38 protein-coding genes (1 of these 38 running past the window's edge) are annotated in these 43,220 nt (G+C 71.2%); 27 read left to right on the top strand and 11 right to left on the bottom strand.

Features of this window, described 5'->3' with window-relative positions; translation table 11 throughout:
- Positions 1-255 precede the first annotated feature (255 nt).
- The 3 genes from ACWGJB_RS11575 to ACWGJB_RS11565 all read left to right on the top strand — a co-directional run bounded on the left by ACWGJB_RS11575 (position 256) and on the right by ACWGJB_RS11565 (position 2,331).
- Positions 256-771 (top strand): DUF3618 domain-containing protein, encoded by a 516-nt coding sequence (locus ACWGJB_RS11575; RefSeq protein WP_453379998.1) that lies wholly within the window; start codon positions 256-258, stop codon positions 769-771.
- A gap of 100 nt (positions 772-871) precedes the next feature.
- A complete protein-coding gene (locus ACWGJB_RS11570; RefSeq protein ID WP_453379997.1) occupies positions 872-1,576 on the top strand; it encodes a helix-turn-helix domain-containing protein in 705 nt (234 codons plus the stop codon).
- A gap of 17 nt (positions 1,577-1,593) precedes the next feature.
- Complete coding sequence (locus ACWGJB_RS11565; RefSeq protein WP_453379996.1) at positions 1,594-2,331, top strand: SRPBCC family protein; 738 nt, start codon at positions 1,594-1,596, stop codon at positions 2,329-2,331.
- Between the two features lie 10 nt (positions 2,332-2,341).
- On the opposite strand, the gene ACWGJB_RS11560 is transcribed toward ACWGJB_RS11565, so the two are convergent.
- Complete coding sequence (locus ACWGJB_RS11560; protein ID WP_453379995.1) at positions 2,342-4,168, bottom strand: endonuclease/exonuclease/phosphatase family protein; 1,827 nt, start codon at positions 4,166-4,168, stop codon at positions 2,342-2,344.
- Between the two features lie 308 nt (positions 4,169-4,476).
- Here ACWGJB_RS11560 and ACWGJB_RS11555 point away from each other — a divergent pair, with 308 nt between their 5' ends.
- The 5 genes from ACWGJB_RS11555 to ACWGJB_RS11535 all read left to right on the top strand — a co-directional run bounded on the left by ACWGJB_RS11555 (position 4,477) and on the right by ACWGJB_RS11535 (position 11,494).
- Positions 4,477-5,907: a hypothetical protein gene (locus ACWGJB_RS11555; protein ID WP_453379994.1), complete on the top strand. Its 1,431-nt coding sequence runs from the start codon at positions 4,477-4,479 to the stop codon at positions 5,905-5,907.
- 268 nt (positions 5,908-6,175) lie between these two features.
- Entirely contained in the window at positions 6,176-7,654 is a 1,479-nt protein-coding gene (locus ACWGJB_RS11550; RefSeq protein ID WP_453379993.1) for an alkaline phosphatase PhoX, read from the top strand.
- Between the two features lie 453 nt (positions 7,655-8,107).
- Positions 8,108-9,691 carry a TROVE domain-containing protein gene (locus tag ACWGJB_RS11545; RefSeq protein ID WP_453379992.1) on the top strand — a complete coding sequence of 528 codons (1,584 nt, stop codon included), beginning with the start codon at positions 8,108-8,110 and terminating at the stop codon, positions 9,689-9,691.
- 110 nt (positions 9,692-9,801) lie between these two features.
- Positions 9,802-10,455 carry a GntR family transcriptional regulator gene (locus tag ACWGJB_RS11540; protein ID WP_453379991.1) on the top strand — a complete coding sequence of 218 codons (654 nt, stop codon included), beginning with the start codon at positions 9,802-9,804 and terminating at the stop codon, positions 10,453-10,455.
- 22 nt (positions 10,456-10,477) lie between these two features.
- Complete coding sequence (locus ACWGJB_RS11535; protein WP_453379990.1) at positions 10,478-11,494, top strand: 1-aminocyclopropane-1-carboxylate deaminase; 1,017 nt, start codon at positions 10,478-10,480, stop codon at positions 11,492-11,494.
- 70 nt (positions 11,495-11,564) lie between these two features.
- Here ACWGJB_RS11535 and ACWGJB_RS11530 read toward each other — a convergent pair whose 3' ends face one another.
- The 7 genes from ACWGJB_RS11530 to ACWGJB_RS11500 form a co-directional block, all read right to left on the bottom strand.
- Complete coding sequence (locus ACWGJB_RS11530; RefSeq protein WP_453379989.1) at positions 11,565-12,758, bottom strand: TerD family protein; 1,194 nt, start codon at positions 12,756-12,758, stop codon at positions 11,565-11,567.
- A 104-nt stretch (positions 12,759-12,862) separates the two neighbouring features.
- Positions 12,863-13,852 (bottom strand): zinc-dependent alcohol dehydrogenase family protein, encoded by a 990-nt coding sequence (locus ACWGJB_RS11525; RefSeq protein ID WP_453379988.1) that lies wholly within the window; start codon positions 13,850-13,852, stop codon positions 12,863-12,865.
- Complete coding sequence (locus tag ACWGJB_RS11520; protein ID WP_453379987.1) at positions 13,849-14,694, bottom strand: carbohydrate ABC transporter permease; 846 nt, start codon at positions 14,692-14,694, stop codon at positions 13,849-13,851. The genes ACWGJB_RS11525 and ACWGJB_RS11520 overlap by 4 nt, the downstream gene beginning before the upstream one ends.
- Complete coding sequence (locus tag ACWGJB_RS11515; protein WP_453379986.1) at positions 14,691-15,626, bottom strand: carbohydrate ABC transporter permease; 936 nt, start codon at positions 15,624-15,626, stop codon at positions 14,691-14,693. The genes ACWGJB_RS11520 and ACWGJB_RS11515 overlap by 4 nt, the downstream gene beginning before the upstream one ends.
- Positions 15,623-16,990 (bottom strand): ABC transporter substrate-binding protein, encoded by a 1,368-nt coding sequence (locus ACWGJB_RS11510; RefSeq protein ID WP_453379985.1) that lies wholly within the window; start codon positions 16,988-16,990, stop codon positions 15,623-15,625. Before ACWGJB_RS11510 ends, ACWGJB_RS11515 begins: the two co-directional genes overlap by 4 nt.
- Positions 16,991-17,078: 88 nt before the next feature.
- Positions 17,079-17,849 carry a DeoR/GlpR family DNA-binding transcription regulator gene (locus ACWGJB_RS11505; protein WP_453379984.1) on the bottom strand — a complete coding sequence of 257 codons (771 nt, stop codon included), beginning with the start codon at positions 17,847-17,849 and terminating at the stop codon, positions 17,079-17,081.
- A gap of 485 nt (positions 17,850-18,334) precedes the next feature.
- Positions 18,335-19,159: an NAD-dependent epimerase/dehydratase family protein gene (locus ACWGJB_RS11500; RefSeq protein ID WP_453379983.1), complete on the bottom strand. Its 825-nt coding sequence runs from the start codon at positions 19,157-19,159 to the stop codon at positions 18,335-18,337.
- A 267-nt stretch (positions 19,160-19,426) separates the two neighbouring features.
- Between ACWGJB_RS11500 and ACWGJB_RS11495 the strand changes: the two genes are divergently transcribed.
- The gene (locus ACWGJB_RS11495) at positions 19,427-20,368 is read left to right on the top strand and encodes a 5-dehydro-4-deoxyglucarate dehydratase (protein ID WP_360481692.1); all 942 of its coding nucleotides are present in this window, start codon (positions 19,427-19,429) and stop codon (positions 20,366-20,368) included.
- 128 nt (positions 20,369-20,496) lie between these two features.
- A complete protein-coding gene (locus ACWGJB_RS11490; protein WP_453379982.1) occupies positions 20,497-21,621 on the top strand; it encodes a hypothetical protein in 1,125 nt (374 codons plus the stop codon).
- On the opposite strand, the gene ACWGJB_RS11485 is transcribed toward ACWGJB_RS11490, so the two are convergent.
- The gene (locus ACWGJB_RS11485) at positions 21,564-22,793 is read right to left on the bottom strand and encodes an MFS transporter (protein WP_453379981.1); all 1,230 of its coding nucleotides are present in this window, start codon (positions 22,791-22,793) and stop codon (positions 21,564-21,566) included. The two genes, ACWGJB_RS11490 and ACWGJB_RS11485, sit on opposite strands and share 58 nt — an antisense overlap.
- Positions 22,794-22,970: 177 nt before the next feature.
- Here ACWGJB_RS11485 and ACWGJB_RS11480 point away from each other — a divergent pair, with 177 nt between their 5' ends.
- A complete protein-coding gene (locus tag ACWGJB_RS11480; RefSeq protein ID WP_453379980.1) occupies positions 22,971-23,552 on the top strand; it encodes a TIGR03086 family metal-binding protein in 582 nt (193 codons plus the stop codon).
- Between the two features lie 110 nt (positions 23,553-23,662).
- Here the strand turns inward: ACWGJB_RS11480 and ACWGJB_RS11475 are convergent, their stop codons facing one another.
- Positions 23,663-24,448: an ABC transporter ATP-binding protein gene (locus ACWGJB_RS11475; protein ID WP_453379979.1), complete on the bottom strand. Its 786-nt coding sequence runs from the start codon at positions 24,446-24,448 to the stop codon at positions 23,663-23,665.
- 621 nt (positions 24,449-25,069) lie between these two features.
- On the opposite strand from ACWGJB_RS11475, the gene ACWGJB_RS11470 reads away from it, so the two are divergent.
- From ACWGJB_RS11470 to ACWGJB_RS11395, 16 genes are all read left to right on the top strand, one after another.
- On the top strand, positions 25,070-25,726 hold the full coding sequence (locus tag ACWGJB_RS11470; protein ID WP_453379978.1) for a GntR family transcriptional regulator: 657 nt from the start codon (positions 25,070-25,072) through the stop codon (positions 25,724-25,726).
- On the top strand, positions 25,723-26,634 hold the full coding sequence (locus tag ACWGJB_RS11465) for a dihydrodipicolinate synthase family protein (protein WP_453379977.1): 912 nt from the start codon (positions 25,723-25,725) through the stop codon (positions 26,632-26,634). The genes ACWGJB_RS11470 and ACWGJB_RS11465 overlap by 4 nt, the downstream gene beginning before the upstream one ends.
- Positions 26,631-28,364 (top strand): L-arabinonate dehydratase, encoded by a 1,734-nt coding sequence (gene araD, locus ACWGJB_RS11460; RefSeq protein ID WP_453379976.1) that lies wholly within the window; start codon positions 26,631-26,633, stop codon positions 28,362-28,364. Before ACWGJB_RS11465 ends, araD begins: the two co-directional genes overlap by 4 nt.
- 115 nt (positions 28,365-28,479) lie before the next feature.
- Positions 28,480-29,415 (top strand): carbohydrate ABC transporter permease, encoded by a 936-nt coding sequence (locus tag ACWGJB_RS11455; protein ID WP_453379975.1) that lies wholly within the window; start codon positions 28,480-28,482, stop codon positions 29,413-29,415.
- Entirely contained in the window at positions 29,412-30,296 is an 885-nt protein-coding gene (locus ACWGJB_RS11450) for a carbohydrate ABC transporter permease (RefSeq protein ID WP_453379974.1), read from the top strand. The genes ACWGJB_RS11455 and ACWGJB_RS11450 overlap by 4 nt, the downstream gene beginning before the upstream one ends.
- A 70-nt stretch (positions 30,297-30,366) precedes the next feature.
- Positions 30,367-31,515 carry a Gfo/Idh/MocA family protein gene (locus ACWGJB_RS11445; protein WP_453379973.1) on the top strand — a complete coding sequence of 383 codons (1,149 nt, stop codon included), beginning with the start codon at positions 30,367-30,369 and terminating at the stop codon, positions 31,513-31,515.
- Positions 31,512-32,351, top strand: coding sequence for a DUF6807 domain-containing protein (locus ACWGJB_RS11440; RefSeq protein WP_453379972.1), 840 nt, complete (start codon positions 31,512-31,514; stop codon positions 32,349-32,351). The genes ACWGJB_RS11445 and ACWGJB_RS11440 overlap by 4 nt, the downstream gene beginning before the upstream one ends.
- Positions 32,348-33,886, top strand: coding sequence for a family 43 glycosylhydrolase (locus ACWGJB_RS11435; protein WP_453379971.1), 1,539 nt, complete (start codon positions 32,348-32,350; stop codon positions 33,884-33,886). The genes ACWGJB_RS11440 and ACWGJB_RS11435 overlap by 4 nt, the downstream gene beginning before the upstream one ends.
- 56 nt (positions 33,887-33,942) lie before the next feature.
- Entirely contained in the window at positions 33,943-35,283 is a 1,341-nt protein-coding gene (locus tag ACWGJB_RS11430; RefSeq protein ID WP_453379970.1) for an ABC transporter substrate-binding protein, read from the top strand.
- 123 nt (positions 35,284-35,406) lie between these two features.
- A complete protein-coding gene (locus tag ACWGJB_RS11425) occupies positions 35,407-36,180 on the top strand; it encodes a rhamnogalacturonan acetylesterase (protein WP_453379969.1) in 774 nt (257 codons plus the stop codon).
- 47 nt (positions 36,181-36,227) lie between these two features.
- Entirely contained in the window at positions 36,228-37,514 is a 1,287-nt protein-coding gene (locus tag ACWGJB_RS11420) for a pectate lyase family protein (RefSeq protein WP_453379968.1), read from the top strand.
- Positions 37,515-37,617: 103 nt separating this feature from the next.
- Positions 37,618-38,748 carry a pectinesterase family protein gene (locus tag ACWGJB_RS11415; RefSeq protein WP_453379967.1) on the top strand — a complete coding sequence of 377 codons (1,131 nt, stop codon included), beginning with the start codon at positions 37,618-37,620 and terminating at the stop codon, positions 38,746-38,748.
- Position 38,749: 1 nt separating this feature from the next.
- Positions 38,750-39,778, top strand: a complete 1,029-nt coding sequence (locus ACWGJB_RS11410; RefSeq protein ID WP_453379966.1) for a pectinesterase family protein — start codon at positions 38,750-38,752, stop codon at positions 39,776-39,778.
- 31 nt (positions 39,779-39,809) lie between these two features.
- Positions 39,810-40,913 (top strand): right-handed parallel beta-helix repeat-containing protein, encoded by a 1,104-nt coding sequence (locus ACWGJB_RS11405; RefSeq protein ID WP_453380273.1) that lies wholly within the window; start codon positions 39,810-39,812, stop codon positions 40,911-40,913.
- A 118-nt stretch (positions 40,914-41,031) separates the two neighbouring features.
- Positions 41,032-41,829 (top strand): HAD family acid phosphatase, encoded by a 798-nt coding sequence (locus ACWGJB_RS11400; protein ID WP_453379965.1) that lies wholly within the window; start codon positions 41,032-41,034, stop codon positions 41,827-41,829.
- 155 nt (positions 41,830-41,984) lie between these two features.
- Positions 41,985-43,139, top strand: coding sequence for a right-handed parallel beta-helix repeat-containing protein (locus ACWGJB_RS11395; RefSeq protein ID WP_453379964.1), 1,155 nt, complete (start codon positions 41,985-41,987; stop codon positions 43,137-43,139).
- Positions 43,140-43,211: 72 nt separating this feature from the next.
- Here ACWGJB_RS11395 and ACWGJB_RS11390 read toward each other — a convergent pair whose 3' ends face one another.
- A protein-coding gene (locus tag ACWGJB_RS11390) for a hypothetical protein (protein ID WP_453379963.1) crosses the window boundary here: on the bottom strand, positions 43,212-43,220 show its end. The gene runs 846 nt beyond the window's last position; only the last 9 of its 855 coding nucleotides appear in the window; its start codon lies beyond the right edge, outside the window; the stop codon is at positions 43,212-43,214.

The following is a 43,220-nucleotide window of genomic DNA, read 5'->3' as shown; positions in this document are numbered from 1 at the left end:
GGGGGGGGGGGCGCGCGGCCCGCGCCCGCGCGGGGGCGGGCCCGGGGGGGGGCGCGGGGGGGGGGGGCGGGGGGGGGGGGGGGCGCGTGGGGGGCCCCCCCCCCTCGACCGGTTCCAGAGTCGGCTCGCACGGGCTCGGCGGGCGGGGGGAACGGGGCTGAGGGACAGGTGCCCCGCCTGACCGTCGGCGACCTGGGTACTCGGAAGGTCCGCAGGTACCAGCGGACGCCGACGAGACCTGGAGGGGCAGTACCGATGACGAAGAGGACCGCACACGGAACGGGGGCCCGACTCGCCGACACCGCGGGCTCCTTGGCGGCGAAGGCCGACCTCAAGGGGCGTACCCAGGCCCGCGCCGCCGATCTCAAGGACAAGGCCGGCGCCCTGACCGTCCAGCTGCGCCAGAGTGCTGCCCGGGCCGGCCACCAGGCCCAGGGCCGGGCGGCGAAGGGCGGCCACACGACCCAGGAGCACATGGCGAAGGCGCGGCACACGCTTCAGGAGCGGGCGCTCAGGACTGGACACGCTGTCCAGGAGCGGGCACTCAAGACCGGACACGCCGTCCAGGAGGGGGCGGGACGGGCGGGTCATCTGGCGTCCGAAAAGGCCGTCGAGGCGAGCCGCGCCGCCGAGGGACGCGTCCCGGAGTCCGCTCACACGGCCGTCCGGGGCGCCCTGCGGCATGCCCGCCCGGCGCTGGTCGCGGGCGCCGCCCTCGCCGTCGCCGGTGCCGTGGCCATGCGGGTTCGGCGCCGGGCCCGGCGCCACTGAGACCGGCCCAGGGGCCTTCGCGCCACCGCCTTCTCTCCACCCTCTCACCGAAAATCTGATCCGTCTGGACAGGAAAAGTTTTCGGTGAGAGGGTGGAGCCATGCTGGACGTGACCGTGATCGAGGACCCCGAGGCCGCGGCGGTGTCGCTGGACCCCATACGGGCCCGGCTGCTCGCCGAACTGGCCGCCGCGCCCGCGTCGGCCGCGATGCTGGCCGGCCGGGTCGGGCTGCCCAGACAGAAGGTGAACTACCACCTCAAGGCGCTCGAGCGGCACGGCCTGGTCGAGCTGGCGGGCGAGCGGCGCAAGGGCAATGTCAACGAGCGGCTGATGCGCGCGACCGCCGCGTCGTACGTCATCTCGCCGGCCGCCCTGCCCGCCGTACAGCCGGACCCGGACCGCTTCCGCGACCAGCTCTCCGCGCGCTGGCTGCTAGCGGTCGGCGCCCGCCTGGTGCGCGACGTCGGCACGCTGATCAGCGGTGCCGCCAAGGCCCGCAGACAGCTGGCGACCTATGCGCTGGACGGCGAGGTGCGCTTCGCCTCCGCCGCCGACCGCGCGGCGTTCGTGCAGGAGCTGACGGCGGGCGTGAGCGCGCTCATCCGCAAGTACGACGCGCCCGATACGGAGGACGGCCGGGACCACCGGATCGTCGTCGCCCTCCACCCCACGGTCAAGGCCGACCCCCGCCCGGCGGCGGACACCGGCCCGACGGCCGAGACGCACCCCCCGGCCGAGATCCACCCGGCGGCCGAGGGCCGGCCCGGGGTCTCGGAGCGGACCACCCCCGAAACGGATCAGTAGGCAGCAGGAGCCCCGACATGTCCAAGGAATTCGAGATCGCCCGCGAGTTCGAGGTCGACGCCACACCCCAGGAGGTGTGGGAGGCGATCACCAACGGCTCCGGCGCCTACCTGTGGCCGATGGAGCCGCCCGAGCCCCGGGTGGGCGGCGCGGCGGCCTTCGGCTCCACCGTGACCGCCTACGAACCGCCGCACCACCTGATCGTCCGCAGCGAGGACGTCGGTTTCCCGGTCCAGAGCGTCAACCAGCTGGAGCACGTCATCGAGCCGCGGGACGGCGGCCGTCGTGCCTGGGTGCGCTACGTGCACAGCGGGATCTTCACCGACGACTGGGACAACCAGTACGACGGCGCGAGCCGGCACACCGACTTCTATCTGCACACCCTGCGCGAGTACCTGGTCCACTTCGCGCCCCGCCCGGTCACCTTCGCGCAGCTCAACGGGCCCGAGGCGGCCCAGGCACCGGACGCCTTCGACGCCGTGGGCCGCGCCCTGGGCCTGCCGGACGACCTGGCCGAGGGCGCGAAGGCGAGCGTCCGGGGGCCCGGCGGGCGCACGCTGGAGGCGGTGGTCGACTACCGCAACCCGTACTTCATCGGGCTGCGCACCGACGACGCCCTCGTCCGGTTCTTCGGACGCAACCACTGGGGCGCCCCGGTCGGCATCAGCGTCCACGACTTCGCGGCGGACGCCGACGCCCAGACGAACGAGCGTGCCTGGCAGGACTGGCTGAACGGCGTGTTCAGCCAGTCCTGAGCCACGGTTGTCAGGGACGGAAGCGCAGCACCTGCGGGTCGTGGTCGCTGATCTGGTCGTGGAACTCCGAGTTGACGTGCACGCTGTCGTACTCGAAGTCGCCGTTGCGGCGGATCTCCTTGCTGATCAGGATCTGGTCCAGGACCTGCTCGTTGCCCTGGTAGTCGTAGGTGTAGCGCTCCTTGGTCGGCAGCGACTGGATCGCCGACCAGAGCGCGCCGTGGCTCTCCAGGATCTTGGTCGTGCCGGAGAAGTCGAAGTCGTTCATGTCGCCGAGCGCGATGACGTTCGCGTCCTTCTGGACGTCGAGGATGCTCTTGACGAACGCGTTGACCAGCGTCGCCTGCGCGTGGCGCTGGACCTCCGAGCTGCGCGCCACCGGCTGGTACTGCGCGGTCAGGCCCTGGTCGCCGCCCTTGGAGTTCAGGTGGTTGGCGATCACGAAGACCGTCTTGCCGCGGAAGACGAACTCGCCGGCCAGCGGCTTGCGGCTGGCCGTCCAGGCGGAGTTCGCCGGGTCGACGCGGCCGGGGGAGGCGGTCAGCTGGGCCTGGCCGTGCACCTTGGTGACACCCACCGCGGTGGTGGAGTCGCCGCCCGCGCGGTCGACGAAGGACACCCGCTCGGGGTTGAAGAGGAAGACCTGGCGGATGTTGCCGCCGGGCTCGCCGCCGTCCTGGTCGTTGACCGGGTTGATGGAACGCCAGTCGTACTTCGGTCCGCCGGCCGCGACGATCGCGTCGATCAGCTTGTTCACCGTCACGTCCGCGGCGACCGTGCCGTCGTCCGTCGCACCGTTGTCGTCCTGGATCTCCTCCAGGGACACGATGTCGGGCGACTGGAGGTTGTTCACGATCGCGGCGGCGTGTGCGGCGAAGGTGCCGTCGGAGGGGTCGAGGTTCTCGACGTTGTACGTGGCGACGGCCAGCTCGCTCTTCGACTGCTTCTTCGTCGTCTCGCGCTGCAGGCCACCGCTCTTGAGGGTGCCCAGCTCGCTCGCGACGAGGGTGTAGCCGCCGAACTGGTTGTAGTCCATCGGGCCGGTCGTGGCGCCGGTCAGCGTGTCACCGACGTTCGCCACCGGGAAGTCGGCGGTCGAGCCCAGGGACTGGATCTGGAGGCGGCCGGTGTTCTGGTCGTTGTACGAGCGGTACAGCGTGCCGCCGCGGACCGTGCGGTTCTCGTGCGGCTTCACCGTGACCCACAGCTCGGCGTACGGGTCGGTGGCGGTGACCACGCGGGTGTCGCGGACCTGGACGTTCATGCCCTCCAGGGACTCGTAGTAGTCCAGGGCGTACTTCTTCGGCTGGAGCGTCAGGCCGTTGACCGAGCCGGCCGCGGCCGTGTCACCCGCCGGGGTGTACTTGGCCGGCACCGACTTCTTGTCGATCACGACCGGCGCCGGGACCGCGTTGCCGGTGGAGACCGTGGTGACCGTCGGCTTGGTGATCTCGGTCAGCGACTGGTTGCCGGTGGTGGCGCCGCCCGGGACGTACTCGGAGACCGTGCCGGTGACCGTGACGGAGTCGCCGACCGCGACCTTCGGGGTGGAGCTGGTGAAGACGAAGACGCCCTCACTGGTGGCCGGGTTGTCGTCCGGCGTCGGATCCTGCAGCCAGAAACCCCGCGAGGAGCCGTAGGTACGCGTGGCCGTGACGATGCCGGGGACGTCCGTCACCTTCTGGCCGGCGTACGGCGATATGCGCGTGGCGCCCTGGACGTCATGGATGCGCAGCCCGTCGGCCTGGGCCGGCGAGGTGAGGGCGACGGTGGACGCCGCGCTGCAGACGGCGGCGACGGTGAGCGCGGCGAGACGCGCGGAAGACCTGCTCGGCAAGGAAATCCCTCCGGGGACATAAACGGTGCCGGGACGAGGGGGCGTCATGGAGTGGGCATGACACGCGTAGACAGAGAGTGAACACTTGTCCCCCCTGTTTTCTACGCGCGTCAATCTCGTCCCTGCGCAGGGGAGTTGTCAAGGTTTCGGCCATGTACGCGGCTCGGCGAGGAGATGAACCGGGTGGCATGGGTGGAAATCCGTCTAGGCTGAGCGGCTGAGGCGTACGGCGTCCCGATGGTCGTACGGCCGTCGTACGGAGTCCATGTCGTCATACGACCGTAGAGGCGTCCGAGGAGAACCACCCGATGTCAGACAGCTCCCCCCTGCCGCCGGTGCGGTTGCGTCCCGAAGCGGAGCTGGCAAGCGCCGCGCTGGCCACGCCGCTGCTCTCCCGGGCCGCCCGGCTCGCCCGCTGGGCCGGGCCCGACACCCGCGTCGACGCAGGTGGCGGACTGGCCGAGGAGCAGCTCCCGGCCGCCGCCGAACTGCTCGGGCTCACCGGGGACGACGCCGCCGCCTACACCGCCGAGGCCTGGCGGGTCGCCCTGGACGCGGGGCTCGTCGAGATCGTCGACGAGGAGACCGGGACGGTCGCGGCGGGGGAGGAGCTGGCGCTGCTCACCGGGGGCTCGCCGCATGACGTCCTCGGGGTCTGGCTGGCCGCCCTGGAGACGGTGATCGGCGACGCGAGCGTGCCCGACCTGGATGGAATTGTCGACGCGCTCGGCGAGGGCGGCGAGGTCGATTTCTCGTCACTCGGCTGGGACCCCGAGGCGGAGGCGGAGTTCCTCGACGGCGTCCTCGGCAACCTGTACCTGCTGACGGTGAGCGAAGGCGGTCCCGGCGAGGCGCCGGTGCCGCTGCCCGCGCTCGCCGCGTCGATGATCGTGCCCAGCGACATGGGGGAGCCGACCAACGACGTCCTGGAGCAGGTCTCCGACGCGATGATGCGGCTCGACGACCAGTTCCGGATGCTGGAGCCGGTCGGACTCGTCGCGTACCAGCCGGTCGACGAGGCGCTCATGGCCGACGCCGAGGAGGAGCCGGCCGCGGGGCCGGTCGACGAGAGCGACGTCACCCGGTACGGCATGGTGCGGCTCACCCCGCTCGGCGCGTACGGGCTGCGGGCGCGGCTGCTGGAGGCCGGGCTCGAGGCACCGGCGGTCGGGGAACTCGCCGACAAGGGCGCGGACGCGTTGCTCGACGGCATGGCCACGTTTCCGCAGGGAGCCGCGCAGGCCGAGACCGAGCAGTGGCTGGACCGTCGTGAGGCCCTCGCCGCCGCCCGGGAGCTGCTGGCCGCCGCGCGGGGCGAGGACGCGGGCGCGCCGCTGCGCCGGCTGCGCTGCCAGCAGGCGCTGTCCCTGGTCGGCACCGAGGCCGAACCGGCACTCCGCGAGGTCCTCGGCGACCCCGAGCTGGGCGGACTGGCCAGGGTCTGGCTGGCCGAGCGCGGCGCCGCCGACGTACCGGCGCCCTCGCCGGACATGATCTTCTGGCTGACCATCGACACGGTCGCCGCGCAGCTGGCCGCCGAAGGGAACTCCGAGGAACTGCAGGCCCTGGTCGAGGGGTTGGCCCAGCAGCACGCCGGGTTCTTCGGCGAGGCCTGGCGGGTCGACCACCCGGACGCGGCCGACGTCCTGGAGGCGATGGGACGCCTGCACCCGGACAAGAAGGTCGCGAAGGAGGCCCGGAAGGCGGCGTTCAAGGCGCGGTCGCAGCACGGGGGGTAGCGGCCGAAGCGGCGGGGGTGCGCGGGGGCCGGGCACCGCCGGACGCGTCGAGTGTGGCTGAGCGCCGCCGCGGCGGAAGAGAAAGATTCCGAGCGGCGCGTTCTCGAGTGTGGCTTTTGGCTTCCGTGGGGCGGTGCATACGGATTCATGGAACTCCCGAAGCCGATGTCGCCCCGAGTTCAAGCGGAGTTCAGACGCGGCCGGGAGCGTGTGCGCCGACTTGAGGTCCGCCACCCTCCACGGCACTTCGACCGTCACAGGAGACACCATGTCGCTCACCCGCAGGGACTTCGCCAGGAAATCCGCGATCACCGGTGCCGGTGTCGGGCTGGCGGGCAGCGTCGGCGCCCTCGCCACCGCCCCGAACGCCCTCGCCTCCACCGAGACCAAGGCGTCCGACGCGGCCGAGGCGGGGCACGGACACGGACACGGCGGCGTCGGCTACGGGCCGCTGCTCCCCGACCCCGACGGCATCCTCGCGCTCCCCGCCGGCTTCAAGTACCGCGTCATCACCTACAGCGGCAAGACCCGGCTGGAGACGGGCGAGTTCACCCCCTCCAACCACGACGGCACCGCCACCTTCGACGGCCCGCGCGGCGCCACCCTCCTCGTCAACAACCACGAGCTGGCCGGCCCCCGCGCCAACTGGACCCACCCGGTGCCGCTCACCGAGGGCCTCGTCTACGACCCGGCGGCCGCCGGCGGCTGCACGGTCGTCGAGGTGCGCCACGACAAGGTCGCCGAGTGGGTCGGTATCGCCGGCACCGCCACCAACTGCGCGGGCGGCAAAACCCCTTGGGGCACCTGGCTCACCTGCGAGGAGACCGAGGACAAGGCCGGCGCCAACGGCATGACCAAGGACCACGGCTATGTCTTCGAGGTCGACCCCGAGGACCGCCGGGCCAACCGGAACCCCAAGCCGATCAAGGCATTGGGCCGGTACGCGCACGAGGCCGTCGTCGTCGACCCCAAGCGCGGCCACCTCTACCTGACGGAGGACGCGTCCAACCCGAACGGTCTGCTCTACCGCTGGACCCCGCCCGAGCACTTCCACCACGGCCGCGGCCGGCTGCGCACCCTCGCCGACGACGCGGGCACGCTCCAGGCCTTCAAGTGCTTCGACTCCGGGGGCGTGTTCGTCGACGACCTCTCCCGCGCCACGAAGATCGGCACCGTGTACGGCGTCGACTGGGTGGACGTCCCGGACCGCGACGCGAAGACCACCTCGGTCCGCAAGCAGTTCACCACCGGCCAGGTCACCCGTGCCCGCAAGCTGGAGGGCATGTGGTGGGGCGACGGCGGCGTGTACATCGTGTCCTCCTACGCCCGTGCGGAGAGCCCCGTCCAGCACGACGGCGCCGTCTGGTTCTACGACCCCAAGCGCCGCACCCTCACCCTGAAGGTCCTCATCGGCGTCAACCCCGACCCGTCGGTGGACGGCGCCTTCGACGGCCCGGACAACATCACCGTCTCCCCGTACGGCGGCCTGGTCATCGCCGAGGACGGTGAGGGCATCCAGCACCTGTTCGGCGCCACCGACAGCGGCCGCACCTACCCGATCGCCCGCAACGAACTGGCGATCCCATCAGCCGCTGCCGCGGCGGGCGGCACCGAAGAGGAGCCGGAATACAGCGAGTTCACCGGCGTCACCTTCTCGCCCGACGGCAAGACCCTCTACGCGAACATCCAGACCCCGGGCATCATGCTCGCCATCACCGGGCCCTGGAAGCGCCAGAAGCGCGGGTAATTAATTCACTCGCTCGGCCCGCGGCACGCCTCCTAAGGTAATGAACGTCCAGGTGCGAAGGCAGGACCTACTTCCACTGATAATGGGGCGGCCGCGGGTTCGAGTCCCGCCACCGGTACAACGCGCCGGTGTAGCTCAGGGGTTAGAGCACCTACGTCGGTTCCGCCGGCCTTGAACTCTGGACACCAAAAACTTCATGCACCTCCCGGTGCGTGTGTCACTGAACTCGGGAGGCGCAGCTCATGGTGGGTGCCCGGTGCGCAGGCAGCGGATACTTCAGGGCCCTGGTCCCCGAAAGGGGATGCGGGTTCGAATCCCGTCATCGGCTCAGGGCCGATGTGGCGGAAAGGAAGACGCGCCAGGTTAAAGTCCCGTCGCCGACTCCTGATCTCGGGCACCCTCCTCTTGTTGCGCCTCCTCCCAGACTCCAATGAATTCGGGGGGGAATTCACCATGGCGCGATTCAACACCAAGGCGGCCCGAGCGCAGCCCACTTCACGGGTCACCTCGACCGGACGCGTGCTCCGCACCTACCAGGGCGGGCGTGGCCAGGAGCGGGACACGCGGTCTGAACTTTTTTTGCTGGCGGTGTCCCACTTTGCCGCGGGCACCTTCTACGAGAGTGAGGCAGACCGCGACGACCGGTACGCGAAGCTCGTCCGCGAGCTCGCCGTCGCCGATCCGGCCTGGACCGCCGGCCTGCTCGGCTGGCTGCACGGCGAGGGCAACATGCGGACCGCCTCCCTCGTGGGCGCCGCCGAGTACGTGCACGCACGTCTGACCGCGGGCGCCACCGAGGGCCCCTCGAACCGGCAGGTCGTCGCCTCCGTGCTGCAGCGGCCCGACGAGCCCGGCGAACTGCTCGCCTACTGGACGGCGACCTACGGCCGTGCCGTCCCCAAGCCCGTCAAGCGGGGGATCGCCGACGCTGTACGGCGGCTCTACCACGGCAAGTCGCTGCTCAAGTACGACACCGCGGCCAAGGGATACCGCTTCGGCGACATCCTGAACCTGGTGCACGCGGCGCCGGACCCGGACAAGCCGTGGCAGGGCGAGCTGTTCCAGTACGCGCTGGACCGGCGGCACCACCCGGACACGGCGGTACCGCCCGCGTCGAGCCCGGTGCTCGCGGCACACCGCGAGCTGATGGCGCTGCCCGTCGCACGGCGGCGTGTGGTCGTCACCGAACCCGGTGGCGCCGAGCGGCTCGCGGCGGCGGGGCTGACCTGGGAGGCACTGGCCGGATGGCTCCAGGGCCCGATGGACAGGGCGGCCTGGGAGGCCGTGATCCCCTCCATGGGCGTCATGGCACTGACCCGCAACCTGCGGAACTTCGACGAGGCCGGAGTCTCCGACGAGGTCGCCGCCCAGGTCGCGGCCCGGATCAGTGACCCGGCGGAGGTGGCGCGCTCGCGGCAGTTCCCGTTCCGGTACCTCGCCGCGTACCAGCACGCTCCGTCGCTGCGCTGGTCCTTCCCGCTGGAGCGGGCGCTCGGCCACTCGCTGGCCAACGTGCCCGCGCTGCCGGGGCGGACGCTGGTGCTGGTCGACCGGTCCGGCTCGATGTGGGGTCCGCTGTCCGACCGCTCGCGGCTCAACCGGGCCGACGCGGCGGCGATCTTCGGTACGGCGCTCGCGCTGCGGGCGTCGGACGCGGACCTCGTCGAGTTCGGTACGACGAGCAAGCGGCTGACGTTCGGCAAGGGCGAGTCGGTGCTGAAGATCCTCGGCCGCTTCGGCTCGCTGGGCGGTACCGACACGACCTCGGCGATCCGCTCGCACTACCGGGGGCAGGACCGGGTGCTGATCGTCACCGACGAGCAGTACACGTACCACCGGCACGGCGACCCGACCCAGCAGGTCCCGGCCCACATCCCGGTCTACACCTGGAACCTGGCCGGCTACCGGGTCGGCCACGGCCCGTCGGGAGCGGCCAACAGGCACACCTTCGGCGGCCTCTCGGACGCGGCATTCCGGATGGTGCCGCTGCTGGAGTCCGCCCGGGACGCCGACTGGCCGTGGGCGGCGGCCGCCTGACCGCCGTCGGCGCATGAGCGTGGCCCGCACCTTCACGGGGGGTGCGGGCCACACCTGTGCCCGCCCCGCACTCTTGCTTGCGTTCTGATTGATATCTAACATTTCAATTCATGGAGGCCCTGCGACCCGTCCCCCGCACCCTGCTCCGCGACCGTGCCTACGAGGCCATCCGCGATGCCATCGTCGCCGGGGAGATCGAACCCGGTGCGGTGGTGCGGGACGCCGAGTTCGCGGAGCGGCTCGGGCTGTCCCGGGCGCCGGTGCGCGAAGCGTTCGCCCGGCTCGTCGACGAGGGGCTCCTGGAGAGCAAGCCCCAGAGTTACACCCGGGTCACCCCGGTCGTGGCCGCCGACGTACGGGACGCGGCGGCCGTGGTCGGCGCCATGCACGAGCTGGCCACCCGGGCCGCCGTACCCCGGCTGCGGGACGCCGACCTCGACATGATGCGCGCGGCCAACGACCGGTTCGCCGCCGCCGTACGCGCAGGCGACGTGGACGAGGCCCTGCGCGCCGACGACGAGCTGCACGACGTCCTGATCCGCATGGCCGGCAACCGCGCGGCCGCCGCCACCGTCGCCCGCTACACCCCGCTCATCCGCCGCCTGGAACGCCGCCGCTTCGGCGAGGGCGGCTCGTGCCGCTCGGCGGGCCTGCACGAGCGGCTCATCGAGGCGTGCGCGGCCGGTGACACGCGGGCGGCGGTCCGGGTCACGGCCGACATCTGGCACACCCTCGCAGACCTGGTCGACGACACCACCGACTGACCACCCCGCCGGGAGGCACCCCATGTCCCTTTCCTCCTACGACCGTTACCCCCTCCTCTTCGGCCCCTCGCCCGTGCATCCGCTGGAGCGCCTCACCGCCCACCTCGGCGGGGCCGGGCTGTGGGCCAAGCGGGAGGACTGCAACTCCGGGATCGCGTACGGCGGGAACAAGACGCGCAAGCTGGAGTACCTGGTCGCCGACGCCCTCGCCCAGGGCTGCGACACCCTCGTCTCCATCGGCGGGGTGCAGTCCAACCACACCCGCCAGGTCGCCGCCGTCGCCGCCCGTGCCGGGCTCAAGTGCGTGCTGGTCCAGGAGAGCTGGGTGGAGTGGCCGGACTCCGTGTACGACAAGGTTGGCAACATCCTGATCAGCAGGCTGGCCGGGGCCGACGTCCGGCTCGTCCGGGCCGGCTTCGGGATCGGATTCAAGGAGAGCTGGGAAGGGGCGCTGCGCGAGGTCGAGGAGTCCGGCGGCAGGCCCTACGCCATCCCGGCCGGCGCCTCCGACCATCCGCTCGGCGGGCTCGGCTTCGCCAACTGGGCGTACGAGGTCGCCGAGCAGGAGCGGGAGCTGGGCGTCTTCTTCGACACGGTGATCGTGTGCTCGGTGACCGGGTCGACCCAGGCCGGCATGGCCGCCGGGTTCGCCGCACTGGCGGAGGCCGGTGGGCGCGAGCGCCGGGTCATCGGCATCGACGCCTCGGCCAAGCCCGCCGAGACCCGCGAGCAGATCGCCCGCATAGCCCGGCGGACCGGGCAACTGATCGGTCTCAAGCGGGAGCTGGCCGTCGACGACATCGAGCTGGACGAGCGCTACCACGCGGGCGTCTACGGCATCCCGGACGACGCCACCCTGGAGGCGATGCGGCTCGCCGCCCGCACGGAGGGCATGGTGACGGACCCGGTGTATGAGGGGAAGTCGATGGCGGGGATGATCGACCTGGTCGAGCGCGGTGAAATCGACCCCGGCTGCACCGTCCTTTACGCCCACCTCGGCGGGCAGCCCGCGCTGAACGCCTACAGCGCCCTGTTCTGACGGACCGGAAGGGAAAGAGGCGGTCCCGCGCCCCCAGGAAGGGGCGCGGGAACGGGTCGGCCCTCGGCCGCTACAGCGCCTGTGCGCCCGGCTTCACCATGTTCCGGACCGTGCGGGCCTTCACGAACTCGCCCAGTGCCGTCATGTCCCACTCGCCGGAGAACTGGCGGACCAGCTTGGCCATCATCACGCCGGTCTGCGCCTCGGCGTTGGTGAGGTCGAAGCGGACCAGTTCCTCGCCGGTCGCCGCGTCCAGGAGGCGGCAGTAGGCCTTGGCGACCTCCGTGAACTTCTGGCCGGAGAAGGAGTTGACGGTGAAGACCAGGCCGGTGACCTCCGGGGGGATCCGGCCGAGGTCGACCACGATCACCTCGTCGTCGCCGCCTCCCTCACCGGTCAGGTTGTCGCCGGAGTGCTTGATCGCGCCGTTGAGGATGGACAGCTTGCCGAAGTAGCAGCTGTCGACGTGGTCGCGCTGCGGGCCGTAGGCGATGACCGAGGCGTCCAGGTCGATGTCCTTGCTGCGGAACGCCGGCTCCCAGCCCAGGCCCATCTTCACCTGGGAGAGCAGCGGTCTGCCGCCCTTGACCAGGGACACCGTCTGGTTCTTCTGGAGGCTGACCCTGCCCTTGTCGAGGTTGATCTTCCCGGTACCCGGGACGGGCGGAGCGGGCGGCGCGGCGGGCGCGGGCGGGGCCACGACCGGGGGAGTCGTCGGCTGCGGGGCCGTCGGCTGGGGCGCCGTCGGCTGCGGGGCCGGGGCCGCCGCCGGTTCCTCCACCGTCACGCCGAAGTCGGTGGCGATGCCGGCCAGCCCGTTCGCGTACCCCTGGCCGACCGCGCGGGCCTTCCATGCGCCGTTGCGCAGGTAGATCTCCACGACCACCAGGGCCGTCTCGGTGCCCAGCTGCGGTGGCGTGAACGTGCCCAGCACCGAGCCGTCGTCCGCGTTGCGGATCGTCGCCGTCGGCTCGATGCCCTGGAAGGTCTGCCCCGCGGCGTCGGGGCTCGCGGTGACGACGATCTTCTCGATGCCCGGGGGCACGGCGGCCGTGTCGACGGTGATCGCGTCCGGGGACGTACCGCCGCCGGAGCGGTACGTCACACCCGGGCCGTTCGGCTGGTTGTAGAAGATGAAGTCGTCGTCGGAGCGCACCTTGCCGTCGCCCGTGAGCAGCAGGCCCGACACGTCGAGCCGCACCGGGGCGGCGACGTCCACCGCCACCCGGGAGACGGGGAGAGGGATGTTCGAGCCAGGGGTCATAGCTGTCATGCCGCGTGAACGAACGACATCGCTTTACCGTTCCCTTACCGTCGAGCGGCCCTCGCACCGTCCCCCGATCGGCTCAGGGGACCTTGCGATCCGGCTCAGGGGACGACGACGATCTTCCGTCCGACCCCCGCCGCGAACTGCTCCAGCGCCTGCGGGTAGCTGTCCAGCGGGAGGCGGTCGCTGATGAAGACCTCCGGGTCCAGGACCCCGTTCGCGAACAGCTCCGCCGCGCGTTCGTAGCTGTGCAGGACGGCCATGGAGCCGGTGATGGTGATCTCCTGGTTGTAGATGCGGTACGGGTCGATCGTCACCCGGGTCGCGTAGTCGGCAACGCCGAACTGGAGGAAGGTGCCGGCCTTCGCCACCCGCTCCAGGCCGTCCTGGATCGCCGCCGCGTTGCCGGTCGCGTCGATCACCACGTCCCAGCCCCGCGGCCGGTCCAGTTCGTCGGCGTTCGCGGCGGACGCGGAGACGCCGAGCGCGCGGGCGGTCTCCAGGCGGGCCGGGTTCAGGTCGACCACGTCGACGCTCGCCGCGCCGGTCCGCTTGGCGAGTTCCAGCATCATCAGGCCCATGGTCCCGGAGCCGTAGATCAGGACATGGGCGCCCAGCCGGGACTGCAGGACGTCGTAGCCGCGTACCGCGCAGGACAGCGGCTCGACCAGGGCCGCGTCCTGGGTGCGGACGTGCTCGGGGAGCTTCACGCAGTTGGCGACCGGGGCGACCGCGTACTGCGCGGCGCCGCCCGGCACCGTCACGCCGATCGCGGCCCAGCGTTCGCAGAGGTTGTTGTGGCCGTCCCGGCAGTAGCGGCACTCGTGGCAGTACAGGGACGGGTCGACCGCGACCTGGTCGCCGATCGCCACCTCGGTCACCTGGGCGCCGACGCCGACCACCTCGCCGGCGAACTCGTGGCCGGGCACGATCGGCAGTTTGGGCGCGAACTCGCCCTGGAGGATGTGCAGATCGGTTCCGCACAAGCCGCAGGCGGCCACTTCCACCACGACCTCGCGGGGGCCCGGTGTCGGGTCGGGGACCTCGGTGACGACGGCACGGCCCACGGACTCGATGACGGCGGCCTTCATTTCACGGCTCCCAACGACAGGCCCTGGACCAGCTTGTCCTGGGCGGCGAACCCCGCGGCGAGCACCGGCAGGGAGACGACGAGCGACGCGGCGCACACCTTGGCCAGGAACAGGCCCTGGCTGGTGATGAAGCCGGTCAGGAAGACGGGGGCGGTCTCGGCGACCACGCCCGTCAGGACTCGGGCGAAGAGAAGTTCGTTCCAGCTGAAGATGAAGCAGATCAGGGAGGTGGCGGCGATGCCGGGCAGGGCGATCGGGGCGACCACGCGCGCGAGGATCGTCGGCAGGCGGGCGCCGTCGATCTGGGCCGCCTCGATCACCGCGACCGGGACCTCGGCGAGGAACGACTGCATCATCCACACCGCGATCGGCAGGTTCATGGACGTGTAGAGGATGACCAGGAACCAGATGTTGTCCAGCATCCCGGTGTTCTTCGCGAACAGGTAGATCGGCAGCAGACCGGCCACCACCGGCAGCATCTTGGTGGAGAGGAAGAAGAACAGGACGTCCGTCCACTTCTTCACCCGCCGGATCGACAGCGCGTAGGCCGCCGGGAAGGCCAGCACGAGGACGACGAGGGTGGAGACGATCGAGGCGACCGCCGAGTTGATCAGGGCCGGCCAGGGGCTCGCGCCGCCGCCTGCCCCGAAGAACTCGCGGTAGCCGTCCAGGGTGAGGGCGGCGCCGAAGGAGGGCGGGTTGGTCGCCGCGTCCGCCTCGGAGTGGAAGGACGTCAGCGCCATCCAGGCGATGGGGAAGAAGAAGACGATGCCGACCAGCCAGGCCACCAGCCCGATGCTGCGGCCCCGGTGCTTCCTGACGCGTATGGCGAGGCTGCTCATGCGCGGGACACCTCCTCGCGGAACAGGGACGACACCACGCGCAGGGCGAAGGTCGCGATGATGATCGAGCCGATGACGACCAGGACGCCGGCGGCCGAGGCAAGGCCGTTCTCGTGGGCCTGGTAGAAGCTCTGGTACACGGTGTAGGGCAGGTTGGCGGTGCCCAGGCCGCCGGACGTGATCGTGAAGACCGCGTCGAAGTTCTGGACGATGTAGATGCTGCCCAGCAGGGCGCCGAGTTCGAGGTAGCGGCGCAGGTGCGGGAGTGTGAGATAGCGGAAGACCTGCCAGTCGCTCGCGCCGTCCACCCGGGCGGCCTCGATCTGCTCGGGGTCACGGCTCTGCAGCCCGGCGAGCAGGATCAGCATCATGAACGGCGTCCACTGCCACACCAGGGCGGCCTCGACCGCCAGCAGCGGGGTGCTGGAGATCCAGTCGGGCTGCGGTCCGCCGACGTAGTGCAACAGGCCGTTGAGCAGCCCGTATTCGGGGTTGTAGAGGACGTGTTTCCAGAGCAGGGCGGCGGCCACCGGGACCACCAGGAAGGGGGCGATCAGCAGGGTGCGGACGACGCCCCGGCCGCGGAACCTGTTGTTCAGGAGCAGCGCCAGCGCGAGGCCGAGGACCAGGCTGACCAGGACCACGGTCACCGTGAGGAGCACGGTCGTCCACACCGAGTGGCGCAGGTCGGCGTCGGTGAGGACCTGGCGGTAGTTGTCGACGCCGGCGAAGTGGCGGGCCTTCGGGTAGAGGGCGTTCCAGTCGAAGAAGGAGATGACCACCGTGGCCACGAACGGCAGCTGGGTCACGACGATCATGAAGATCAGGGCGGGCAGGAGGGGGGCCCGGGTGGCCCAGGCGCGCAGGCGGGCGGAGGGCGGCCGCGTGGCGCGTACGGGTGTCGCTGCGTAGGGGGCTGTCGTCGCGGTCATCGTCCCTCGTACTCCTTGGAGATCTTCTCGGCGAGCTGCTGGGACTTCTTCAGGGCCGAGTCGACGGACTGACGTCCGGCGACGGCCGAACTGATCTCCTGGGAGACCTTGGTGCCGAGATCGGTGAACTCGGGGATGTCGACGAACTGGATGCCGGGCGCGGGGCGGGGCTGGACGCCGGGGTCGTTCGGGCGGGCGCTCTCGATGGCCTCCTTGGTCATCTCCTGGAACGCGGCGGCCGACTTGACGTAGTCCGGGTTCGTGTACGTCGACGCCCGCTTGCCCGCCGGGACGTTGGACCAGCCGCTGGTCTGTCCGACCAGCTCCTCGTACTGCTTGCTGGACGCCCAGGACACGAACTTCCAGGCCTTGTCGGGGTTGCGGGAGGCCTTCTGGATGCCCCAGGCCCAGGTGTAGAGCCAGCCGGAGGACTTGGTCTGCTCGACGGGCGCGGGGGCGTAGCCGAGCTTGCCCTTGACCGGGGAGTCGTTCGCCTCCAGGAGGCCGGCCGCGGAGGTGGCGTCGTACCACATGGCGACCTTGCCCTGGGTCATGTTGTTCAGGCACTCGGCGAAGCCGGACTGCGGGGCGCCGGACTCGCCGTGCTTGCGGACCAGGTCGACATAGAACTTCGTCGCCTTCTCGAAGCCGGACCCGGTCAGCTGGGCCTTCCAGTCCTTGTCGAACCAGGTGCCCCCGTAGGTGTTCACGACGGTGGTCAGCGGTGCCATCATCTCGCCCCAGCCGGGCAGGCCGCGCAGGCAGATGCCGCGCATGCCGGACTGTGCGCCGTCCGCCTTGGCGGCGAGGTCGGCGACCTGCTGCCAGGTGGGGTGCGCGGGCATCGTCAGGCCCTTCGCCGCGAACACGTCCTTGCGGTACATCAGGAACGACGACTCGCCGTAGAAGGGCTCGCCGTAGAGCTTGCCGTCGTCGGCGGTCAGGGACTCGCGCATCGGCTGGAGGATGTCCTGCTGGTCGAAGCCCGGGTCCTTCGCGACGTAGGAGTCCATCTCGTGCAGCCAGCCGTTGCGGGCGTAGATCGGTATCTCGTAGTTGGACAGGGTGGCCACGTCGTACTGGCCGGCCTGGTTGGCGAAGTCCTGGCTGATCTTGTCGCGGACGTCGTTCTCGGGCAGGACGGTGAAGTTGACCTTGATGCCGGTCTCCTTGGTGAAGCGCGGGGCGAGCTTCTGGAGTTCGGTCATCTGGGGGTTGTTGACCATCAGCACGTTGATCGAATCGCCGCCGGACCCGGACCCGCCCGCACCGACCCAGCAGCCGGAGAGCAGCGGGGCGAGCAGCGTCCCTGCGGCGGCCATGGCGAGCGTGACTCGCGGCCTCCGTCGGCTCGGGGTTCGCATGGATCGCTCCTGGAGGAATCGTGATATATGGGGCACTGCGGGGTGTGGAAGAGCCCTTCGGGAAGGGCGTGGGTGTGTCGTCGGTGTGTCAGACCCGGATGACCTGCGGGCCCAGCAGGGCGTAGCGGTGGGCCTCGGCGGCCGGGAGAAGGGTGCTCGTCACGATCGCCTCCAGAGCGCCGACCTCGGCGAAGCGGCAGAAACTGACGGCTCCGAACTTGGTGTGCACGCCCGCGAAGACCGTCCGGCGGGCGGCGCGCACGGCCTGCACCTTGACCTCGCTGACCGCGGGGTCCGGGGTGGTCAGGCCGTGCTCGCGCGAGATGCCGTTGGCTCCAATGTAGGCGAGGTCGAGAACGAAGCCGGCGAGCATCTTCGTCGTCCAGTGGTCGACGGTCGCCAGCGTGCCGGCCCGTACCCGTCCGCCGAGCAGCAGTACCGACATGTTCTCGGTCTCGGCGAGCGCGCCCGCGACCGGCAGCGACGCGGTGACCACGGTCAGTGGCCGGTCCGTCGGCAGGGCCTCGGCGATGAGCTGAGGGGTGAAGCCCTCGTCGACGAAAACGGTCTCGGCGTCGCCCAGCAGCTCGGCGGCGGCCGCCGCGATCCGCCGCTTCTCCGGGACGTGGCTGGTCGAACGGAAGGCGAGCGTGGTCTCGAAACCGGCGCTCTCGACGGGATACGCGCCCCCGTGGGTACGGCGGACCAGGCCGTGGTCCTCCAGGGCGCGCAGGTCCCGCCGGATGGTCTCCTTGGCCACGCCCAGGGTGGCGGCGAGGACGGTGACGTCGACCGAGCCGGTGACGCGCGCGGCCCGCACGATCTCGCGCTGGCGTTCTTCCGCCGTCATCGTGCTCATCTCGTCACCCACTTCCTTGTGGAGCTGCGTGGAGCTGCCCGTTCGGGCCATGCAGCAAGTTCTACAGCGGGTGTGCGAGGCTGACCAGGTCTGTTGCGGGCCCGATACTGCCCGGGTGTGTCCGTTTGCCGGTCGCGGTGCCCGCCTCGGACCTGCGCGGCTGCCGGGTGCGGGGTGGGAGCGGGCAGCCGGGATGCCCGAACACGGCGGCGGGGGGGGGGGGGGGGGGTGGGCGCCAGCGCAAAGAGAGGCGGGGCGCTGTATAGGAGTCACAAGAACAGGCCCACGGTGGCTGTCTAGGGGGGGCCCGGGCGGGCGGGGGGGGGGGGGGGGGGGGGGGGGGGGGGGGGGGGGGGGCGGCCCCCCCCCCCGGGGGGGGGGGGGGCCGGGGGCCCCCCCCCCCCCCCGCCGTGGGCGATCGTTTTCCGCCGCCCGGCGTGATGCCGTGTCCGGTTGTCTTCCGCCCTCTCGCGTCTCGTTCGGGTTCAGTACGGCCAGATGGGCGGGTCGTTGACGAAACGGCCGCCCAGGTGGGTGTGGGCCGGGTTCTCCGGGTCCAGCTCGCCGTGTTCGGCGATCAGCTTCTCCGCGAACTGCTCGGAGTCGTCCTGCGGCTCGTAGCCGAGGGCCCGGGCGCTGGTCAGGTCCCACCACAGGCGGGTGTTGGCGGAGGAGCCGTAGACCACGGTGTGGCCGACCTCGTCGGCGGTCAGCGCCGCGTGGAAGAGCCGGGCGCCGTCGGCGGGGCTCATCCACACCGAGAGCATGCGCACGTCGGCCGGCTCGGCGAAGCAGGAGCCGATGCGGACGGAGACGGTCTCCAGGCCGTGCCGGTCCCAGTAGAGCTGGGCGAGGTCCTCGCCGAAGGACTTGGACAGGCCGTAGAAGGTGTCCGGGCGGCGGGGGGTGTCGATCGGGATGAGCGCCCTCGAATCGAGAGGCGTGTCCGTGCTCGGGGCCGGGGTGTAGCCGACGGCGTGGTTGGAGGAGGCGAAGACGACACGCGGCACACCGGCCTCGCGGGCGGCCTCGTAGAGGTTGTACGTGCCCTCGATGTTCGAGCGGAGGATCTTCTCGAAGGGTGCCTCCAGGGAGATCCCCGCGAGATGGAGGACCGCGTCCACGCCCCGTACCGCTTCCCGCAGCGCGTCCTGGTCGCCGAGGTCGGCGGTGATCGCGTCGGGTGCGCCGTCGATCGGGCGGACGTCGAAGAGACGCAGTTCGTAGCCGTACTCCGGGAGCAGGGCCCGCATCAGGGTGCCGAGCCCGCCTGCGGCGCCGGTGAGCAGTAGCGTGCGGGGAGTGGGCATCCAAGGTCTCCTTGGTCGGCGTCCTCTGGGTGATCCAGTGGTCTCATCCATGTATGACATTCACATGCATGGACACGCTAGGGAGATGCGGCGTACCGCGTCAAGTGTGCCGTGGAGTGCGGGAATCCGCTCGGATGTTGGTCGTTTGTCTCCTTGACCGACCCGGAGGGGGCCTCGTAACGTGGTCGCGTTCATGAATATGGACACCGATCAGACACATGCATCAAGGCTCGTGCATCAAGACACATGCATCAACAGGGAGCGCCCGTGACGCCAGCCCCTCTCGCCGCGCGGCTCCGTGACCCGCGCGGGCCGCTCTTCTTCCCCGTCACGGCCTACGGTCCCGACGGCTCCCTCGACCTCGACGCCTACCGCGAGCATGTGCGCCGGGGCGTCGAGGCCGGTGCCGCGGCCGTGTTCGCCTGCTGCGGCACCGGGGAGTTCCACGCGCTGCTGCCCGAGGAGTTCGAGGCCTGTGTGGGCGCGGCCGTGGCGGCCACCGAGGGCCGGGTACCGGTGATCGCCGGCGCCGGCTACGGCACCGCGCTCGCCGTGCGCTACGCGCGTCTCGCCGCGGCCGCGGGCGCCGACGGCCTGCTCGCCATGCCGCCCTACCTGGTGGTCGCCGGTCAGGAGGGCCTGCTGCGGCACTACCGGGAGGTGGCCGCGGCGACCGATCTCCCGGTGATCGTCTACCAGCGGGACAACGCGGTGTTCACCCCGCCCACGGTCGTCGAACTAGCCCGCACCGAAGGCATCATGGGCTTCAAGGACGGCCTCGGCGACCTGGACCTGATGCAGCGCATCGTCAGCGCCGTCCGCACCGAGGTCCCCGGCGACTTCCTCTACTTCAACGGCCTGCCCACCGCCGAACAGACCCAGCTCGCCTACCAGGCCATCGGCATCACCCTCTACTCCTCGGCCGTCTTCTGCTTCGTCCCCGAGATCGCCCTCGCCTTCCACGCCGCCCTGCGCGAGGGGGACCGGCCGACGGTGGAGCGCCTGCTGGACGGCTTCTACCGCCCGTTCGTCGAACTCCGCGCCCAGGGCCGGGGCTACGCCGTCTCCCTGGTCAAGGCGGGCGTACGGCTGCGCGGTCTGGACGTCGGCGAGGTGCGGCCCCCGCTGCACGAGCCGGGCGAGGACCATGTGAAGCAGCTCGCCCAGCTGATCGAGCGCGGGTACGCACTGCTGGAGGAGGGCGCGTGACGGCGTCGGCGGGAGCCGGGGGAGAGCGGCCGGAGGTGCCGGCGGGAGCCGGAGGGGGGCGGCCCAAGGCGTCCGCGAGATCCGCAGGAGGGCGGTCGAAGGCGTCGGCGTTCGTCTACCCCTGGGACGTGAACGGGGATCCCGGAGCCCCGGAGCGGATCGCCACGCTCGGCGTGGACCAGGTGACCCTCGCCTCGGCCTACCACTCGACCCGCGCGCTGACCCCCCGGCACCCGCGCCACCGCATCGTCACCGCCGAGTACGCGGCCGTCTACTATCCGGCGGGCGACCGCTGGGCGGGCCGCGGGCTCCACCCCCACCAGGCGGGCGACTGGGCCCCCGGCGACGCCTACGGAGAAGCCGCCGAAGCCCTGGCCGGCGCCGGCCTCGAGGTCCACACCTGGGTGATCCTCGCCCACAGTTCCCGCCTGGGCGCCGAGCACCCGGACACCTCGGTCGTCAACGCCTACGGCGACCGCTACCCCTGGGCCCCCTGCATCGCCCCGCCCGCCACGCGCGCGTACCTGACCGACCTCGCCGCCGAGGCCGCCGTCCGCCCGGGCGCGGCCGGCACCGAGCTGGAGTCCCTCGGCTGGTACGGCCTCCCGCATCTGCACGCCCACGACAAGACCGGGGGTGTCGCCCTCGGCGACGCCGGCCAGTACCTGATGGCGCTGTGCTTCTGCCCGGCCTGCCGGGCCGGGTACGGCGAACAGGGCCTGGACGCCGACGAGCTGGCCACCGCCGTACGGGAGGCCCTGGAGCCGCTGTGGCGGGGTGCGGCGGACGACGGCGGATGGCCGACGGTGGAGAAGCTGCTCGGCGAACCGGTGGCGGCGGCCACCCGCGCGTGGCGCGACGGACGGGCCCGCACGCTCCAGGAGGCGGCCGTGGCAGCGGTCCGCGCGGCGGCCCCCGAGGGCTTCCAGGTGCTGCTGCACGCCGACCCGGTGGCCTACCACTGCGGTGCCAACGCGGGCGTGGACCCCGCGCACGTGCTGTCGGTCGCGGACGGCGTCGTGGTGCCCTGCGCGGGTGGTACGGCCCTGCTGGCGCCCTTCGCGGAGCACGCGCGCGAGGACACGGTCCTGGCCGCCAACTTCACGGTGGTCTCCGGGATGGGCGGCAGCCCCGGCACCCTGGCGGCCGACGCGGCCCGGGCACGTGACCTGGGCGCGACCGAACTGCGGCTGTATCACGCAGGGTTGGCGTCCGACGGCGACCTGGCGGCGGTGCGGGAGGCGCTGCGCTGAGCCAGTGACCCGGCGGTGCCCAGCAGCGCACCGCCGAGGACCACCAACAGCAGCCGGTGGTCGACGAGTTCGACTAGGGCGGCCCCGACGGCCAGACCGACCACGTTCGGCGTGAACATCAGCGTGTCGGCGGTCGCCGTGGCCCGCCCCAGTGCCGCGGCCGGGATCTCCCGCTGTACGGCGGTGTAGGCGGCGATCAGCACACAGGGCAGCCCGAGCCCGCCCGCCGCACTGCACGCCAGCACCACCGCGTCGTACGGCACCGCCCGCGCGGCCACCGCGACCCCCGTCAGCGCGATGCCGTACGCCGCGAACCGGCGCTCGCCGAGCCGCCGCAGGGCGGGTCCTGAGACCAGCCCGACGGCGACCGAGCCGGCGCCCTGGACGGCGTACATCACGCCCGTGTAGGCGGGGGAGCGGCCGAGGGCGTCCACCACCGCGTAGTTCAGGCTGCTGCCGAGCGAGGCCAGACACATCGTGGCGCCGCCGGCACGCACCAGCGGACGCAGGGCCGGGTGCCCCCACAGCAGGCGGACGCCCTCGGCGGTCTGCCGCCGCCAGTTCCCGGTGGCCGGCCGCGGGTGTTCCTCGCGCACCCGGAGCAGCGCGCACACCCCCGCCGCCAGCACGAAGGTGCCGGCGTCCAGCAGCGCCACGCTCGGCCCGCCGTACGCCGTGTACAGCGCGGCGCCGGTCAGCGGGGCGACCAGCTTCATGCCCTCGCGGGCGGTCGTCCGCAGCCCGTTGAAGTCACCGAGGAGGGCCGGGTCGACGGCGGCGGCGACCAGGGCGGAGTTGGCCGCGTCCTCGACGACGCCTGCCGCGCCGTACAGGACGAGGACGGTGAAGAGGAGCCAGACGGAGCCGGGCGAGCCGACCGCCCGGAGGGGGAGCAGGAGGACGGCGAGGGCGAGGTTCAGGCGGATGAGCAGGGGCTTGCGGCGGACGCGGTCGGCGAGGGTGCCGAGGGCGGGGCCGAGGAGGGTGGGGGTCCACAGGGCGGCGGTGCACAGGGCGGCGAGGCCGTCGGAGCCGGTGAGGTCCTTGACCCAGACGCCCGACACGAGCCAGAGCGCGGAGGTGCCGAACCCGGACACCACGACACCGGTGAGGTAGAGGGCCGCGTTGCGGTCGCGGAGAAGGCGGGTCACGCTCCAGGAGGTTGCTGTCATACCTGGTCATCGTGGGTCTAAGGCGGGGGTGCGGGGATCGGGCAGGCGCCTTAGAAGGCCTTGGAAGGACAGTGCGTGAACTCCGGCCGAGCCCGAGGACGGGCGTGCCGATGAGTTTCGGCGGTCGCTCCGGTCTACCTCCTGAAGGCGACGACCGAGTCAGCAGGAGGAGCTGGAATGAACGGCACGACCATGATCGACCTCGGCCCCCAGACCAGGATCGTGGCGGCGCTCGCGGAGCGGGTGACGGACGAACATCTGGCCGGGGCGACGCCGTGCCCCGCCTACGCGGTCCGTCACATGCTGGGCCACGTGGCAGGACTCTCCGTGGCTTTCCGGGACGCGGCCCGCAAGGACCTGGGGGCAACGACCGCCACGCCTCCCGGCGCCGTCCTGCCCGACATCGGGCCTGGGTGGCGGGCGGAACTGCCCAAGGCCCTCGACGAACTGGCGGAAGCCTGGCGGGACCCGGACGCGTGGGGCGGGATGACCCGGGCGGGCGGGATCGACCTGCCGGGGGAGGTGGCCGCGGCGGTCGCCGCCGACGAACTGGTCATCCACGGCTGGGACCTGGCCCGGGCCACGGGACAGGAGTACGTCCCGGACCCGACGGCGCTGGAGGCGGCGTACGGCTTCCTGCGGATGGCGGCGCAGGGCGACCGCGGCCCGTTCGGGCCGGTCGTGCCGGTTCCGGAAGGGGCGCCGTTGCTGGCCCGGACGGTGGGGCTGAGCGGCCGGGATCCGGGGTGGAAGCCGTAGCGGGACTACTTGGGACCCGGTCCGTCAGGCGGGTTCGGCGTCGAGGGCGGGCCAGGCGGGGCGGCGGGTGTGCGCCCACGCGGGCAGGGCGGTCAGCGCTCCGACCGTCGTCAGGATGACGAGTACGGCAGTGAGCAGCCACCATGCCCGGTGGCAGGACCGTGTCCCCGAACAGCCGGTACAGGCCGAGCCCGGCCGGGACACCCGCCGCCGATCCGGGTACGGCGGCAAGGAGTTGTGCGACGCAGAGTGCCGAGACGGCCTGGCCGGGGGTGGCGCCGAGGGCCGGTGGCGACACGCTCGTCATGGGTGACCACGACCAGGGTCTGGCCGGCGGCGCGCAGTTCGCCGAAGAGGCGGAGGACGTCGTGTGTCGCGGCGCTGTCGCGGTTGCCGGTGGGTTCGTCCGCCAGGACCACCAGCGGTTCGTTGACCAGGGCGATGACGACCCGCTGCCGCTGCCCGCCGGACAGCTCCGAGGGCAGATGTCCGGCCCGGTCGGCGAGCCCGACCCGGTCCAGGAGCCCGGCGGCACTGCGCCGGGCGGTGCGCGGTGAGGCGCCGGAGAGCAGCGCGGGCAGTTCGACGTTCTCCGCCGCGGTCAGCTCGTCCATGAGGTGGAACCCCTGGAAGACGAATCCGACGGTGCGCCGCCGCAGCCTGGCCAGCGCACGTTCGCCGAGGTGGTCGATGCGCCGGCCGCCGAGCCACACCTCGCCGTCGCTGGGCAGGTCAAGACCGCCGAGGAGCTGCAGCAACGTCGACTTGCCGCAGCCGCTGGGCCCGGTCACCGCGAGCGTCTGCCCGGCCGGCACGTCGAGGTCGACCCCGTCGACGGCCCGCACCAGGCTCTCGTCCTCCCCGTACACCCGCGACAGCCCGACCGTCCGCAGCACCGGCCCGGGCGCCTCACCGCTGTGGTGGCGGGCCGGTCCGGCGCCCAGGCTGTCCGTGCCCCTCCGCCGTGACCGGCCCCGACCCGCGGCATGTTCCTCGTCATCCGATCCGTCCGCCTCTCCCACGCGGGGCGCGGGCGGACCAGGTCCGCTCGCACGCCTCCAGCCGGCGCACATCGACCTGACCCGCGTTCAGCGTCTCCCCCCAGCGGTCCGAGAGCCGCCGCCAACCGCCTGCGCAAGTCGTACCCGTGCGACGGCTCCTTGACCAGCGGCGCCAGCACCACGTCCTGCAACGGACCGCCCTCCTCTGCGAGGCGCATATAGGTAGCGGTTAGCCAATGGAGACGTCAACCCGCCCCCGAACCAAGCCTGTTGAGGGGGGTGCGGTGTCTCCCCACCGCACCGGCGCGTCATGCGGTGAACCGGTCTCGAACCCGCGCACCTGGCCCGGATGCTCCCTCCGTCCCACCCGTCTTTGTCAGAAGCATTGACGAAACACAGCCGTCCTCCTACCTTCATCCGCGTCGTACTTCGTACGTCATATATGAGACGCGATATGCGAGATCAGATACGTCAGACCGGCTCGCCGGAGCCGGTAGGTGACCCCGAGAGGCGCGCATGACCTCTGTGCCCATGCCGATTCCGTCCCGGACGCAGTATGTGCTGGACGCGATCAAGCACCGCATCCTCACCGGGCAGCTGACGCCCGGTCAGGCCCTGGTGGAGACCGAACTCGCCGCGCAGTTCGGGGTGTCCAAGACCCCCGTGCGGGAGGCGCTCAAGACCCTCGCCGGGACCGGGCTGGTCGTGATGAGCCAGTACAAGGGCGTCACGGTGCGCATGGTGGACGCGGACATGGCACGCGAGGTCTACGACGTACGGCTCCTTCTCGAACCCGAGGCGCTCCGGCGGGCCGTCAGGACAGGCGCCTCCCTGGACGCCGCCCGGGACGCGCTCACCCGGGCCGACGACGCGACCGACACCGCCGAACGCTCCCTCGCCAACCGGGACTTCCACCGCGCCCTCTACCTCCCGTGCGGCAACCCGCTGCTCGGCCGGATGCTCGACGAGGTCCGCGACCAGGCCGCACTCGTCTCCGCCGTCGCCTGGGCCGCCTCCCCCTCCTGGGAGCAGGAGGCGGGAGAGCACCGCGAGATCCTGCGGCTGGCTCTGGCGGGCGACGCCGACGGCGCCGCCGGTGCCCTGCACGCCCACATCGCGTCCTTCGTCGAGCGTGCGTACCCCGAAGCCCAGGCCAAGGAAGGACAGGAATGAGCAGCGTGGCGTTCGAGCCCCAACGGGCGGCCCTGGCCGACGTCGTGGCCATCCCGGTGACCCCCTTCGCCGCGGACGGCAGCGTCGACGAGGCCGCCCACCGGGCCCTGCTGCGCCGCCTCCTCGACGGCGGGATCCGCACCCTCACCCCCAACGGCAACACCGGCGAGTTCTACGCCCTCACCCCCGAGGAGCGGCGGCTCGTCACCGAGCTGACCGTCGACGAAGCCGGGGAGCGGGCCATGATCCTCGTCGGCGTGGGACACGACGTGCCGACCGCCGTAGCCTCCGCCCGGCACGCCCGGGAGTGCGGCGCCCGGATGGTCATGGTCCATCAGCCCGTCCACCCGTACGTCTCGCAGGGCGGCTGGGTCGACTACCACCGCGCCATCGCCGAGGCCGTGCCCGAGCTGGGCGTCGTCCCCTACCTGCGCAACGCCCAGCTGCCCGGCGCCCGGCTCGCCGAACTCGCCGACGCCTGCCCCAACGTGATCGGCGTCAAGTACGCGGTCCCCGACGCCGCCAGGTTCGCCGCGTTCGCCCGCGACGCCGGTCTCGACCGTTTCGTCTGGGTCGCCGGGCTCGCCGAGCCCTACGCGCCCTCCTACTTCTCGGCCGGCGCCACCGGCTTCACCTCCGGCCTCGTGAACGTCGCCCCGGCCGTTTCGCTGAACATGATCGAAGCGCTTCGATCCGGCGACTTCCCGGCCGCCATGAAGGTCTGGGAACAGATCCGCCGCTTCGAGGAACTCCGCGCGGCCCACGGCTCCGCCGACAACGTCACCGTCGTCAAGGAGGCCCTCGCCTCCCTCGGCCTCTGCCGCCGCGACGTCCGCCCGCCCAGCAGGCAGTTGCCCGAGAAAGAGCGCGCCGAGGTCGCCGCCATCGCCTCCGGATGGTCCATATGAACGCGCCCCGCAAGCAGCCCGGGGAACTCCGCAGCCACCAGTGGTACGGCACCGAGGGTCTGCGCTCCTTCAGTCACCGCGCCCGCACCCGCCAGCTCGGCTACCTCCCCGAGGAGCACCTCGGCAAGCCGGTCATCGCGATCCTCAACACCTGGTCGGACATCAACCCCTGTCATGTGCACCTCCGTGACCGGGCGCAGGCGGTCAAGCGGGGCGTGTGGCAGGCCGGCGGATTCCCGCTGGAGTTCCCGGTCGCCACGCTCTCCGAGACCTTCCAGAAGCCGACCCCGATGCTCTACCGCAACCTCCTCGCCATGGAGACCGAGGAACTGCTGCGGTCGTACCCGGTCGACGGGGCCGTGCTCATGGGCGGCTGCGACAAGTCCACCCCCGCCCTCCTCATGGGCGCCGCCTCCGTCGACCTGCCGGCCGTCTTCGTGCCCGCCGGCCCGATGCTCCCCGGCCACTGGCGGGGCGAGGTCCTCGGCTCCGGCACCGACATGTGGAAGTACTGGGACGACAAGCGCGCCGGTCTGATCGGCGACTGCGAGATGCAGGAACTGGAGAGCGGGCTCGCCCGCTCGCCCGGTCACTGCATGACCATGGGGACGGCCTCCACCCTCACCGCCGCCGCCGAGGCCCTCGGCGTGACCGTCCCGGGCGCGTCCAGCATCCCGGCCGTCGACTCGGGGCACGACCGGATGGCCGCCAGGGCGGGGATGCGGATCGTCGAACTCGTCCACCGGGACCGGCGGCTCTCCGAAATCCTCACCGAAGAGGCGTTCGCGGACGCCGTCACCACGGTCCTCGGGCTCGGCGGCTCCACCAACGCCGTCATCCACCTCATCGCCATGGCCGGGCGGGCGGGGGTGCGGCTCACCCTGGACGACTTCGACCGCATCGCCCGCACCGTGCCCGTCCTCGCCAACGTCCGCCCCGGCGGCCGGACCTACCTCATGGAGGACTTCCACTTCGCGGGCGGCCTCCCGGGCTTCCTCTCCCGCATCCCCGACCTGCTCCACCTCGACCGGCCGACGGTCTCCCACGACACCTACCGCGAGCAGCTCGCCGGCGCCCGGGTGCACGACGACGACGTCATCAGGACCCGCGGCAACCCGGTGGCAGCCGAAGGCGGAGTCGCCGTGCTGCGCGGCAACCTCTGCCCGGACGGCGCCGTCATCAAGCACATCGCCGCCGAACCGCGGCTCCTCAAGCACACCGGGCCCGCCGTCGTCTTCGACGACTACCGGACCATGCAGCGCACCATCGACGACCCCGCCCTCGGCATCACCGCCGACAGCGTGCTGGTGCTGCGCAACGCCGGGCCCAAGGGCGGCCCCGGCATGCCCGAGTACGGCATGCTGCCCATCCCCGGCCACCTGCTGAAGCAGGGCGTGCGGGACATGGTGCGGATCTCCGACGCCCGGATGAGCGGCACGAGTTACGGCGCCTGTGTGCTGCACGTGGCACCGGAGTCGTACGTCGGCGGCCCCCTGGCGCTCGTCCGCACCGGCGACTCCATCACCCTCGACGTCGAGGCCCGCACGCTCCGACTCGACGTCGGCGACGAGGAGCTGGCACGACGCCGGGCCGAGTGGACGCCGCCGCCCGTGCGCTACCGGCGCGGCTACGGCGCCCTCTACGACCAGCAGATCACCCAGGCCGACACCGGCTGCGACTTCGAGTTCCTGGCCCGGCCGGGCGAGGTCCCGGACCCGTACGCGGGCTGACCGCACCACCCACAACTGCCATCACCGCCCCCGATGATCGTCGAAGCGCTTCAACTGTATGCATCTAGCAAGCGCTTCCTGCACCCGCTGTAACCAAAGCGAACGGAGAACAGTCATGGCCCAAGCCGCAGCCGTGGCGAAACCGCCCGCGCCACCCCGGCGGCGCCGTGCCTCCGCGACGCCGCGCAGGCTGCCGTATCTGCTGATCGCCCCGGCGGCCCTGCTGATGCTGGGCTTCATCGCCTACCCGGTGCTCAGCGTCTTCTACTACAGCCTGCAGAACTACAACCCGACCAAGCCCTGGCGGAACGGCTTCGCGGGCCTCGGCAACTTCACCCAGGCCTTCGCGCACGACCCGCAGTTCTGGTCCACGCTGACCTTCAGCGCCAAGTGGGTCGTGGTGGAAGTCGGGTTGCAGCTGCTGTTCGGTCTGGCGCTGGCGCTCATCGTCAACCAGACGTTCGTCGGGCGGGCGCTGGGCCGGGCGCTGGTCTTCTCGCCCTGGGCCGTCTCCGGCGTGCTGACCTCCGCGATCTGGGTGCTGCTCTACAACTCCCAGACGGGCATCACGCGTTATCTCGCCGACGCGGGCATCGGGTCGTACGGCACCAGCTGGCTCTCCGACACCTCGACGGTGTTCCCGGCGGCCGTGGTCGCCGACCTGTGGCGCGGCGTCCCCTTCTTCGCGATCCTCATCCTCGCCGACCTCCAGTCCGTCTCCAAGGACCTGTACGAGGCCGCCGAGGTCGACGGGGCCGGCCGGATCAAGCAGTTCTGGCACATCACACTGCCGCATCTGAAGGACGCCATCGTGCTGGCCACCCTGCTGCGCGCGGTGTGGGAGTTCAACAACGTCGACCTGCTCTACACCCTGACGGGAGGCGGTCCGGCGGGGGAGACGACGACCCTTCCCCTCTACATCGCCAACACCAGTGTCGATGCCCACAACTTCGGCTACGCCTCCGCGCTGACCACGGTGGCGTTCGTGATCCTGCTCTTCTGCTCGGTGGTCTATCTGCGGCTGAGCAAGTTCGGAGGCGAGGCCAAGTGATCACCGAGATCGCCCCCGAGGCCGAACCCGCCGTGTCCGCACCCGCCCGGCCGGGGAAGCAGCGCCGCGCCTGGGACGAGGCCCCCCGCTGGCAGATCTACCTCCCCCTCGGGATCTACCTCGTCTTCACCCTCGTCCCCTTCTACTGGATCCTGCTCTTCGCCCTGCGCCCGGCCGGCTCCACCTCCCTGGTGCCCTGGCCGGTCACCTTCGAGCACTTCCAGAAGGTGTGGACCGAGCGCAGCTTCGGCACCTACTTCACCAACAGCGTCTACGTCGGTGTCGCCACCCTGGTGCTGACCACGGTCGTCGCGCTGGCCGGCGGCTACGCCCTGGCCCGCTTCGACTTCCGGCTCAAGCGCGGCTTCATGCTGGGCCTGCTCTGCTCCCAGTTCGTGCCGGGCGCGCTGCTCCTGGTGCCGCTCTTCCAGATCTTCGCCAGGCTCCAGATGATCAACTCGCTGGGCAGTGTCGTACTCGCCGAGACCGTCTTCCAGCTGCCGCTGTCGATGATCCTGATCAGCGGCTTCATCAGGAACGTGCCGTACTCCCTGGAGGAGGCCGCCTGGGTCGACGGCTGCAACCGGCTCACCGCCTTCCGGATCGTCGTCCTCCCGCTGCTGCGGCCCGGGCTGATCGCGGTCGGCTCCTTCGCCTTCGTGCACGCCTGGAACCACTTCCTGTTCGCCCTGATGTTCCTGTCCGACCAGAGCAAGCAGACCATCCCGGTCGGCCTCAACACCCTGATGAGCGCCGACAGCGTCGACCTGGGCGCGCTGGCCGCGGGCGGGATCATCGCCGCCGTACCGGTGGTGATCGTCTTCGCCTTCATCCAGAAGTGGCTGATCACCGGCTTCGGCGCGGGGGCGGTGAAGGGATGAGACAGCACACGGGCCGACCGGGCCGGACGCTTACCCTGCACGCAAAGATCGACAGCGCAGGGAGCATGCCGTGAACTCTTCGACCATCGACATCGTGCTGGCGGGGGCGCGCGGCCACGGCCGCTGGCACCTGGAGAACATCCGCCGCCTCCAGGAGAAGGGGGTGGTACGGCTCGCCGGCATCTGCGAGCTGACCCCGCTCGGCGCGGACGAGCTGCCGGAGGGCCTCGGCACGCCCGAGCAGTCCGCCGACTTCGGCGCCCTGCTCGACTCGACCGGCGCCCGGATCGCCGTGATCTGCACCCCGATCCCCACCCACACCGACCTCGCGCTGACCGCCGCCGAGCGGGGCGTTCACCTGCTCCTCGAAAAGCCGCCGGCACCGTCGTACGCGGAGTTCCGGCGGATGGCCGACGGGGTCGCCAAGGCGGGCGTGGTCTGCCAGATCGGCTTCCAGTCGCTGGGTTCGGGCGCCGTCCCCGCGATCCGCAAGCTGCTGGCACAGGGCGCGATCGGTGACGTGGTGGGGGTGGGCGGGGCCGGCGCCTGGGCCCGCGCCGAGTCCTACTACCGGCGGGCGCCCTGGGCCGGCAAGCGGCGCCTCGGCGGCGTGGACGTCGTCGACGGCGTCCTCACCAACCCCTTCGCACACTCCGTCGCCACCGGCCTCGCCCTGCTCGGCACCCCCCGCGCCGAGGACGTCACCGGCATCGAGACCGAACTGCTGCGCGCCAACGACATCGAGTCCGACGACACCTCCTGCGTCCGCGTCACCACCCCGCGCGGCCCGCTCACCGTCGCCGCCACGCTCTGCGCCGAGGAGCCCGGGGACCCCTATGTCCTGGTGCACGGCACCAGCGGCCGGATCACCTTCTGGTACAAGCAGGACCGGGTGCTGGTGCAGCGGGCGGGTCACGGCCCGCAGGAGACCGAGTACGGCAGCACGGACCTGCTGGAGAACCTCGCCGACCACCTCACCACCGGCGCCGAACTGCTGGTCGAACCCGACTCGACGGGCGCCTTCATGAAGGTAGTTGAAGCGATTCGACTGGCCGGCGCCCCGGCCGCCCTGCCCGCCGACGCCTGGCACTTCCTGCCCGAGGAGGGCCGCCGGGTCGTCACCGGCATCGACGCGCTGGTCGCGGCCTGCGCCGACACCCTCGCCCTCTACTCCGAGCTGTCCGCCCCCTGGGCCCCACCGAAAGCGGTGAGCACATGACAGACACCCTGGTGTTGCGGGTCGCGGGCCACCCGGTCGCCCGCTACGTCACCCGGCCCGAACTGCCGGCCCGCCTCTCCCCGCGTCCCCACCTGCATCCCGTCACCACCCTGGCCGGCACGGCGGTCACCGAGCTGACCCCGGCCGACCACACCCACCACCTCGGCGTCGGTGTCGCCGTTCCCGACGTCGAGGGGTTCAACTTCTGGGGCGGACGTACCTTCGTCCGGGACCAGGGTCCGACCGAACTGGACAACCACGGCACCCAGCGCCACCTGGCCTTCCAGCTGAGCGACCCCGACGGGTTCGTGGAAGAACTGCGCTGGGCCGCCGCCGACACCGAACTGCTGCGCGAGCGGCGCACGGTCGCCGCGACCGAACTCACCGACACCGCCTGGGCGCTGGACTTCACCTTCTCCCTCACCAACGTCACCGAGGGCCCGTTGTCGATCGGCAGCCCCGCCACCAGCGGACGCCCCGGCGCGGCCTATGGCGGCTACTTCTGGCGGGCCCGCAAGGAGGCCGCCGCCCCGGACGTCTTCACGGCCGACCGGCAGGGCGAGCGGGCGGTGCACGGCCGGAGCGCCGACTGGCTGGCGCTGGCCGGCACCGGCTGGACCCTCGTCTTCGCCGGGGCCACCGCGGACACCCGCCGCGACCCCTGGTTCGTCCGCACCGCCGAGTACCCGGGCGTCGGCTCCTCACTGGCCCCCGTCGAAAGGCTGCCGGTCGCGCCCGGCGGGACCGTCGTACGGCGCGTCGTCACCGTCGTCGCCGACGGGCGGCTCGGGCGGGGCGAGGCGGCCGCACTGGTCCGCAAGGCGGTGACCCGGTGACCACCTTCACCAACCCGGTCCTGAACGCCGACTGGTCCGACCCGGACGTCGTCCGCGTCGGCGACGACTTCTACCTCACCGCCTCCAGCTTCGGCCGCGCCCCCGGACTGCCCCTGCTGCACTCCCGCGACCTGGTCGGGTGGACCCTCGTCGGCCACGCCCTCGAACGCCTGGAGCCCGAGGAGCGGTTCACCGTCCCGCGCCACGACTGCGGGGTCTGGGCACCCTCGCTGCGCCATCACGACGACCGTTTCTGGATCTTCTGGGGCGACCCCGACCAGGGCGTCTTCCAGGTCAACGCCCCGGAGTTCCGCGGCCCTTGGACCCGCCCCCAGCTGGTGAAGGAGGGCAAGGGCCTCATCGACCCCTGCCCCCTGTGGGACGACGAGACCGGCGAGGCCTACCTCGTGCACGCCTGGGCGAAGTCGCGCTCCGGGATCAAGAACCGGCTGACCGGCCACCGTATGCACCCCGACGGCACCTCGCTGCTCGACACGGGCAAGGTGATCGTGGACGGGGACCGGATACCGGGATGGTTCACCCTGGAGGGCCCCAAGCTCTACCGGCACGACGGCTGGTTCTGGATCCTCGCGGCCGCCGGGGGAGTGGCGACCGGCTGGCAGGGCGCCCTGCGCTCCCGCGGGTTCTTCGGTCCGTACGAGGAACGGATCGTCCTGGAACAGCGGGACACCGACGTCAACGGACCGCACCAGGGCGGCTGGGTGCGCACGGCGGCGGGCGAGGACTGGTTCCTGCACTTCCAGCAGCGCGGCGCGTACGGCCGGGTGGTCCATCTCCAGCCGATGCGGTGGGGCCGTGGGGGCACCTCCCGCTCGAGCGAAGCCGAGAACGGGGGAGGCTGGCCGGTGATCGGGGACGACGGCGCGCCCGTCGCCGTACCCCCGAGGCCCCGTCTGCCGGCGCAGCCGCCCGCCGCGCCCGCCACCGACGACGACTTCCCCGGCGGACGGTTCGGCCGCCAGTGGCAGTGGACCGCCAACCCGGGCGAGGGCTGGGCCACCCAGCACTCGGGGGACGGCCTGCGGCTGGCCTGCGTGCGCTCGGCGGACGCCCACGACCTGCGGCGCCTGCCGCACGTGCTGACCCAGCGGCTGCCCGGATCACCGTGCGCCGTCGAGGTCGTACTCCGGCTGGAGAGCAAGGAACCTGGTGCGCGGGCGGGGCTCGCGGTCCTCGGGGACGCCTTCGGCTGGATCGGGCTGGAGCGCGGGCCGGACGGGGCGGCACGGCTGGTGCACCGGTTCGCCGAGGCCGTCGCCGACCGCGAACGCGACGCCTCACGGAGCTGTCCGGCGCCCGGGGGCCTGGCCCGGCTGCGGATCCAGATCGGCACCGGGGCGCGCTGCCGGTTCTCCTACGACATCGGGGCGGGCGCCGTCCCGTCCGGACCGGTGTTCGCCGCCACGCCCTGGCGCTGGGTCGGCGCCCTGCTCGGTCTCTTCGCCGTGGCGCCCGAGGGGCCGGGCCATGCCGGGGCGGCCGCCTTCACACAATTCCGGATCAGCGCCGAGTAGCCGAACGTCCGCACCACCTCACATCTCCATTGGATCCAGAAGAAGAGAGCCGACCAATGAAGAGCAGCATCCGCATTCGCAGAAGCAGGCGTGCGGCCGTCGCCGTCGTCCTGGGCTCCGTGCTCGCCCTGACCGCCACCGCCTGCGGCGACGACGGCAGCGGCAGCGCGGGGGGCAAGGGCAACGAGGGCTCCGGCAAGGGCACGATCACCTTCTGGGACAACAACGGCGGTGTCCGCACCGACGTCTGGAAGCAGATCATCGCCGACTTCGAGAAGCAGAACCCCGGCATCAAGGTCGACTACGTCGGGGTGCCCGCCGCCAGTGTGCAGTCCAAGTACGACACCTCCATCCAGGGCGGCGGACTCCCCGACGTCGGCGGTGTCGGCACCGCGATGCTCGCGGAAATCGCCGCGCAGGGTGCGCTCGAGCCGCTGGACAGCCGGCTCGCGAAGAGCTCCCTGAACGGCAAGCTCAACGAGAAGTTCCTGGAGAGCGTGAAAGCCGCCGGCGGCGACGGGAAGACCTATTCCGTGCCGACGTCCGCGAACAACGGCACGCTCTGGTACCGGACCGATCTGTTCAGCGCGGCCAAGCTGGACCCGCCGACGACCTGGACCAACTTCTTCGCGGCCGCCGACAGACTCACCGACAAGGGGAACAACAAGTTCGGGTACACCATCCGGGGCGGTGAGGGGTCGATAGCCCAGGCGCTGGACGCCATGTACGGGCAGAGCGGGATCACCTCGTTCTGGAACGGCGACAAGACGACGGTGAACGACCCGAAGAACGTCGCCGCTCTGGAGAAGTACGCCGGGCTCTACAAGAAGGACACTCCGTCCGCCGACGTCAACAACGACTTCACCAAGATGGTCGCGCAGTGGGACTCCGGCACGATCGGGATGCTGAGCCACAACCTCGGTTCCTACGCCGACCACGAGAAGGCGCTGAGCGGGAAGTTCAAGGGCATTCCCAATCCCACGCTCGACGACGGGACCCGGGTGCAGGTGTCCAACCCGGTCGACGGGCTCGGGCTGTTCAAGTCCAGCAAGAACAAGGCCGCCGCCTGGAAGTTCATCGAGTTCGCGGCGTCCCACGAGGCCAACAGCGAGTGGAACGAGTCGGCGGGGCAGGTGCCGGCGAACGACGAGGCGGCGCAGGACGCGTGGGTACGGGCGTCGGAGCCGACGAAACTGGCCGCCGAGGCGCTCAACGGGGCGTCCACCAAGATCGTGCAGCTTCCTTACTACCTGCCGGACTGGAACACCGTTTCCAAGGCCGACAACGAGCCGAACTTCCAGAAGGTGCTGCTGGGGAAGCTGACGGCGAAGGAATTTCTGGACACGTTGGCCGATCAGCTTGATAAGGCTCAGGCGGACTGGAAGAAGAACCACTGAGGCAGTCGTTCGGCTGCAGGCCGGCTGTGGCCGGTCGCGCCCACGCGGCGGAGCCGCACGTTGATACAGCCCCGCGCCCCTTTGGGGCGCGGACCTCACCCCCTGTTTGAAAGGCACATCGTCGTGTCACTCACGCGCAGACAGGTAACTTCCGCAGCCCTTGGTGCCGTTCCTCTGGTCGGTCGCTCTTCCGAGAAGAACCATCGCACCCTTTACATCGCCGGAGACTCCACCGCCGCCCAGAAATACGCCGACGCGGCCCCGGAGACCGGGTGGGGAATGGCTCTCCCCTTCTTCCTGCGGAAGGAAATCGCCGTCTCCAACCAGGCTGTCAACGGCCGGAGTTCCAAGAGCTTCGTCGAAGAGGGGCGGCTCGACGCCATCCTCGCCACCGTCCGGCCGCATGATCTGCTCCTCGTCCAGTTCGCGCACAACGACGAGAAGAGTGACGATCCCACCCGGTACACCGAGCCCTGGACGACGTTCCAGGAGCATCTGCGGATGTACATCGACGGGGCCCGCGCCAAGGGGGCCCGGCCCGTGCTCGCCACGCCCGTGGAGCGGCGGAGGTTCGACGCCGACGGCAACGCCGTGCCGACCCACGGCGACTACCCGGCGGCGATGCGTGCGCTCGCCGCCCAGGAGCGTGTGCCGCTGCTCGACATCGAGGCGCTGTCGCTCGCGCTGTGGCAGTCGCTCGGGGCCGAGGCGACCAAGACGTACTTCAACTGGACCGACACCGAGCAGGACAACACGCACTTCAATCCGCCGGGCGCCATCGCCGTGGCCCGGCTCGTGGCGCGGGAGCTGCCGCGCAGCCGGGTGCTGGCCCGGCACGACGTCATCCGGCTGCACCAGGACATCCCCACGTCCTGGATCACCTGGCCACCCGCATAGCTGAGGAGACCCGCACAGTGCGCACATCTATATGTCATGGACGCGTCATGGTGGCGGTCGTGGGCTGCACTGCCCTCGTGCTCGCCGTGACCGGGACCGCCCAGGCCGCCGCCCCGCACCGGGCCGCGCTCGAACGCCAGGTGCTGGGCGCCGACGACGGCTGGGGCGCCGCCACCACCGGGACCACCGGCGGGGCCGCCGCCGACTCCGCGCACGTCTACACCGTCACCACCTGGGACGGGTTCAAGGCCGCCCTGGCCGACGGAGGCAGCGCGCCGAAGATCATCAGAGTCAAGGGCGCCATCGACGCGGACGGGCCGAGCTGTGACTCGTTCGCCGTGCCCGGCTACGACTTCGACGCCTACCTCGCCACGTACTCACCCGAGGTCTGGGGGCGCTCCACCAACCTGGACGGCGAGCCCGACGACAGCCCGGAGGGGCTGCGCCGCGCCTCCGCCGCCCACCAGGACGCCTACATCAAGGCGGACATCCCGGCCAACACCACCATCGTCGGCATCGGCAAGGACGCCGGTTTCAAGGGCGCCAGCCTGCAGATCAAGGCCGTCGACAACGTCATCGTCCGCAACCTGAACTTCGAGAGCCCCCTCGACTGCTTCCCGCAGTGGGACCCGACCGACACCGCCGACGGCAACTGGAACTCCGAGTACGACAGCGCGGTGGTCTACGGGTCGACCCATGTGTGGATGGACCACAACACGTTCACCGACGGCGACCACCCGGACAGCACCCTGCCCTACTACTTCGGGCGGATCTACGAGCAGCACGACGGTGAACTGGACATCGTCAAGGGCGCCGACTACGTCACCGCCTCCTGGAACGTCTTCGAGGACCACGACAAGACGATCCTCATCGGCAACAGCGACAGCGCGTCCACGGCCGCCGTCGACCGGGGGCACCTCAAGGTCACCTTCCACCACAACCTGTTCTCCGACCTGGTGGAGCGGGCGCCGCGGGTGCGGTTCGGGCAGGTCGACTCCTACAACAACCACTTCGTCGCCGAGGACGGCTACGGCTACAGCTACGGCATCGGCATTGAGTCCCAACTCGTCGCCGAGCACAACGCGTTCACCCTGCCCGACACGGTCGGGGCCGGTTCGATCCTGAAGAAGTGGAACGAGTCGACGCTCACCGCCGACGACAACTACGTCAACGGTGAGCCGACGGACCTGATCGCGGTCCACAACGCGCAGATCCCGGCCGAGACCCTCCAGGCGGGCTCGACCTGGACCCCGACCCTGCGCACGAGGATCGACCCGGCACAGGCCGTGCCACGCATCGTCGACTGCGGGGCCGGGGCCGGCCGACTGCGCTGACCCCGTCGCGTCCTCGGGCCGAGGCGCCCCACCGCCCCGGCCACCTCTCTCACCGAGCCGCACCGCGAACCTCACCAGATCCGCACCGCGAAGGAGCATCCGCATGCCCTCGCACCATCCTCGACTCCCCCTGTCCAGAAGGGGCTTCCTGAGCGCGGGCGCCGGGGCGGCCGCCGCGCTCGGCCTCGCCGCCGGCCCCGCGCGGGCCGTCGTCGGCGGCCGCCGCCCGTTCGGGCGGTACGGGTCGCCCGAACGCCGTCTCACCCCGGAGACCTTGTACGTCGACCCGCACGGCCGCGGCGACTCCACCACCGTCCAGGCCGCCGTCACCGCCGCCACCGGCAGCGGCCGTACCCTCGTCCTCGCCCCGGGCGTCTACCGGGAGACCGTCGCCCTCGACACCACTCGCACCGAGGCCACCTGGATCGGCGCCTCCGAGGACCCGCGTGACGTCGTCATCGTCTACGACAACGCGGCCGGCACCGCCAAGCCCGGCGGCGGGACCTACGGCACCACCGGCTCCGCCACCACCACCGTGCAGGCCGACGGCTTCACCGCCCGCTGGATCACCTTCGCCAACGACTGGGTGCGCGCCGACCACCCGGACATCACCGGCACCCAGGCCGTCGCACTCAAGGTGCAGGGCGATCGCAGCGCTTTCCACCACTGCCGCTTCCTCGGGCATCAGGACACCCTGTACGCCGACTCGGCGGCCCTCGGTGTCTTCGCCCGCCAGTACTTCGCCCACTGCGATGTCGCGGGTGACGTCGACTTCGTCTTCGGGCGGGCGACCGCGGTGTACGAGCGGTGCCACTTCCGCACCCTGGACCGGACCGACCTGGCGGCCGCCCCGTACGGGTTCGTCTTCGCGCCCTCGACGGCGGTCCTCAACCCGCGCGGCTATCTGGTGACCGGGAGCCGTGTCACCAGCGAGGCCCCGCCCGCCTGCTACAAGCTGGCCCGCCCCTGGGTGCCCAGCTCCGACACCACCGCCCGGCCCTCGCTCGTCGTCCGGGACAGCCGGCTCGGCCCCGGCATCGACGCGGTCGCGCCCTACACCAACATGTCGGACGCCTTTCCCTGGCAGAGCCAGCGCTTCGCCGAGTACCGCAACCTCGGCCCCGGCGCCGAGATCACTGTTGCCGCCAACCGGCCCCAACTCACCGCCGGGCAAGCCGAGTCCGCGACCCGCGAGACCTATCTCGGCGACTGGACCCCGTGGAAGGGGTGCTGACGTGCCGTCGAGACGTACTCTGCTCGCCGCCGCCATCGCGGTCGGCGCCTCGTCGGCCTTCGCCCGGGACCGCGACCGCCGTGTCCTGCACGTCCGTCCCGGTGACTCCGTCCAGGCGGCGGTGGACGCGGTGTCCGGGCCGGGCTGGACGCTGGTCGTGCACCCGGGGACCTACCGCGAAGTCGTGAACGTGCCCGCGGACAAGGTGCGGTTGACCCTGCGCGGTGCGAGCCGTGACCCCCGGGCCACCGTGATCGTCTACGACAACGCCAACGGGACGCAGAAGCCGGACGGGTCCGGGACCTACGGCACCGCCGGTTCCGCGACCTTCGCCTCCGCGGCGGCCGGACTCGTCGTCCGGGATCTCACCCTCGCCAACGACTGGCTGCGCGCCGACCACCCGGAGATCACCGGGACCCAGGCCGTCGCCGCGTACCTCACCGGGGACCGTACGCACGTCGAGAACGTGCGGCTTCTCGCCCACCAGGACACCCTGTTCGCCGACACGACCGAACTCGGCTCCTTCGACCGGCAGTTCTTCCACCGCTGCTACGTCGAGGGTGACGTGGACTTCGTCTTCGGGCGGGCGGTCGCGGTGTACGAGAACTGCCACTTCCGGACCCTGCGACGGGACGTGGACTTCACTCCCAAGGGCATGGTGTTCGCCCCCTCGACCGCCCGTGCCGACCCGCACGGGTTCCTCGCCGTCCGCTGCCGGTTCTCCTCCGGGGCGGAGGACGGGGCGTACAAGCTGGCGCGGCCCTGGGTGCCGACGTACGAGACCACCGCCTGGCCCTCGCTGGTCGTGCGGGACAGTCTCATCGGCCCGGGCATCGATCCCGTCGCGCCCTACACGAACATGCGGGACGCCTATCCCTGGCAGTCCATGCGGTTCCACGAGTACCGGAACACCGGGCCGGGCGCGGTGATCACCGTCCCCGGGAACCGGCCCCAGCTCAGCGCCGCCGAGGCCGCGTCGCACACCCCTGCCGCCTACCTCGGCGACTGGAAACCCGTCCACCCGCTCTGATCGACGAAAGGACCCGCACGTCATGCGTCGTATCAGCACCTTCACCGCACTCGCCGTGACCACGGCCTCGCTCGGACTCGCCGTGCTCGCCACCCCGGCGCACGCGGCCACCGTCGTGGTCAGCAACTCCACCGACCTGACCAACGCCGTCAAGAACGCCACCGCCGGCACGGTCATCCAGGTCCGCGGCGGCACCTACTACCCGACCGCCACCCTCCAGTCCACCGCCAACGGCACCTCGTCGGCGCCGGTCACCCTCACCGCGTACGGCTCGGAGACCGTGAAGATCGACGGGTCCTCGCTGCCCTCCGGCTCCTGGATCTTCAAGCTGACCGCCGACTACTGGAACGTCTCCGACATCACCTTCCAGAACTCCCCGGACAGCGCGGTCGTCTGCCAGTCCTGCACCGGGACCAACTGGAACAACATCAAGACCATCGACGGCGGCGACTCCGGCTTCACGCTCACCGGGGACGGGACGGTGAACAACACCGTCAAGAACATCGACTCCTACGGCAACTACGACGCCGCCACCCACGGAGAGAACGCCGACGGGATCGCCGTCAAGTTCGGCTCGGGCACCGGGAACCTGATCTCGGCGGCTCGGACGTACAACAACTCGGACGACGGGATCGACTTCTGGTCCTTCTCCTCGCCGGTCACCATCGAGCACACCTGGTCCTTCGGCAACGGATACAACCGCTGGGGCGACTCGGCGTTCGCCGGTGACGGCAACGGCTACAAGCTGGGCGGCGACGGCGAGGTGGTCGCGCACGTCGTCAACAACTCGGCGGCCTGGGGCAACGCGGGCAACGGGTTCACCGAGAACTCCAACACCGGCGCGATCGTCATCAACCGCACCACCGCCTACGCCAACGGCAACTGGGGCTACTACTTCGCCACCAGCGCCGCCCGGCTCGGCAAGAACCTCGCCGTGAGCAACGGGAGCGGTCTGGTCAGCAAGGGCTCCTCGGTCGTCTCGGCCGGCAACAACTGGGACAGCGGGATCAGCACCCCCGCCTTCAGGTCGACGGACGCGAGCAGCACGTACAACGCCCGCAGCTCCAGCAGCACACTGCCCGCCACCACCTTCCTGACGACCGGCAGCACCACCATCGGGGCCACCATGGACTGACCCGGACATCCGGAACCATTCCCTCCAGGGCGCTTGACCCGGTTTTTGCCTGTGGATGAGATATCGATCAGGCAACGGGACTCGCGCCCACCAGGGTGACGCGCGTAGAACTCCTGTCATGCATAAGTCACTTCGTCTCGCGGCGATCGCTGCCGCCTGCGCGCTCGCCGGCGGCGCCCTCTACGGCGCCGGTGCCGCCACCGCCGGTCAGAAGACCGCGAACTCCACCCACGAGCCCTACAACATCGGGCTCCTGGTGAAGGACATCGACACCTACTACGGCACCGCCGCCGACGCGGGCGGCGTCTACCAGGCGTCGCCGACCAGCCCGTACGCCAAGGACCTGGCGCGTCTCGACAAGGACGCCGAGCGGTACATCGACCGGGCCGCGCGCAAGGCCCACCGCAAGGGCGAGAAGCCCGCGGTCGTCTTCGACATCGACGACACGCTGCTGCTCAGCCTCGACTACGAGAAGCGCTACAACTACACGTACAACTCCGCCACCTGGGCGGCCTACGTCAACAAGGCCGACCGCCCGGGCGTCTTCGGCAGCGCCGAGCTGGTGCAGTACGCGAAGCAGAAGGGGGTGGAGGTCTTCTACAACTCCGGTCTCAGCGAGGCGCAGCGCACCGCCGCCGTCGAGAACCTGAAGAAGATCGGCGCCGACGTCAACCTCGACGCCGGGCACATGTTCCTCAAGGACGCGGCCAACCCGCCGTCGTACCTGAGCGGTTGCGCGACCGCGGGCAGCTGGACCTGCACGACCGTGCAGTACAAGTCCGGCACCCGCACGCACATCGAGAAGGACCTCGGGTACGACATCATCGCCAACTTCGGCGACCAGTACTCGGACCTGGACGGCGGCCACGCGGACCGCACGTACAAGATCCCGAATCCGACGTACTTCGTCTCCTAGGACGTAGGACGTAGGACGTAGTCGGCAGACGCGGCAACCCTTTCCGGCCGCGGTGGCGACTGGGGGACAGAAACGGGCCGGGGCGGCCCCTCCGGCCCGTTTCGCTCCCCTCGTCAGCACGTCGTCATCGGCGACGTCAAGGAAAGGAACGGCCAGTGCGCTTCAGCACCGGACGCCACCGCAGGACCCGTACCCTCTCGATCGCCGCGGCGGTGGCCGTCGCGGCGGGCGCGGGCGGCGTCTACCTCGGCCTGTCGAACGGCGGTGCCCAGGCCGCCACCAGCACGGTCACCGTCTCCACCACCGCACAGCTGGAGTCGGCCGTCGCGAACGCCACCGCCGGCACCGTCATCCAGGTCCGCGCGGGCACCTACTACCCGACCGCCACCCTCAAGTCGACGGCCGGCGGTACCGGTGCGAACCGCATCACGCTCAAGGCCTACAGCGGCGAGAAGGTGAAGATCGACGGCTCCAGGCTGCCCGCCGGTTCCTGGCTCGCCGGGATCTACGGCAGCTACTGGACCGTCCAGGACCTCACCTTCCAGAACTCCCCGGCCCAGGGCTTCGTCGTCACCTCGTCCACGGGCGGCGTCTTCAAGAACCTGGTCACCGCGGACAACGGCGACTCCGGGTTCACCCTGCGCGGCGACGGCACCGTGAACAACCTCGTGCAGAACCTGGACAGTTACGGCAACTACGACAAGGCCGGGCACGGCCAGAACGCCGACGGGATCGCCATCAAGTTCGGCTCGGGCACGGGCAACAAGGTGACCGGCGGCCGCCTCTACGACAACTCGGACGACGGGCTGGACCTCTGGCAGTTCTCCTCCCCGGTCACCATCGAGCACAGCTGGGCCTTCGGCAACGGCAAGAACCGCTGGAACGACTCCGCCTTCGAGGGCAACGGCAACGGGTTCAAGCTGGGCGGCGGGGGCGTCGCCGTCGCGCACGTCGTCAACGACAACGCGGCCTGGGACAACACCCTGAACGGGTTCACCGAGAACTCCAACACGGGCGCGATCGTGCTGAACCGCGACACGGCCTACGCCAATGCCCAGGCCGGGTTCTTCTTCGAGACCGGCAAGGCCCGGCTGGCGCGGAACCTGGCGGTGGGCAACGGGGGCGGGGCGGACAAGCTGGGGTCCCGGGCCGTGTCCGCGGCGAACAGCTGGGACGGCGGGGTGAGCACGCCGGCTTTCAAGTCGACCGACGCGACGACGGCGTACGGGGCGCGTGGCTCCGACGGCTCGCTGCCGGCGACCACGTTCCTGACTACGGGCTCCACCGCCGTCGGGGCGACCATGAACTGAGGCCGCGGGTTTCGCCGTGGTTGATCGCGCAGTTCCCCGCGCCCCTAAGGGGCGCGGAGAGCCGCCATTCCTTTATGAGTC

This window comes from Streptomyces sp. NPDC054813 (assembly GCF_053611365.1).
This window is presented reverse-complemented; position numbering and strand designations above follow the sequence as displayed.

Coding starts and splice junctions, on each gene's coding strand:
- ACWGJB_RS11510 (WP_453379985.1), bottom strand. CDS start 16,990: ATGCGAACCCCGAGCCGACGGAGGCCGCGAGTCACGCTCGCCATGGCC.
- ACWGJB_RS11500 (WP_453379983.1), bottom strand. CDS start 19,159: ATGCCCACTCCCCGCACGCTACTGCTCACCGGCGCCGCAGGCGGGCTC.
- ACWGJB_RS11520 (WP_453379987.1), bottom strand. CDS start 14,694: ATGAGCAGCCTCGCCATACGCGTCAGGAAGCACCGGGGCCGCAGCATC.
- ACWGJB_RS11465 (WP_453379977.1), top strand. CDS start 25,723: ATGAGCAGCGTGGCGTTCGAGCCCCAACGGGCGGCCCTGGCCGACGTC.
- ACWGJB_RS11535 (WP_453379990.1), top strand. CDS start 10,478: ATGTCCCTTTCCTCCTACGACCGTTACCCCCTCCTCTTCGGCCCCTCG.
- ACWGJB_RS11540 (WP_453379991.1), top strand. CDS start 9,802: ATGGAGGCCCTGCGACCCGTCCCCCGCACCCTGCTCCGCGACCGTGCC.
- ACWGJB_RS11530 (WP_453379989.1), bottom strand. CDS start 12,758: ATGACCCCTGGCTCGAACATCCCTCTCCCCGTCTCCCGGGTGGCGGTG.
- ACWGJB_RS11565 (WP_453379996.1), top strand. CDS start 1,594: ATGTCCAAGGAATTCGAGATCGCCCGCGAGTTCGAGGTCGACGCCACA.
- araD (WP_453379976.1), top strand. CDS start 26,631: ATGAACGCGCCCCGCAAGCAGCCCGGGGAACTCCGCAGCCACCAGTGG.
- ACWGJB_RS11485 (WP_453379981.1), bottom strand. CDS start 22,793: ATGACAGCAACCTCCTGGAGCGTGACCCGCCTTCTCCGCGACCGCAAC.
- ACWGJB_RS11545 (WP_453379992.1), top strand. CDS start 8,108: ATGGCGCGATTCAACACCAAGGCGGCCCGAGCGCAGCCCACTTCACGG.
- ACWGJB_RS11420 (WP_453379968.1), top strand. CDS start 36,228: ATGGTGGCGGTCGTGGGCTGCACTGCCCTCGTGCTCGCCGTGACCGGG.
- ACWGJB_RS11505 (WP_453379984.1), bottom strand. CDS start 17,849: ATGAGCACGATGACGGCGGAAGAACGCCAGCGCGAGATCGTGCGGGCC.
- ACWGJB_RS11515 (WP_453379986.1), bottom strand. CDS start 15,626: ATGACCGCGACGACAGCCCCCTACGCAGCGACACCCGTACGCGCCACG.
- ACWGJB_RS11570 (WP_453379997.1), top strand. CDS start 872: ATGCTGGACGTGACCGTGATCGAGGACCCCGAGGCCGCGGCGGTGTCG.
- ACWGJB_RS11440 (WP_453379972.1), top strand. CDS start 31,512: ATGACAGACACCCTGGTGTTGCGGGTCGCGGGCCACCCGGTCGCCCGC.
- ACWGJB_RS11415 (WP_453379967.1), top strand. CDS start 37,618: ATGCCCTCGCACCATCCTCGACTCCCCCTGTCCAGAAGGGGCTTCCTG.
- ACWGJB_RS11555 (WP_453379994.1), top strand. CDS start 4,477: ATGTCAGACAGCTCCCCCCTGCCGCCGGTGCGGTTGCGTCCCGAAGCG.
- ACWGJB_RS11480 (WP_453379980.1), top strand. CDS start 22,971: ATGAACGGCACGACCATGATCGACCTCGGCCCCCAGACCAGGATCGTG.
- ACWGJB_RS11470 (WP_453379978.1), top strand. CDS start 25,070: ATGACCTCTGTGCCCATGCCGATTCCGTCCCGGACGCAGTATGTGCTG.
- ACWGJB_RS11430 (WP_453379970.1), top strand. CDS start 33,943: ATGAAGAGCAGCATCCGCATTCGCAGAAGCAGGCGTGCGGCCGTCGCC.
- ACWGJB_RS11455 (WP_453379975.1), top strand. CDS start 28,480: ATGGCCCAAGCCGCAGCCGTGGCGAAACCGCCCGCGCCACCCCGGCGG.
- ACWGJB_RS11550 (WP_453379993.1), top strand. CDS start 6,176: ATGTCGCTCACCCGCAGGGACTTCGCCAGGAAATCCGCGATCACCGGT.
- ACWGJB_RS11575 (WP_453379998.1), top strand. CDS start 256: ATGACGAAGAGGACCGCACACGGAACGGGGGCCCGACTCGCCGACACC.
- ACWGJB_RS11525 (WP_453379988.1), bottom strand. CDS start 13,852: ATGAAGGCCGCCGTCATCGAGTCCGTGGGCCGTGCCGTCGTCACCGAG.
- ACWGJB_RS11400 (WP_453379965.1), top strand. CDS start 41,032: ATGCATAAGTCACTTCGTCTCGCGGCGATCGCTGCCGCCTGCGCGCTC.